At 65.0% G+C, this 55446-nt stretch carries 54 protein-coding genes (2 of these 54 running past the window's edge); 25 read left to right on the forward strand and 29 right to left on the reverse strand.

Annotated features, from left to right (window positions below; all coding sequences use genetic code 11):
- A protein-coding gene (locus tag I6F37_RS28875; RefSeq protein ID WP_036026190.1) for a branched-chain amino acid aminotransferase crosses the window boundary here: on the forward strand, positions 1-83 show its final stretch. Its footprint begins 805 nt before the window's first position; only the last 83 of its 888 coding nucleotides appear in the window; the start codon falls outside the window, past its left edge; its stop codon occupies positions 81-83.
- Positions 84-187: 104 nt separating this feature from the next.
- Here I6F37_RS28875 and I6F37_RS28880 read toward each other — a convergent pair whose 3' ends face one another.
- Together I6F37_RS28880 and phaR are read right to left on the reverse strand one after the other, a co-directional pair.
- Positions 188-709, reverse strand: a complete 522-nt coding sequence (locus tag I6F37_RS28880) for a trans-aconitate 2-methyltransferase (protein WP_240538216.1) — start codon at positions 707-709, stop codon at positions 188-190.
- 137 nt (positions 710-846) lie between these two features.
- A complete protein-coding gene (gene phaR, locus I6F37_RS28885; RefSeq protein WP_036014750.1) occupies positions 847-1437 on the reverse strand; it encodes a polyhydroxyalkanoate synthesis repressor PhaR in 591 nt (196 codons plus the stop codon).
- 312 nt (positions 1438-1749) lie between these two features.
- On the opposite strand from phaR, the gene I6F37_RS28890 reads away from it, so the two are divergent.
- The 3 genes from I6F37_RS28890 to I6F37_RS28900 all read left to right on the forward strand — a co-directional run bounded on the left by I6F37_RS28890 (position 1750) and on the right by I6F37_RS28900 (position 4909).
- Entirely contained in the window at positions 1750-2928 is a 1179-nt protein-coding gene (locus I6F37_RS28890) for an acetyl-CoA C-acetyltransferase (protein WP_036014748.1), read from the forward strand.
- Between the two features lie 243 nt (positions 2929-3171).
- A complete protein-coding gene (gene phbB, locus I6F37_RS28895; protein ID WP_036014745.1) occupies positions 3172-3897 on the forward strand; it encodes an acetoacetyl-CoA reductase in 726 nt (241 codons plus the stop codon).
- A 142-nt stretch (positions 3898-4039) separates the two neighbouring features.
- Positions 4040-4909: a DMT family transporter gene (locus I6F37_RS28900; RefSeq protein ID WP_157287489.1), complete on the forward strand. Its 870-nt coding sequence runs from the start codon at positions 4040-4042 to the stop codon at positions 4907-4909.
- An 11-nt stretch (positions 4910-4920) separates the two neighbouring features.
- On the opposite strand, the gene I6F37_RS28905 is transcribed toward I6F37_RS28900, so the two are convergent.
- Both I6F37_RS28905 and gloB read right to left on the reverse strand, forming a co-directional pair.
- Positions 4921-5343, reverse strand: a complete 423-nt coding sequence (locus I6F37_RS28905) for a cupin domain-containing protein (protein WP_057030161.1) — start codon at positions 5341-5343, stop codon at positions 4921-4923.
- A gap of 37 nt (positions 5344-5380) precedes the next feature.
- Positions 5381-6148 (reverse strand): hydroxyacylglutathione hydrolase, encoded by a 768-nt coding sequence (gene gloB, locus I6F37_RS28910; protein WP_036042630.1) that lies wholly within the window; start codon positions 6146-6148, stop codon positions 5381-5383.
- Positions 6149-6256: 108 nt separating this feature from the next.
- Here gloB and I6F37_RS28915 point away from each other — a divergent pair, with 108 nt between their 5' ends.
- Complete coding sequence (locus I6F37_RS28915; protein WP_036014737.1) at positions 6257-7003, forward strand: methyltransferase domain-containing protein; 747 nt, start codon at positions 6257-6259, stop codon at positions 7001-7003.
- A gap of 110 nt (positions 7004-7113) precedes the next feature.
- Here I6F37_RS28915 and I6F37_RS28920 read toward each other — a convergent pair whose 3' ends face one another.
- The 5 genes from I6F37_RS28920 to I6F37_RS28940 all read right to left on the reverse strand — a co-directional run bounded on the left by I6F37_RS28920 (position 7114) and on the right by I6F37_RS28940 (position 14224).
- A complete protein-coding gene (locus tag I6F37_RS28920) occupies positions 7114-7872 on the reverse strand; it encodes a DUF4167 domain-containing protein (protein WP_036042629.1) in 759 nt (252 codons plus the stop codon).
- Positions 7873-8333: 461 nt separating this feature from the next.
- Positions 8334-9215: a peptide chain release factor N(5)-glutamine methyltransferase gene (prmC, locus tag I6F37_RS28925; RefSeq protein WP_225153383.1), complete on the reverse strand. Its 882-nt coding sequence runs from the start codon at positions 9213-9215 to the stop codon at positions 8334-8336.
- Between the two features lie 3 nt (positions 9216-9218).
- Entirely contained in the window at positions 9219-10304 is a 1086-nt protein-coding gene (gene prfA, locus I6F37_RS28930) for a peptide chain release factor 1 (RefSeq protein ID WP_225113766.1), read from the reverse strand.
- Positions 10305-10363: 59 nt separating this feature from the next.
- On the reverse strand, positions 10364-12631 hold the full coding sequence (gene ptsP, locus I6F37_RS28935) for a phosphoenolpyruvate--protein phosphotransferase (protein WP_036014720.1): 2268 nt from the start codon (positions 12629-12631) through the stop codon (positions 10364-10366).
- Positions 12632-12967: 336 nt separating this feature from the next.
- On the reverse strand, positions 12968-14224 hold the full coding sequence (locus I6F37_RS28940; RefSeq protein ID WP_036014718.1) for an aspartate kinase: 1257 nt from the start codon (positions 14222-14224) through the stop codon (positions 12968-12970).
- Between the two features lie 151 nt (positions 14225-14375).
- Here I6F37_RS28940 and I6F37_RS28945 point away from each other — a divergent pair, with 151 nt between their 5' ends.
- A complete protein-coding gene (locus tag I6F37_RS28945) occupies positions 14376-14843 on the forward strand; it encodes a PH domain-containing protein (protein ID WP_036014717.1) in 468 nt (155 codons plus the stop codon).
- Between the two features lie 14 nt (positions 14844-14857).
- A complete protein-coding gene (ubiG, locus tag I6F37_RS28950; RefSeq protein WP_225153385.1) occupies positions 14858-15625 on the forward strand; it encodes a bifunctional 2-polyprenyl-6-hydroxyphenol methylase/3-demethylubiquinol 3-O-methyltransferase UbiG in 768 nt (255 codons plus the stop codon).
- Between the two features lie 93 nt (positions 15626-15718).
- Here the strand turns inward: ubiG and I6F37_RS28955 are convergent, their stop codons facing one another.
- Positions 15719-16939, reverse strand: coding sequence for a citrate synthase family protein (locus I6F37_RS28955; protein ID WP_036014714.1), 1221 nt, complete (start codon positions 16937-16939; stop codon positions 15719-15721).
- Between the two features lie 76 nt (positions 16940-17015).
- Between I6F37_RS28955 and I6F37_RS28960 the strand changes: the two genes are divergently transcribed.
- A complete protein-coding gene (locus I6F37_RS28960) occupies positions 17016-18110 on the forward strand; it encodes a citrate synthase/methylcitrate synthase (RefSeq protein WP_225153388.1) in 1095 nt (364 codons plus the stop codon).
- A gap of 111 nt (positions 18111-18221) precedes the next feature.
- Here the strand turns inward: I6F37_RS28960 and I6F37_RS28965 are convergent, their stop codons facing one another.
- Positions 18222-18851 carry a J domain-containing protein gene (locus tag I6F37_RS28965; protein ID WP_036014711.1) on the reverse strand — a complete coding sequence of 210 codons (630 nt, stop codon included), beginning with the start codon at positions 18849-18851 and terminating at the stop codon, positions 18222-18224.
- Positions 18852-18978: 127 nt separating this feature from the next.
- On the opposite strand from I6F37_RS28965, the gene I6F37_RS28970 reads away from it, so the two are divergent.
- On the forward strand, positions 18979-19248 hold the full coding sequence (locus I6F37_RS28970) for a BolA family transcriptional regulator (RefSeq protein ID WP_050995968.1): 270 nt from the start codon (positions 18979-18981) through the stop codon (positions 19246-19248).
- Positions 19249-19446: 198 nt separating this feature from the next.
- On the opposite strand, the gene I6F37_RS28975 is transcribed toward I6F37_RS28970, so the two are convergent.
- From I6F37_RS28975 to I6F37_RS28985, 3 genes are all read right to left on the reverse strand, one after another.
- Positions 19447-20799 (reverse strand): hemolysin family protein, encoded by a 1353-nt coding sequence (locus I6F37_RS28975; protein WP_036014704.1) that lies wholly within the window; start codon positions 20797-20799, stop codon positions 19447-19449.
- Positions 20800-20866: 67 nt separating this feature from the next.
- Positions 20867-22009: a 3-dehydroquinate synthase gene (gene aroB / locus I6F37_RS28980; protein WP_225153390.1), complete on the reverse strand. Its 1143-nt coding sequence runs from the start codon at positions 22007-22009 to the stop codon at positions 20867-20869.
- Entirely contained in the window at positions 22006-22632 is a 627-nt protein-coding gene (locus I6F37_RS28985) for a shikimate kinase (RefSeq protein ID WP_036042618.1), read from the reverse strand. Before I6F37_RS28985 ends, aroB begins: the two co-directional genes overlap by 4 nt.
- A gap of 174 nt (positions 22633-22806) precedes the next feature.
- On the opposite strand from I6F37_RS28985, the gene I6F37_RS28990 reads away from it, so the two are divergent.
- The 4 genes from I6F37_RS28990 (at position 22807) to I6F37_RS29005 (ending at position 27187) form a co-directional block, all read left to right on the forward strand.
- Positions 22807-22953, forward strand: a complete 147-nt coding sequence (locus I6F37_RS28990; protein WP_036026218.1) for a hypothetical protein — start codon at positions 22807-22809, stop codon at positions 22951-22953.
- A gap of 17 nt (positions 22954-22970) precedes the next feature.
- Positions 22971-23927: a site-specific tyrosine recombinase XerD gene (xerD, locus tag I6F37_RS28995; RefSeq protein ID WP_225113633.1), complete on the forward strand. Its 957-nt coding sequence runs from the start codon at positions 22971-22973 to the stop codon at positions 23925-23927.
- Positions 23928-24198: 271 nt separating this feature from the next.
- Positions 24199-25161: an acetyl-CoA carboxylase carboxyltransferase subunit alpha gene (locus tag I6F37_RS29000; RefSeq protein WP_225153391.1), complete on the forward strand. Its 963-nt coding sequence runs from the start codon at positions 24199-24201 to the stop codon at positions 25159-25161.
- A 490-nt stretch (positions 25162-25651) separates the two neighbouring features.
- A complete protein-coding gene (locus I6F37_RS29005) occupies positions 25652-27187 on the forward strand; it encodes a murein L,D-transpeptidase family protein (RefSeq protein WP_225153393.1) in 1536 nt (511 codons plus the stop codon).
- Positions 27188-27207: 20 nt separating this feature from the next.
- Here the strand turns inward: I6F37_RS29005 and ligD are convergent, their stop codons facing one another.
- The 9 genes from ligD to I6F37_RS29050 all read right to left on the reverse strand — a co-directional run bounded on the left by ligD (position 27208) and on the right by I6F37_RS29050 (position 36836).
- Positions 27208-29025, reverse strand: a complete 1818-nt coding sequence (ligD, locus tag I6F37_RS29010; protein WP_225153395.1) for a DNA ligase D — start codon at positions 29023-29025, stop codon at positions 27208-27210.
- 111 nt (positions 29026-29136) lie between these two features.
- Complete coding sequence (locus I6F37_RS29015; RefSeq protein WP_036014686.1) at positions 29137-29832, reverse strand: ABC transporter ATP-binding protein; 696 nt, start codon at positions 29830-29832, stop codon at positions 29137-29139.
- Positions 29825-30556: an ABC transporter ATP-binding protein gene (locus tag I6F37_RS29020; RefSeq protein ID WP_225127143.1), complete on the reverse strand. Its 732-nt coding sequence runs from the start codon at positions 30554-30556 to the stop codon at positions 29825-29827. The genes I6F37_RS29015 and I6F37_RS29020 overlap by 8 nt, the downstream gene beginning before the upstream one ends.
- Positions 30546-31649, reverse strand: coding sequence for a branched-chain amino acid ABC transporter permease (locus I6F37_RS29025; protein WP_036014681.1), 1104 nt, complete (start codon positions 31647-31649; stop codon positions 30546-30548). Before I6F37_RS29025 ends, I6F37_RS29020 begins: the two co-directional genes overlap by 11 nt.
- A 78-nt stretch (positions 31650-31727) precedes the next feature.
- Complete coding sequence (locus I6F37_RS29030) at positions 31728-32945, reverse strand: substrate-binding protein (protein WP_036014678.1); 1218 nt, start codon at positions 32943-32945, stop codon at positions 31728-31730.
- A gap of 4 nt (positions 32946-32949) precedes the next feature.
- Positions 32950-33807, reverse strand: a complete 858-nt coding sequence (locus I6F37_RS29035; RefSeq protein WP_025032673.1) for a branched-chain amino acid ABC transporter permease — start codon at positions 33805-33807, stop codon at positions 32950-32952.
- A 36-nt stretch (positions 33808-33843) separates the two neighbouring features.
- Positions 33844-35358 (reverse strand): amidase, encoded by a 1515-nt coding sequence (locus tag I6F37_RS29040; RefSeq protein WP_036014727.1) that lies wholly within the window; start codon positions 35356-35358, stop codon positions 33844-33846.
- Positions 35359-35509: 151 nt separating this feature from the next.
- Positions 35510-36694 carry a substrate-binding domain-containing protein gene (locus I6F37_RS29045; protein WP_225153397.1) on the reverse strand — a complete coding sequence of 395 codons (1185 nt, stop codon included), beginning with the start codon at positions 36692-36694 and terminating at the stop codon, positions 35510-35512.
- Positions 36582-36836: a hypothetical protein gene (locus I6F37_RS29050; protein ID WP_162131185.1), complete on the reverse strand. Its 255-nt coding sequence runs from the start codon at positions 36834-36836 to the stop codon at positions 36582-36584. The genes I6F37_RS29045 and I6F37_RS29050 overlap by 113 nt, the downstream gene beginning before the upstream one ends.
- A 37-nt stretch (positions 36837-36873) precedes the next feature.
- Between I6F37_RS29050 and I6F37_RS29055 the strand changes: the two genes are divergently transcribed.
- A complete protein-coding gene (locus I6F37_RS29055; RefSeq protein WP_025032676.1) occupies positions 36874-37317 on the forward strand; it encodes a MarR family winged helix-turn-helix transcriptional regulator in 444 nt (147 codons plus the stop codon).
- 86 nt (positions 37318-37403) lie between these two features.
- Here the strand turns inward: I6F37_RS29055 and I6F37_RS29060 are convergent, their stop codons facing one another.
- Positions 37404-37808: a DUF6006 family protein gene (locus I6F37_RS29060; RefSeq protein WP_074448072.1), complete on the reverse strand. Its 405-nt coding sequence runs from the start codon at positions 37806-37808 to the stop codon at positions 37404-37406.
- Positions 37809-38265: 457 nt separating this feature from the next.
- Complete coding sequence (gene secA / locus I6F37_RS29065) at positions 38266-41106, reverse strand: preprotein translocase subunit SecA (protein ID WP_036014665.1); 2841 nt, start codon at positions 41104-41106, stop codon at positions 38266-38268.
- A gap of 352 nt (positions 41107-41458) precedes the next feature.
- Here secA and I6F37_RS29070 point away from each other — a divergent pair, with 352 nt between their 5' ends.
- Complete coding sequence (locus I6F37_RS29070) at positions 41459-42373, forward strand: peptidylprolyl isomerase (protein ID WP_225145190.1); 915 nt, start codon at positions 41459-41461, stop codon at positions 42371-42373.
- Positions 42374-42473: 100 nt separating this feature from the next.
- Positions 42474-43715 (forward strand): bifunctional glutamate N-acetyltransferase/amino-acid acetyltransferase ArgJ, encoded by a 1242-nt coding sequence (gene argJ, locus I6F37_RS29075; protein ID WP_036014660.1) that lies wholly within the window; start codon positions 42474-42476, stop codon positions 43713-43715.
- A gap of 43 nt (positions 43716-43758) precedes the next feature.
- On the opposite strand, the gene I6F37_RS29080 is transcribed toward argJ, so the two are convergent.
- Positions 43759-45084, reverse strand: coding sequence for a TadE/TadG family type IV pilus assembly protein (locus I6F37_RS29080; protein WP_225153399.1), 1326 nt, complete (start codon positions 45082-45084; stop codon positions 43759-43761).
- Positions 45085-45221: 137 nt separating this feature from the next.
- Here I6F37_RS29080 and I6F37_RS29085 point away from each other — a divergent pair, with 137 nt between their 5' ends.
- The gene (locus I6F37_RS29085; protein WP_225113640.1) at positions 45222-45632 is read left to right on the forward strand and encodes a (deoxy)nucleoside triphosphate pyrophosphohydrolase; all 411 of its coding nucleotides are present in this window, start codon (positions 45222-45224) and stop codon (positions 45630-45632) included.
- A gap of 120 nt (positions 45633-45752) precedes the next feature.
- On the opposite strand, the gene I6F37_RS29090 is transcribed toward I6F37_RS29085, so the two are convergent.
- The gene (locus I6F37_RS29090; RefSeq protein WP_225153401.1) at positions 45753-46601 is read right to left on the reverse strand and encodes a methyltransferase domain-containing protein; all 849 of its coding nucleotides are present in this window, start codon (positions 46599-46601) and stop codon (positions 45753-45755) included.
- Between the two features lie 64 nt (positions 46602-46665).
- On the opposite strand from I6F37_RS29090, the gene I6F37_RS29095 reads away from it, so the two are divergent.
- The 4 genes from I6F37_RS29095 to I6F37_RS29110 are packed head-to-tail and all read left to right on the forward strand — an operon-like array spanning position 46666 to position 49139.
- Positions 46666-47475 carry a ComF family protein gene (locus I6F37_RS29095; RefSeq protein WP_225153403.1) on the forward strand — a complete coding sequence of 270 codons (810 nt, stop codon included), beginning with the start codon at positions 46666-46668 and terminating at the stop codon, positions 47473-47475.
- A gap of 34 nt (positions 47476-47509) precedes the next feature.
- Positions 47510-47785 (forward strand): glutaredoxin 3, encoded by a 276-nt coding sequence (gene grxC, locus I6F37_RS29100; protein ID WP_036026245.1) that lies wholly within the window; start codon positions 47510-47512, stop codon positions 47783-47785.
- Positions 47782-48660, forward strand: coding sequence for a carbon-nitrogen hydrolase family protein (locus I6F37_RS29105; RefSeq protein ID WP_036014649.1), 879 nt, complete (start codon positions 47782-47784; stop codon positions 48658-48660). Before grxC ends, I6F37_RS29105 begins: the two co-directional genes overlap by 4 nt.
- Positions 48657-49139 carry a DUF1178 family protein gene (locus I6F37_RS29110; protein ID WP_036014648.1) on the forward strand — a complete coding sequence of 161 codons (483 nt, stop codon included), beginning with the start codon at positions 48657-48659 and terminating at the stop codon, positions 49137-49139. Before I6F37_RS29105 ends, I6F37_RS29110 begins: the two co-directional genes overlap by 4 nt.
- Here the strand turns inward: I6F37_RS29110 and I6F37_RS29115 are convergent.
- Together I6F37_RS29115 and I6F37_RS29120 are read right to left on the reverse strand one after the other, a co-directional pair.
- A complete protein-coding gene (locus tag I6F37_RS29115; RefSeq protein ID WP_036026248.1) occupies positions 49136-50035 on the reverse strand; it encodes an EamA family transporter in 900 nt (299 codons plus the stop codon). The two genes, I6F37_RS29110 and I6F37_RS29115, sit on opposite strands and share 4 nt — an antisense overlap.
- A 140-nt stretch (positions 50036-50175) precedes the next feature.
- Complete coding sequence (locus I6F37_RS29120; RefSeq protein WP_036026250.1) at positions 50176-50829, reverse strand: DedA family protein; 654 nt, start codon at positions 50827-50829, stop codon at positions 50176-50178.
- 294 nt (positions 50830-51123) lie between these two features.
- Between I6F37_RS29120 and cobS the strand changes: the two genes are divergently transcribed.
- The 4 genes from cobS to I6F37_RS29140 form a co-directional block, all read left to right on the forward strand.
- Entirely contained in the window at positions 51124-52122 is a 999-nt protein-coding gene (gene cobS / locus I6F37_RS29125) for a cobaltochelatase subunit CobS (protein WP_036014642.1), read from the forward strand.
- Positions 52123-52263: 141 nt separating this feature from the next.
- Positions 52264-54165 carry a cobaltochelatase subunit CobT gene (cobT, locus tag I6F37_RS29130; protein WP_225153405.1) on the forward strand — a complete coding sequence of 634 codons (1902 nt, stop codon included), beginning with the start codon at positions 52264-52266 and terminating at the stop codon, positions 54163-54165.
- Positions 54162-55265, forward strand: a complete 1104-nt coding sequence (locus I6F37_RS29135) for an esterase-like activity of phytase family protein (protein WP_036014638.1) — start codon at positions 54162-54164, stop codon at positions 55263-55265. Before cobT ends, I6F37_RS29135 begins: the two co-directional genes overlap by 4 nt.
- 54 nt (positions 55266-55319) lie before the next feature.
- On the forward strand, positions 55320-55446 hold the start of the coding sequence (locus tag I6F37_RS29140; RefSeq protein WP_225153407.1) for a tripartite tricarboxylate transporter substrate binding protein. 842 nt of this gene lie beyond the right edge of the window; 127 of the gene's 969 nt are visible here — the first part of the coding sequence; the start codon lies at positions 55320-55322; its stop codon lies beyond the right edge, outside the window.

The following is a 55446-nucleotide window of genomic DNA, read 5'->3' on the forward strand; positions in this document are numbered from 1 at the left end:
GCGAGCTGAAGCCGGGCCCGTTCTACGCCAAGGCGCGCAAGCTCTACTGGGACTTTGCGCATGCCGTGAAGATGGCGGCTTGATCCGGAGTCTCTGTCGTCATGCCCGGGCTTGTCCCGGGGATCCACGTTCTTCGCGTCGCGCGTCAAGACGTGGATGGCCGGGTCAAGCCCGGCCATGACGAGAACTATTTCTGCTGCCGAAACCGGCTGAACTGAAACGCCTGCGTCGAATGCCACGGCGTGTGGTGCGTCTCGCTGCGCGTCTCGACCAGTTTAAATTCCGGCCCGAGCTCCGCTGCAAGGCTGGCGCTGTCATGGCGCTGCACCGGCAGGCCGCTGCATTTCTCGGGACCGTCGGGTGCAAACGTCGCAATGATGACGTGGCCGCCAGGTCTGACCGCCGACCGCAGGCGCTCCACGTAAGCGACCCTGTCGCGCGGGTCAGTCAGGAAGTGAAACGCTGCGCGATCGTGCCAGACATCGTAGGTCCTGGTCGGACGCCACATCGTGGCATCGGCAACGATCCAGTCGACCGTCGAAGCGGCCGGACCGATGCGCTTCTTCGCCGCCGCGAGCGCATTGGCAGAAAGATCCAGCACGGCGATGTCGCGATAGCCGTCCTGCAACAGCGCATCGACCAGGCGCGATGCGCCGCCGCCGACATCGATGATGGTCGTGTCGCGATCGGAGCCGGCTGCGCGAATCATCGCGAGCGAGATCGCGGGGCTATCCTGATACCAGCTGACCTCGGCCTCGCCCTTGGTGGCGTAGACATGGTCCCAATGGTTGCTTCGGTCAGACGTGGCTCGCCCTCCCGCGTACAGGGGCCGGCGCGAACGAAAGACTATTCGTCCTTCTTCGACATCCGCTCGAGGCGCTCCTGCATTTCCTTCATCTGCTGGCGCAGCTCGTCGATGTTGCTGTCCTTCGGCGCCTCGGCATTCGCATCGGGCTCCGGCTCGGGGCTGGCCGCCGGACGGGGCGCAGCGAACGGCTTGAACATCGAGAAGGTCTGCTGGAACAGCTCCATGTTGCGGCGGACTTGCTCTTCCAACGGAGCAAAAGGAGTGCCGGACAGCGTATTGGCGATCTGCTTGCGGAACTTCTCCTGCTCCTGGGTCAGGGTCGCGATCGACTGCTCCAGATATTTCGGCACCACCATCTGCATGCTGTCGCCATAGAAGCGGATCAGCTGGCGAAGGAAGGTGGTCGGCAACAGGTTCTGGCCGGCCTTGTTCTCCTGCTCGAAGATGATCTGGGCGAGCACGGAGCGGGTGATGTCGTCGCCGGTCTTGGCGTCATAGACCAGGAAGTCTTCGCCGTCCTTGACCATCGCGGCGAGGTCTTCGAGCGTCACATAGGTGCTCGTTCCGGTGTTATAGAGCCGGCGGTTCGCGTATTTCTTGATTGTGGTGGGTTGGTCTGATTTCGCCATGGGCTCTCACTTGCAAACGCGGAGAACGGGAACCTGTCGGGCAATGCCGCAGGGCGGGAAGAGTACGCAACGCAACAAAATAAGCATTTTCAAAGGGCTCACGCTACCGTTTTGTGCGGCACGGTTAATTGCAGAGCAAAATCCTGCTTGCGAAAACGCCAAGAACGCTATTTTGAATGCGCTGCGGTATGAATTCGGGCCCCGGCCGATTGACATGCCTCAACGACGTTAACAGGATGGCTGACGAGACTGGCGATCGCTTTCCAGCCCGCCTGCCCCCTTCACAAGAACCTCAAGCCCCAGGAGATGCCCATGACAGACGATGTCGTCATCGTCAGCGCCGCCCGCACCCCGGTCGGAAGCTTCAACGGAGCGTTCGCGACCCTTCCCGCCCATGACCTCGGCGCCGTTGCCATCAAGGCCGCGCTGGAGCGCGCCGGCATCGAGCCCGGCCGGGTCTCCGAAGTGATCATGGGTCAGATCCTGACCGCCGCCCAAGGCCAGAACCCGGCCCGCCAGGCGTCGATCGGCGCCGGCATTCCGGTGGAGAGCCCGGCTTGGGGCGTCAATCAGCTGTGCGGCTCGGGCCTGCGCACGGTTGCGCTCGGCTACCAGGCGCTGCTCAACGGCGATTCCGAGATCGTGGTCGCCGGCGGGCAGGAATCGATGAGCATGGCCCCGCACGCCCAGCATCTGCGCGGCGGCGTGAAGATGGGCGGCCTGGAGCTGGTGGACACCATGATCAAGGACGGCCTGTGGGATGCCTTCAACGGCTACCACATGGGCAACACCGCCGAGAACGTCGCGCGGCAATGGCAGATCACCCGTGCCCAGCAGGACGAGTTCGCCGTGGCCTCGCAGCAGAAGGCCGAGGCGGCGCAGAAGGCCGGCAAGTTCAACGACGAGATCGTCCCCGTCACCATCAAGACCCGCAAGGGCGACGTCGTCGTCAGCGCCGACGAATATCCGCGCCATGGCGCCACGCTCGACGCGATGGCCAAGCTCAAGCCCGCCTTCGAGAAGGATGGCACGGTGACCGCGGGCTCGGCCTCGGGCATCAACGACGGCGCTGCCGCCGTGGTGCTGATGACCGCCAAGCAGGCCGCCAAGGAAGGCAAGAAGCCGCTGGCGCGGATCGTGTCCTGGGCGCAGGCCGGCGTCGATCCGAAGATCATGGGCTCGGGCCCGATCCCGGCCTCGCGCGCCGCGCTGAAGAAGGCCGGCTGGAGCGTCGGCGATCTCGATTTGATCGAGGCCAACGAAGCCTTCGCGGCACAGGCCTGCGCGGTCAACAAGGACCTCGGCTGGGATACCTCCAAGGTCAACGTCAACGGCGGTGCGATCGCGATCGGCCATCCGGTCGGCGCGTCCGGCGCACGCGTGCTGGTGACGCTGCTGCACGAAATGCAGAAGCGCGATTCGAAGAAGGGCTTGGCCACGCTGTGCATCGGCGGCGGCATGGGCATCGCCATGTGTGTGGCGCGCGACTGATCTTACGCGCAGCTGACGGGTGCGCCGCACACGTCAGCGCGTGCGTTGCACGCGACTAAAAAGGCAGCGGTTGCAAATCAAATATTCTTCGCAACCCGACAAGCCTCGACTAAAGAAAAACGCCCGGCTCGATGCCGGGCGTTTTGTTCTTGATGTCCGTCAAACCAACCGCATAATCCGTAGCTAAAAAGCGATCACGTCAGAAAAGTCCGAAGCGTCCAAGGAAGAGGGAAGGAATACGACATGGCACGTGTTGCATTGGTGACGGGTGGTACGCGGGGCATCGGTGCTGCGATCAGCAAGGCGCTGAAGGCCGCCGGCTACAAGGTTGCGGCGAGCTATGCCGGCAACGACGCTGCCGCGGAGAAATTCAAGGCCGAGACCGGCATTGCGGTTTACAAGTGGGACGTCAGCAGTTTCGAGGCCTGCGCCGAGGGCGTGAAGAAGGTCGAGGCCGAGGTCGGCCCGGTCGACGTGCTGGTCAACAATGCCGGCATCACCAAGGACGGTGCCTTCCACAAGATGACGCTTGAGCAGTGGAACGCCGTCATCAACACCAATCTCGGCTCGCTATTCAACATGTCGCGCCAGGTGATCGAAGGCATGCGCGGGCGCAAGTTCGGTCGCATCATCAACATTTCCTCGATCAACGGCCAGAAGGGGCAGTTCGGACAGGTCAACTACTCCGCAGCGAAAGCCGGCGAGATCGGTTTCACCAAGGCCCTGGCGCTGGAGAACGCCAAGGGCGGCATCACCGTGAATGCGATCTGTCCCGGCTACATCAATACCGAGATGGTGCAGGCAGTGCCGAAGGACGTGCTGGAGAAGGCGATCCTGCCGCTGATTCCGATCGGCCGTCTCGGCGAGCCCGAAGAGATCGCGCGGGCCGTCGTGTTCCTCGCCGCGGATGAGGCCGGCGCCATCACCGGCTCGACGCTGTCGGTCAACGGCGGCCAGTACATGGTGTGATGCGATCGCATCACGCAGGCTGATATTGTCCACATCGTCATGCCCGGGCTTGTCCCGGGCATCTACGGCCTTACAACAGCCGTCGCCACGGAAGAACGTGGATGGCCGGGACAAGCCCAGCCATGACGGAAACATTGGGCCAATGACTCCCCGCACTGCCACGCTGATCGGTCTGACCGCGATCCTGATGTGGTCGCTGCTGTCGGTGATGACGGTGGCGACCGGAAAGATCCCGGCGTTTCAGCTCGCTGCGATGACCTTCGCGATCGGCGGTGTCGTCGGCCTGCTCACCTGGATCGGGCGGAGCGAGGCGGCGAGAAGCTTGCGGCAACCGCTCGCCGTCTGGATCGTCGGCGTCGGCGGCCTGTTTGGCTATCACGCGCTGTATTTCCTCGCGCTGCGCTTCGCCCCGCCGGCCGAAGCCGGCCTTCTGAATTACCTGTGGCCGCTCTTGATCGTGCTGTTCTCGTCCTTCCTGCCGGGCGAGCGGCTGGCGGCGCACCACATCATCGGCGCCGTGCTCGGCCTCGTCGGCACGGTGCTGCTGTTCGCCGGCAACACCAGCGGTTTTGCGCCTGGAGCTGTGCCGGGTCTCATCGCGGCCTTCATCGCGGCGTTCGTCTGGGCGACCTATTCGGTGCTGTCGCGCCGGTTGAAAGCGGTGCCGACCGATGCGGTCGCGGGCTTCTGTCTTGCCACGGCAATATTGGCCGCGCTGATGCATGGTCTGCTTGAAACCACGGTCTGGCCGGAGACCACGGTGCAATGGCTCTCGGTCATCGCACTCGGCATCGGCCCGGTCGGTGCCGCGTTCTACGCCTGGGACATCGGCATGAAGCGCGGCGACATCCGTGTGCTCGGCGCCGCCTCCTACGCGACGCCATTGCTCTCGACGGGATTCCTCATCGCTGCCGGTTTCGCCAAGGCCAGCGCCAACATCGCCCTTGCTGCGATCCTCATTGCCGGGGGCGGCCTGATCGCGGCCAAGGACATGGTGCTGCGGAAGCGATGATTGGAGCGGAGCTACGGCTCCCAGCCGGACGGCGCGAGCTCGAAGCCTGCGAACTCGAATGCGGGTGCCACGGTGCAGCCGACCAGCGTCCACTCGCCGGTGGTTTCCGCCATCTGCCAGGCCAGCGCAGGCACGATCGCCTGCGGCCGCTCACCGCCGCCGAGGTCGGCGCCGAGCCGCACCTCGTGCTGCGAGCAGCCGTCATGGGCGATGCGCAGCGTCAAGGGGCTGCCGGCGTAATAGTGCCACGTCTCCACCGCATCGACGCGATGCCAGTGCGAACGCTCGCCGCGCGCGAGCAGGAAGTAGATCAGCGTCGAGCGCGAACGCCCGTTGGCGTCCGTGCTCTGGTCGCGAAACGTCTCGCGATAATGTCCGCCTTCCGGATGCGGGCGGAGCTCGAGGCGTGCGATGATCTCGGCTGCGGTCGGCATCGATCCTCGTCGGGATGTGTGCTTCAGGACTTGTGCGTCAGGATTTATTCTTGCGCTCGCGCAGTTCGCCGAACACCGCAGCGGGATCCGCGCCCTTCATATGCAGCTTGGCCGCGACCGCCGGCTCATCGGCGCGCAGGAACACGTTGGCGCGCTTCTCCTCGCCGAGCAGCGAGGGAATGGTCGGCTTGTTCTCGGCGCGCAGCTTTGTCACCTCCGCGGCGCGCGCCTGAAGCGCCGCGTTGTCCGGCTCGATCGTGAGCGCGAACTTGACGTTGGACGCGGTGTATTCGTGGCCGCAATAGAGCTTGAAGTCGTCGGGCAGGGCGCGCAGCTTCAGCAGCGAATCCCACATCATCGGATAGGTGCCCTCGAACACGCGGCCGCAGCCGATCGAGAACAGCGTGTCGGCGGCGAACACCGTCTTCTCATTGTCGAACACGTAGGAGATGTGGTCGAGCGTGTGGCCGGGCGTCTCCACGACGCGCGCCAGCAGATTGCCGATCTTGACCACGTCGGCATTGGCGACGCGCTGGTCGACGTTGGCGATCTTCGTGGTCTTGTCGTGCGGCGCGACGACGCGGCAATTGTATTTCTGCTTGAGCTCGGCGACCCCGCCGACATGATCGCCATGATGATGGGTGATCAGGATGTCGGTGAGCTGCCAGCCCTCGCGCTCCAGGGCCTTGAGGATCGGGCCGGCCTCCGGCGCGTCGATCGAGGCCGTCGCTTTGGTTTCCACATCGTGGATCAGATAACCGAAATTGTCGTTTAAACAGTTGAAAGTACGAATTTCGGCGGCCATGTCATCTCCATCGCGCTCAGCCCCGCCAGACAAATATGGCGTTAACGTTGCGCAGGCAATGCAATATTCCGCGCGCAGCGGCGCCCTGGCGCATGTTACATTGCGGTCATGACCATCGACGTCGTCGACCTCCGCGAGTTCTATTCCCGCCGCCTCGGCATCGTGGCGCGGCAAATGATCAATCGCGGCATCAGGGAGCGCTGGCCCAGCGCCGAGGGCCAGCGCGTGCTCGGCGTCGGCTATCCCACGCCCTATCTGGGGTTGTTCCGCGAGGACGCCGAGCGCTGCCTCGCCTTCATGCCGGCGGCGCAGGGTGTCCTGAAATGGCCGACGGGACGGCCCGCGCTGGCCTCGCTGGTGGATGAGTTCTCGCTGCCGCTTCCCGACGCCGCGGTCGACCGCATTCTCCTGGTGCACGCGCTGGAGATGTCGGACGATCCAGCCGCGTTGCTGCGCGAGGTGTGGCGCGTGCTGTCGCCCTCTGGGCGCGTCATTGCCGTGATCCCGAACCGGCGTGGGGTGTGGACCCGCACCGACAGCACGCCGTTCGGCCATGGCCGGCCCTATTCGCGCTCGCAGATCACCGAGCTGCTGCGCCAGACCTGGTTCACGCCGACCGCCTGGGGCGAGGCGCTGTTCATGCCGCCCTATGCCGGCGGCTGGGTGTTGAAATCGGCCCAGATGTGGGAACGTGCCGGTGCGGCGCTGTCACTGCCTTTTGCCGGCGTCCACATCGTGGAGGCGACCAAGCAGGTCTACCGCGCGATCCCCGCCAAGCGCGAGCGGGCGCGGCTGATTCCCTCGCTCGCCAAGCCCGTGCTGGTGCCATCCTCGACGACGGTGACGCGCAGTTAGCTTCACCTCTCCCTTCCGGAGAGGTGGGTCTGTGTCCGGCCAACGCACAGCGTCAAAAGCAAATCGTCCCGGCGAGGCCGGGACGATTCGAGTCGGAAAGTCAGAAGAGCTTACTCGCCGGGGGCGACTTCGTCGCTGGAAGCAACCGGAGCGGCTTCACGCTCCGGGCGCGGGCCATGCGGCCGGCGCCGCCGACGCGGATAGCGCTCGCCGCCACCGCCGCCCTCGAAGCCGCCCTGATTGCCGTTCACCTGCGGCTGCGCGCCGGTGATGAAGGAGGGTAGGCGGTCGACGCCGCCATCGGCGATGACAGGCTGCGGCTGGTTGGCGGGTTGCGGCTGATATTGCGGCTGCGGACGGTGATCGCGTTCGCGGTGCTCGCGCGGCTGCTGATTGTCGCGCTGATAGGGCGGCTGGTTGTCGCGCGGCTGGTGATCACGCTGGTGATGATCGCGTTGGCCGTCGCGGTCGCGCATGAAGGGCTGCGGCTGGGGCTGCGGGACGAAGCCGGGCTCCTGGCCGAAGGCCGAGAAATTCTCACCGTCGTCCTCGCCCTCGTCGCTGCTGGCGATGGGCTCATCGCCGCGCGGCTGCTGGTTCTGACGGAACTGCTCCTGAGCCGCCGCGATCAGGCGGAAATAATGCTCGGCGTGCTGGTAGTAGTTCTCGGCTGCAACGGGATCGCCGGAGGAGCGCGCGTCACGTGCAAGCTGGAGATACTTTTCGGCGATGTGCGAAGCAGTGCCGCGAATCTTGATGTCGGGTCCGTTGGATTCGTAGACCCGGGTCATCGGGTTCTGGCCGCGCCGGTTGTTGTTGTTATTGTTGTTGCGGTTGCGCATCCGCTGCTTGTTCTGACCGTTTCTCATGTCCTGCCTTTAATTCCAGCCCTAAAGGTTGCACGCGTTACTGATTGCTAGGAGTGACCTGGTGACAGTGGCTCACATGTCTTGCGCGCACCGCGCAAAAGCGGATCCAACCCTGCCGATGTTCGTCGACCGTCGCGTTCAACAAAGACGCGTTCCCCACCCGCCAGCATCCATTGCCAGCGAACCCATTCATTTCGCCTGCCGAAACAAGCCCAGCTTTCTTGCGTAAGTGTTCAAGCGCAATATCAGGCTTTCGTTCACTTGCGGTCGGAGAGAGCAGCGCAGCTCCACGGGCCATCGCGCTCAACAGGACCTGCGGCTTGGAACCTTCAATCAGTAAAGCTCTCGCCCGAGAGCCCGGCTTTCGCCCGTAGGTCTACGGGGCCGGCACCGATGTGTTGACCGGAACGTAGTCGTTCCCACGGGATATTCCAAGTGGTTTTTGCAGGCCAATCCGGCTTTTATGGGGGCATTTTTCGGGCCGAAACGGCCCGCGGAATGCCCGCCAAGTCGGCCTTGGGTGACCTGTTCAGCGATAACGCGGCGGCCCTCATCAAGGTTTCAATATTTTGGGCCTGGCCCTGTCCGGCCTCGACGACCAGGGCGCCGCCGGGGGCGAGCCGCTCGCTCGCCTGCGGGATCAGGGCGCGATAGGCGTCGTATCCGTCATTGCCGCCGTCGAGCGCCAGATGCGGGTCGTGCTCGCGCACCTCGATGCTCAATTTCGGAATTTCAGCCGAGGGAATATAGGGCGGATTCGACACGATGAGGTCGAACGGGCCACCGAGCGCCGCGGCGTAGGAGCAGGCGACGAAGGCGGCGCGGTCGGCGAGTCCCAGCGCCGCGGAATTGTCCCTGGCGGTTATGAGCGCGTTCTGGCTGAGATCGGTACCGACGCCGAACGCATCGGGGATTTCGTGCAGCAGCGCGAGCAGGATCGCGCCCGAGCCGGTGCCGATGTCGGCGATCCGCGGCGGGTGAGATGCCTGCCGCTCGCGGAGAATCTCGAGCGCAAGCTCGACCACGGTCTCGGTATCGGGGCGCGGCACCAGGGTTGCTTCCGACAGGCGGAACGGCAAGCCCCAGAATTCGCGCGTCCCGAGAATGCGCGACACCGGCTCGCCGGCGATGCGGCGCTGTGCATGTTGCGTGAGCCGCGATGCTTCGGCCGCGGTCAGGAGACGGGCCGCCTGCGTGACCAGGCCGGTGAGGTCGAGGCCGAGTGCCGCACTGATCAGGATGCGCGCGTCGAGCTCGGCTTCGTCGAGCCGTGCCGATCTCAGTTGCGCAGCCAGCGCCCGCCGCGCGCTCTCGATGGATTGTCCGGTGAAGGGGTTGCTCACGCCTCAGGCCGCCGCGCCTTGCGCAGCGAGCTGTGCGGCCTGGTGCTCCGTCGTCAGTGCGTCGATCAGTTCGCCGAGCGCTTCACCCGCGATCACCTGCGGCAGCTTGTAGAGCGTGAGGTTGATGCGATGATCGGTGACGCGTCCTTGCGGAAAATTGTAGGTGCGGATGCGCTCGGAGCGGTCGCCGGAGCCGACCTTCTCCTTGCGCTCGGCCGAGCGCGCCGCCTCGACGCGTTGCCGCTCGGCGTCATAGATGCGCGAGCGCAGGATGTTCATGGCGGAGGCGCGATTCTTGTGCTGCGAGCGGCTGTCCTGCATCATCACCACGATGCCGGTCGGGATGTGGGTGATGCGGATCGCCGATTCCGTCTTGTTGACGTGCTGGCCACCGGCGCCCCCTGCGCGCATGGTTTCGATGCGCAGGTCGTCGTTCTTGATGTCCACGTCGACGTCCTCGACCTCGGGCAGCACGGCGACCGTCGCGGCGGAGGTGTGGATGCGCCCCTGCGTCTCGGTGTCGGGCACGCGCTGCACGCGGTGCACGCCGGATTCGAATTTCAGCTTGGAGAATGCGCCGCGGCCCTGGATCTCGGCGATGATTTCCTTGTAGCCGCCGACGGTGCCTTCACTGGCGGAGATCACCTCGACCTTCCAGCCCTGCAAGCTGGCGAAGCGCTCGTACATCCGGAACAGGTCGCCGGCGAACAGCGAAGCCTCGTCGCCGCCGGTGCCGGCGCGGATTTCCAGCATGACGTTGCGGTCGTCCATGGCGTCCTTGGGCAGGAGCGCGACGCGGATCTTCTGGACCAGTTCCTCGATTTTCGGCGCGAGCTCGTCGCGTTCGGCTTCCGCCATGCCGCGCATCTCGGCATCGGTGGCGGCATCGGCGATCAACGCGTCGGTGTCGGCGAGCTCCTTGACGGCGGCGCGATAGGACTTCACCGCCTCGATCAGGGGCGTGAGCTCGGCGAGCTCGCGCGTGATCTGCACGTAACGCTCGGAGGCGAGCTGTCCGAGCGATTCGGCCTCGAGCGAAGCGTGATGCGCGAGCAGGACGTCCAGTTTGGCTTCGGGAAGTGACGACATCGGTTCTGTCTCAAAGTGCGGAAGGAGGCGAGGGCGGCGGGAAGCTGGCGACAGGCCCGCTACAACGCAAGGCCCTCGGCCTCGGCAAATTCCGTCAGCTTCTGCCGGATCGAGACGCTGCCCGCAGGCGCATCCAGCAGAGGGCCCAGCATCGCTTCGGCCTTCTTGGCGTCGAGGTCGAGCACCATCGCCTTGACCGGGCCGAGCGCGGTCGCCGAGAGCGAGAGCGAGCGGTAGCCCAGCGCAATCAGCGCCAGTGCGCCGATCGGCTTGGAGGCCATCTCGCCGCACAGCGAGAGCGACTTCTGCGCCGCGTGCGCCTTGCGCGCGATGTCACGCAAGGCGCGCATGATCGGCGCCGACATGGTGTCGAAGCGCTCGGAGACCTTGGCGTTGCCGCGGTCGACCGCGAACAGGAACTGGAACAGATCGTTGGAGCCGACCGAGATGAAATCGACCTTCTTCAATAGCTCGTCGAGCTGGTAGAGCAGGGCGGGCACCTCGACCATGGTGCCGATGTCGATTCGTTCAGGCAGCGTGTGGCCGTGCTGGCGGAGGTATGTGAGCTCGCGCTCGACCAGCGCCTTGGCCGAGTCGAATTCGGCGACCTCCGAGATCATCGGGAACATGATGCGCAGCGCGCGGCCGCCGCCGGCGCGCAGCAGCGCGCGGATTTGGCCGCGCAACAGGCCGGGACGATCGAGCCCGAGCCGGATCGCGCGCCAGCCGAGCGCGGGGTTTTCCTCGATCACCGCTTCCATATAGGGCAGCGCCTTGTCGCCGCCGATATCGAGCGTGCGGAAGGTGACGGGCTTAGGTCCGGCGGCATCGAGCACGGTGCGATAGAGCGCGAGCTGGTCGCTGGTGCGCGGCAGGCTCTGACCGACCATGAATTGCAGCTCGGTGCGGAACAGGCCGATGCCGGCACTGCCGGTGTCCTCGATATGCGGCAGGTCGATCGCAAGACCTGCGTTGATCATCAGCTCGACCTTCTGGCCGTCCCTGGTGACGCAGGGCCGGTCGCGCAGCGCCAGGTACTGCGCCTGGCGGCGGGCGCGGAAGCGCACGCGCTCGGCGAAGGCCGCCTCGATCTCCTGCGACGGGCGCACATAGATCGAGCCCGAGGTGCCGTCGACGATGATGGCGTCGCCGGGATCGGCGATTCCAGGCGCGTTCGGCACCTCGCCGACCGCAGGGATGCCCAGCGCCCGCGCCACGATCGAGACGTGCGAGTTCGCGGTGCCTTCCTCCAGCACGATGCCGCGCAGGCGCTTGCGGTCGTAGTCGAGCAGCGCCGCCGGGCCCATCGCGCGGGCGATGACGATGGCGTTGTCGGGCAGCTGCTCGCGCGAGGGCGCATGATCCTGGCCGACCAGCTGCCGCATCAGGCGGTAGCCGAGGTCTTCCAGATCGTGCAGCCGGTCGCGCAAATAGGGGTCGGTCGAGCGCAGCATGCGCGCGCGGGTGTCCGACTGGACGCGCTCGACCGCGGCTTCCGCGGTGAGGCCGGTCGCGACCGCCTCGTGCAGCTTGTGCGACCAGCCCTGGTCGTTGGCGAACATGCGATAGGCTTCAAGCACCTCACGGTGCTCGCCGCCTTCGGCGACGTCGCCGCGCTCCAGCATGCGGTCGAGATCGGCACGCAGCTTAGCGAGCGCAGTATCGAGCCGCTTGATCTCCTTCGGCAGGTCTTCGGCGATGTAGTCCTTGATGACGACGCGCGGCTCGTGCAGCACGACATGGCCGAGCGCGATGCCCTCCGACAGGATGGCACCGACTTTCTGCGCCGAATGGCGCGCCGCCGGCTCCTGGCCCGGCTGCGCCAGCGCGGAGAGTTCGCCGGAGGCGATCAGCTCGGCCAGCACCATCGCGGTGGTCTGGAGCGCCTCGAGCTCCTCCTCGACATAATTGCGCTTGGCGCGATTCTGCACCACCAGCACGCCGAGCGTGTTGCCGGCGCGCAGGATCGGCACGCCGAGGAAGGAATGGTAGATTTCTTCGCCGGTCTCGGGCCGGAACGAGAAGGCCGGGTGGCTCTGCGCGTCGCTCAAATTGAGCGGCGTCGCCTCGCTGGCGACGAGGCCGACCAGGCCCTCATGGGCGCTGAGCACGGTGTGGTGCACCGCCTCGCGGTTGAGACCTTCGGTGGCGTAGAGCTCGAGCGTATTGTCGATGCGCAGCACATAGACCGAGCACACCTCGGCCACCATGTTGGCGGCGATCAGCACCACGATCTTGTCCAGCCGCTCCTGGGCCGAGACCTGCTCCGCCATGGTCTCGCGGAGCCGTCTCAACAAGACGCGGGGACCTCCCGACGCGCTCCGCATGAACCGTCAATCTCCTCCATCGGCCGGGCCCGGCGATATCGGCCGGCGGCTGGACCAAAATTCCAGAAAAACAATCAAATTGTTTGTCCGGCGCAGGCACAAGCCCAAATCCACGGGAGATTGAGTGCTCGTACCGAATCAGCGCCGCCTGAACTGGGACACAGTCTGCGGCAGCCCACCCTGTCCGCCGTATAGCGAATTGAGGCTTGTTTTGCCAAGCAAAACGCCTGCCAAACGCGAAGGTGTGTACACCTTCGCGTTTGCTGCGACCGCTAAGAGAAAATTAGCCCTTTGGCACTGTCCGGAAAAGTGCGAAGCGGTTTTCCGGAAAGACCGTCAGGTCTGATCGAGACCGTAGAGCGTATGCAAGGTGCGCACCGCAAGCTCGGTATAGGCGGTATCGATCAAGACCGAAAATTTGATCTCGGAGGTTGTAATGGCCCGAATGTTGATGTTCCGCCCGGCGAGCGCCGAGAACGCCTGGGCGGCGACGCCGGCATGGCTGCGCATGCCGCTGCCGATCACCGAGATCTTGGCGACATCGGTGGCGGTATCGAGCCGCGCATAGCCGATCTTGGCCTTGGCTGCGGTGATCGTATCCTTGGCGCGGGTGAAGTCGGCGGCCGGCACGGTGAAGGTGAGGTCGGTGGTCTTGCCGTCCTCGGACACATTCTGCACGATCATGTCGACGTTGATATTGGCATCAGCCAACGGGCCGAAGATCGAGGCCGCAACGCCGGGCTTGTCCTCGATCTGGCGCACCGAGATCTGAGCCTCGTCCTTGGAGAAGGCGATACCGGTGACGACGTGGCTTTCCATGATCTCCTCCTCGCTGCAGATCAGCGTGCCGGGCGGCTGGTTGGCATGCGGGTCGATATCCTCGGGCTTATCGAAGCTCGAGCGGACGAAGATCGGCATGTTGTGGACCATGCCGAGTTCCACCGAGCGGACCTGGAGCACTTTGGCGCCCTGCGAGGCCAGTTCCAGCATGTCTTCGAACGCGATCTTGTCGAGCCTCTTGGCCTTCGGCACGATTCGCGGGTCGGTGGTGTAGACGCCGTCGACGTCGGTGTAGATGTCGCAGCGGTCGGCCTTGACGGCGGCGGCGATCGCCACGGCCGAGGTGTCGGAGCCGCCACGGCCGAGCGTGGTGATGCGACCCGTCTCGGGGTTGATGCCCTGGAAGCCGGCGATGACCGCGACCTCCTTTCGGTCCTTGAAGCGCTTGATGATCTCGCTGCCGTCGATGTCCTCGATCCGGGCCGAGGCATGGGCGTCGCTGGTCTTGATCGGGATCTGCCAGCCCTGCCACGAGCGGGCTTGGATGCCCATGCCCTGGAGCACGATGGCAAGAAGGCCGGACGTCACCTGTTCGCCCGAGGCGACCACGGCGTCATATTCGCGCGCGTCGTGCATCGGCGAGGCCTCGGTGCACCAGGCGACCAGCTCGTTGGTCTTGCCGGCCATCGCCGAGACGACCACGGCCACTTCGTGGCCGGCATCGACCTCACGCTTCACATGGCGTGCGACGTTGCGGATACGTTCGATGTTGGCGACGGACGTGCCGCCGAATTTCATCACGAGGCGGCTCATGACGACGCGTGCATTCCTTCATAAGGATCAGTATGGTGGCCCGCACTGGACGGGTGCCTCGGGGACACCGACCGCGCGTATACAGAGCGGCGGGGCCGGGGGCAAGCGGGTTCCTGCGGGGGCAGGGTGGGGTAGTGGGTTAAGCTAGATCATGGCGCGTTACATCGACGAGATCCTGCAGCCCGGCGAGCGCGTGCTGTATTCGACCAATGCGCACTGGATCTTCTACTTTCCGGCCATCGTGGCCTGGATCGCGGCGCTGGCCCTGCTCATCCTGTCGCGGCAGGCGACCGTCGACTGGCTCGTTCTGCTTTGCCTCGGGGCCGCGGGTCTCGCGGCTCTGGCGGCCCTGTATTGGACCGTGAAGGGCTGGTTCCATCGTTTCACCACCGAGACCGACGTCACCAACCTCAGGGTCGTGCACAAGACCGGCTTCATCAAGCGCCGAACCTTCGAGATGGCGCTGGACAAGGTCGAGAGCGTCGATGTCGACCAGACCATTCTTGGACGTATTCTCAACTACGGCGACGTGACGATTCGCGGCGTCGGCGAGGGTATCGAGACGATCAAGACCATCGCCTCGCCGCTCGCCTTCCGTAGTTCGATCACCACGCGGTAGGACCGCGCCCAACCATGAGCATGCAGCAAAATACTTCTATTTCCGCCCAGCTCGGCTCGAGCGTCGACGCCGCCGAGATCGCGAAATTCTCGAAACTCTCGGCGGAATGGTGGGATCCCAAGGGCAAGATGGCGCCGCTGCACCGGATCAACCCGCTGCGGCTCGGCTATATCCGCGATGCCGCCTGCCGCAAGTTCGAGCGCAACGTGCGCAGCCTCAATTGTCTCGGGTCCTTGCGCGTGCTCGACATCGGCTGCGGCGCCGGCCTGCTCTGCGAGCCGCTGTCGCGCCTCGGAGCGCAGGTCATCGGCATCGATCCCTCCGCAAGCAACATCGCGGCGGCGAAGCTGCATGCCGACAAGAGCCATCTCGCGATCGACTATCGTTGCACCACGGTGGAGGAGATCGACCGGCGCGAGCGCTTCGACATCGTGCTGGCGATGGAGGTGGTCGAGCACGTCACCGACGTCGGCATGTTCCTGAAGCGCTGCGCCGCGCTGCTGAAGCCGAACGGCCTGATGGTGGTCTCGACGCTGAATCGCAACTGGAAGAGCTTTGCCCTCGCCATCGTCGGGGCCGAATACGTGCTGCGCTGGCTGCCGCGCGGCACGCATGAGTGGAACAAGTTCGTCACGCCCGATGAACTGACGAAATATCTGCTCGACAACCGTCTTGTCATCACCGAGCAGACCGGCGTCGTCTACTCGCCCTTCGCCGACAAATGGTCTCTGTCGTCGGATATGGACGTGAACTATATGGTGGTCGCGGAACCGATGGTGTGAACTGCCCAGGGTGAGTGCGAGCCGTCATTCCAGGAACGCTGTCCTCCTGCGTTCGCAGCGACGACAGCGGAGATTGCCGCACTGACAGAGGTTCTAACCGGCAGCCCCCGCCCTGCGTCCCGGCGCAGGCCCCACATATCTTGCCCTCGGTCTGATCAGCTTGCCGAACTGCAATTGCTCGCTGGCATGCGCGATCCAGCCGACGCTGCGGGCCATCGCGAACAACGCCAGCTCGCTGCCGGCGGGCAGGCGCAGTGCGTGGACCAGCACGGCGAGCGCGTAGTCGATATTGACGAACTCGCCGGTGGCTTCCGCGATCCGCTCTGGCACTTCCCTGGTGAATTTGCGCGGCGCGCCGGAGCGCGACAGCGCGTTCAGCAGCGACTGCGCGCGGGGGTCGCCGTGCTTGTAGACGCCGTGGCCAAAGCCGGCAAAGCGTTCACCGAGGGCGACACGCTCGCGCACGACAGGCTCGACGTCGCGGTCGACCAGCGTCTTGACGAGCTGTGAGGCCAGGACGCCGGCGCCGCCATGCTTCGGCCCTTTCAACGCGGCGAGCCCGGCGATGACCGAGTCATAAAGGTTGAGGCCGGTCGAGGCAGCGCAGCGCGCGGTGAAGGTCGACGCGTTCAGCTCGTGATCGGCGAGCAGTACCAGCGCGCGGCGGATCAGGTCGGGCGCGTGCTTGTTGTCCGCCGCCCAGGCGCGCGCGACCTGCTGATGCAGCGGCTCGGCCGAGGCGTCCGCATTGAGCATGGTCGCAACCAGCAGGCGGACGATGCGCGCGCCGACCATAGCGCGGCCATCGGGTGCCCGGGTGAAGGCGCGGGGATCGACGCTGGCGGCCAGTGCGAGCACGGCGATGGCGCGGTCGATCGGTGCGGCCCGGCGCGCGGCCTTCGCGATCACGCGCATTTCCTCGGAGAGTTCCGGTTGATTGTCGGGGGCAAACGGATCGACGTCGGCGACATCCCACAGCAGCGTCGCGGCGTGCTCCAGCGTGTCACTCTCGGAAAGATCGACGCAATTGACGCCGCGATAGATGGCGCCCTCCTCGGTGATGGTCGAGATCTCCGTGTCCATCACCGGCAGATCGGCATCGAAGCTGCGCAGGCCGCGTGGCTCCGGCGACGGCACACGGCGCTCCTTCAGCGCCCGAACGTCCTCGGCGCGATAGCGGTTCTTTCGCGAGTCCGGCGTCGGCTCGGAGCGGATCAGGCCGCGGCTGACATAGGCGTAGAGGGTGGCCGGAGAGATCGCGAGCTCGGCGGCGGCTTCCCGAGCGGAGAGGTACAGCCCATCAGAATTTTTCATATTGATTTATGTAATCAAGATTGATCAATGTGTCGAGAGGCCTGACCTTATTCTCCGTGAACAGGAGATTTGGGTCATGAACATCCACCTCACCAAAAGCCAGATCGGGCTGGACGGCGTTCCCGCGGCCGAGACCGTGCTGAGCCATGTCGACGGCGAGCGCGGCGAGCTCCTCATCGCCGGGGAGCACGTCGGGCGGCTCGCCGCCATCTCGAGCTTCGAAGGCGTTACCGCCCGGCTCTGGAATGGCGCCAGCAAGACCACCCTCACCGAAGCCAATGTGCGCTCAAACCTGGGCGTGGCGCGCGAGCGCGCCTTCGCGCGGCTGCCGGACCTGCTGCCGGCGACGCGCGGCATGGGCATCATCGACGGGTTTCGTGCCGCCGTCGCCGGACTTCGCGCCGAGCACGGGCTGGAGCACGAGGCGACGATCGTCGGCGCGTTTCCGGTGATCGCGGGCGCGCTGGTCCGGCGCGCCAAGGGGCTCGAGCCGGTCGCGCCCGATCCCACCGTGAGCCATGCCGCCGACACGCTGCGCATGTTGCACGGCCGTTCGCCTGCAACGCGCGAGGTCACGGCGCTCGACGCCTATCTCGTCACCGCCAGCGACCACGGCATGAACGCATCGACCTTCGCCGCGCGCGTGGTGGCCTCGACGCAGGCCGACCTGTTCGCGGCCGTCACCGCCGGCTATTGCGCGCTGACCGGTCCGCTGCATGGCGGCGCGCCGGAGCCGGTGCTGGAAATGCTGGACGCGATCGGCTCGCGCGAGCGCATTCAGTCCTGGGTCGACGCGGCGCTGGCGCGCGGCGAGCGCATGATGGGTTTCGGTCACCGCGTCTATCGCGTCCGCGATCCGCGCGCCGACGTGCTCAAGACCGCGGTCGAGGCGCTTGCGTCCAATGGCACCGATTTGCCGTTTGCCGGCGAGGTCGAGGCTTATATCCGCAGCGCCTTGCGCAAGAAGAATCCGGAGCGGCCGCTGGAGACGAACGTCGAGTTCTTCACCGCGATCCTCCTCGATGCGCTGGCGATTCCGCGGCAGGCGTTCACGCCGATCTTCGCGATCGCGCGCAGCGCGGGCTGGACCGCGCATGCCCGCGAGCAGCAGCGGACGGGGCGGTTGATCAGGCCGAGCTCGTCATATGTCGGGGCGATGCCGGAGAGGTAGGGAATGTGTAGTCCGGATGGAGCGAAGCGTAATCCGGGAAAGTCGCCATTGGGAGAGAAAGGTCCCGGATTACGCTTGCGCTCCATCCGGGCTACGAAGCTGGGGAAGGCCTTACGCCTCGCGCACGACCGTCTTCAGATAGTTGTAGGCCTTGATGATCTCGATCAGGCGGTCCTCGGTCGAGCGGTCGCCGCCATTGGCGTCGGGGTGGTGCTGCTTCACCAGCGCCTTGTACTTGGTCTTGACGTCGGCAAGCGTCGCGCTGGGGCCGAGGCCCATGACCTGAAGCGCCTTGCGCTCGGCGTTCATCACTTTGCGCGTCTCGGCCTTGGGCTCCGCTTCGGGGCCCTTGCGCCAGCTGGCGCGGCCGTTGATCTCGCTGAACATGCTGAAAGGATCGGCCGCCATGTCGATCTCTTCCGCGCCCTTCTTGCCGCCATTGGCGCCCATTTTCCAGGTCGGACGGTGACCGGTCAGCGCATCCTTCTGATAGCGCGCGACGGCTTCGGCATTCATGCCGGAAAAGAAATTGTAGTTCTGGTTGTACTCGCGCACGTGGTCGAGGCAAAAGTGCCAGTACTCGCGCTGGTTCTCGCGGCCCTTCGGCGCCCGGTGCGAGCCCTTGTTGGCGCAGCCCGCCCATTCGCAATTGACCGCGGTGTCGCGCGGCTTCACTTCCGGCTGCTTGCCCCGCGGCTTCACGCGGATGGAGTCGAAGAATTTTGATGAATCGATCGGCATGGCTGACTTTGACTACGCAATGCAAAAACCTTCAAGTCTTGACATTGCAATTCGCTGAGCACCCGGTCGCGACGAGCTTGGACGTCCGGGTATTGACGGGATGCGAGCGCGCACCTTAATGGCACACATGGCTATGAAAGACACTATCAGCAACAAGTTGCAGGAAGCTTTCACGCCGGAAAGCCTGCAAGTCGTCGACGAGTCACATTTGCATGAGGGCCACGCCGGCCACCGAGCAGGCGGCGAGACGCACTTCCGTGTGTATATCGTGTCTGCCGCCTTCAAAGGGAAGAGCCGGATCGACCGTCATCGCATGATAAATTCAGCGCTCGCCGCGGAACTCGCCGGCAGCGTGCACGCGCTGGCGATCAATGCGCAGGCGCCGGGGGAAGGTTGAATTCTCTGACCCTGCCCTGGAGGGGGAGGGTCGATCGCGCAGCGCGAGCGGGGTGGGGTGATCTCTCCACTCGGGTACTGTTGGATGTGGGAAGACCGTCACCCCACCCCGCTACGCATTGCGCTGCTCTTCATGCGTAGCGACCCACGGGCGAGCTACGCTCGTCCCGGACCCCTCCAGGGGAGGGTAAGGGAAAAATTAGAACGACGTCCCGGCCCGTCTCGGCTTTGCCTCTTCGAGCTCGGCCTCGCGCGTCACCGGTGAAATACGGAGCGCGGTGATGCGGTTGCGCTCGCGGCGGAGGACGCGGAAGCGGAAACCGTGGAAGGTGAAGCTCTGGCCGCGGTCGGGGATCGAGCGCGCCTCGTGAATGACGAGACCGGCGACCGTGGTTGCCTCTTCATCGGGCAGATGCCAGTCCATGGCGCGGTTGAGGTCGCGGATCGGCACCGACCCGTCGACCACGACGGAGCCGTCCGGCTGACGGCGCACGCCGGCGACCACCACGTCATGCTCGTCGGAGATGTCGCCGACGATCTCCTCCAGAATGTCTTCCAGCGTCACGAGGCCTTCGACCTCACCATACTCGTCGACGACGAGTGCGAAATGGGTCTTGCGGCGGCGGAACGCCTTGAGCTGCTGGGATATCGGCCGCATCTCCGGCACGAACCAGGGCGGCAGCATGATGGTGGTGACGTCGATGCGCGACGTGTCGCCCTCCGATGCGCGGATCGCGCGCAACAGATCCTTGGCGTGCAGAATGCCGATGATGTTCTCCGACTTGTCCCGCCACAGCGGAATGCGGGTGTATTCGGTGGCCAGCACCTCCCGCACCAGCTCCTCCGGCGGCAGGTCGGCGTTGATCATCACCATGGCCGTGCGGTGGACCATCACGTCAGACACCGTCAGCTCGCCGAGACGGAAGACGTTGTGAATGTACTCGGCCTCGCCGCTCTCGATCTTGCCGTGCACGGCCGATTCCTCGACCAGGCCCTCGATCTCCGAATCCGTCAGGATTTCGTGTTGCGAGAACTCCTGCACCCCCATCAGACGGAGGATCGCGCTCGACGCCGTGTTGAGGCACCAGCTCAGCGGGTAGAACAGGAGGTAGGAAAAATGCAGCGGATAGGCAATCCACTGCGACACTGGCATCGGCTCCCTGATCGCAAGCGTCTTCGGCACCTGCTCGCCGATGACGATGTGCAGCGAAGAGAAGACCAGAAAACCCGCCACGAACGAGGTGAAGTGCAGCGTGGCCTCCGACATTCCGAGCGGGCTGAGGACGGGGCTCAGCAGCGCAGACACCGTCGGCTCACCGATCCAGCCGAGACCGAGCGAGGCCATGGTGATGCCGAGCTGGCAGCAGGCGAGATAGGATTCGATGTTCCCCATCATCGTCTGCAGCAGGCGCGCGCCGAAGCGGTTCTGCTCGACCATGGCCTTGACGCGGAAGCCGCGGCTCTTCACCAGCGCAAATTCCGCCGCCACGTAAAACGCGTTGGCGGCGAGCAGGAGGGCCGCAAGCAGCAGATTGATCGAGATCGAACTCATGTTTGCCTCGCGACCGCCCCGGCGTTCCCCGCCGTTTCGCGCGCGGCCGATCTGAACGGTCCCGTTATCACTGCGCGAGCTTCTCTTTCAGGAAGTCGCGCACCGGCGCCGGCTCGACGTCCTTTGCGATCACCGCGCGCCCCACGGCCTCCAGTAGGATGAAGGTGAGCTTGCCGCGCTTGACCTTCTTGTCCTGCGCCATCAGTGCCATCAGCGCGTCGGCATCGGCGAGCCCTTCCTGCGAAAAGCCGGCGATGTCCTGCAGGCGCGTCGGCAGGCCTGCCTCGATCAGGTGGCGCTCGATGCGCGCCGCCTCACGCTCGCCGATCATGCCGAGCTTCGCGGAGAACTGCGCTGCCAGCGTCATGCCGATGGCGACGCCCTCGCCGTGGAACAGGCGGTCGGAGAAGCCGGTCACAGCCTCCAGCGCGTGGCCGAAGGTGTGGCCGAGATTGAGCAGCGCGCGCTCGCCGGTCTCGCGCTCGTCGCGCGCGACGATTGCGGCCTTGGCCCGGCAGGAGGTCGCGATCGCATGCTCGCGGGCCGATCCGCCCCTCGAGATGTCGGCATGGTTCTTCTCCAGCCAGCTGAAGAAGGCCTCGTCGCCCAGCACGCCGTATTTGGCGACCTCGGCATAGCCGGCCCGGAACTGGCGCGGCGACAGCGTGTCGAGCACGGCGGTGTCGGCGATGACGAGCACCGGCTGGTGGAAGGCCCCGAGCAGATTCTTGCCCTGCGGCGAGTTGATGCCGGTCTTGCCGCCGACGCTGGAATCGACCTGCGCGAGAAGCGAGGTCGGCACCTGCACGAAATCGACGCCGCGGCGCAGGATCGCCGCGGCAAAGCCGGCGAGATCGCCGACCACGCCGCCGCCGAGCGCGATGACGAGATCGTTGCGCTCGATCTTCGCTGCGATCAGGGCCTCGCTGACCTTTTCGAGCCCGGCATAGGTTTTCGAGATCTCGCCTTCCTCGACGACGATGCGCGAGGTCGGAATACCGCTGGCTGCGAGCGACGCCTCAGTGGGCTCGAGCCAGTATTTCGCGACGGTGCGGTCGGTCACGATGGCCGTGCGCACGCCGGGACGCAGAGCGGCGACACGCTCGCCGAGCGAGGCCAGCACGCCGCGGCCGATGACGATGTCATAGGCGCGGTCACCGAGTGCGACGTCGACCTTGATGGGATCGGAATGTTTCAACGGCGCAGTCATCTTGACGCACTCGCAATGTCGGCAGGCGGTTGGGCTGGCTCTCCGCCGCAGAGACGGGCGTGCAGCGCCTCGATGCATTCCTCGACGATTCTGTCGTGCGGCACGTCGCGCGAGGCGATGGTGAGGTCGGCATTGGCATAGATCGGCTCGCGCTGGGCGAGAAGGCGCGTCACGGTTCCTTCGGGATCGGCGGTCTGAAGCAGCGGACGGTCGGCACGGCGCCGCACGCGGCGCATGATGACGTCATGGTCCGCCCTCAGCCAGATCGAGATGGCCTTCGCCGCGATGCGTGCGCGCGTCTCCTCGCGCATGAAAGCGCCGCCACCGGTCGCCAGCACGATCGGCCCGCCCTCGAGCAGCCGCGCGATCACACGGGCCTCGCCGTCGCGGAAATAGGGCTCGCCATGGGCCGCAAAGATCTCCGGGATGGTCATGCCGGCATGGGCCACCTCGATTTCGGTGTCGGCATCGATGAAGGGCAGCCTGAGCCGGGCCGCGAGGCGGCGGCCGATGGTGGATTTGCCCACCCCCATCATGCCGACGAGCACGATCGAGCGCGCCCCGAGCGCCGACAGGATGTCGGCCTCGGGCGAAGCAGGAAGCGGCAACGCGGCGTCGGACATCGTCTCGCTCGGCTGGATCTCGCTCGAACTGCCGCCAGATGCGGCATGGCTTTGGCCACCTATACGACCCCATGGGGGCCCTCGCCAGAGGACTCTTGCCACGAAACGGCGAACATGTTGGATGATTTCATTGGTTAATTTGGCTGCCGCGCCCCGACCCGAGACCCCAGAACGATGCCGAGCCTGTTCCGCTTCCTGACGGTCGTCGCCGTGATCGGCGGCATCGTCTATGGCGTGGTCTTCGCGCTGGCGAACTTCGTCAACCCGAAGCCGCGGGAAATGACGGTGACGATCCCGCCGGACAAGTTTCTCAAGAAATAGGAGCTAGCCTCCCGGGCATGCCCGCCAAACCCTCAGACACCAGGCTCATCGGCCTGTTCCTCGACATGCTCGCCGCGGAACAGGGCGCCGGCCCCAACACGCTCGATGCCTACCGCCGCGACCTCAGCGATTTCTCGGAATTTCTGGGCCGCGTCGGCCATACATTCGTGGATGCCGAGACCCAGACGCTGCGCGACTATCTCGTCGATCTCGACACCCGCGGCTTCAAATCCACCAGTGTGGCCCGCCGGCTGTCCGCGATGCGGCACCTCTACCGTTTCCTGCTGAACGAGCGCATCCGCGGTGACGATCCCGCCGCGATCCTGTCAGGTCCGAAGCGCGGCCGCGGCCTGCCGAAAGTGTTGTCGATCGCCGACGTCGACCGCATGCTCCGCCGCGCCAGGGAATTGAGCGAGGCGGAAGATGCCTCGCCGTCGAAACGGCTGCGTGCCTTGCGGCTCTATTGCCTGCTCGAGGTGCTCTACGCCACGGGCCTGCGCGTCTCCGAGCTGGTGGCGCTGCCGCGCTCGGCGGCCAAGCGCGACGCCCGCATGATCGTGGTGCGCGGCAAGGGCAACAAGGAACGGCTGGTACCGCTCAACGACGCCTCGCGGCAGGCGATGGCGGACTATCTCGCCGCCACGGAAGCGGCAAAGGCCGACAGGAAGAACAGCGTGGCCGCGTCGAAATGGCTGTTCCCCTCGTTCGGCGAGAGCGGACATCTGACGCGCCAGCATTTTGCCCGCGACCTCAAGGAGCTCGCGGTTGCGTCCGGCTTGCAGGCCCGCCTGGTCTCCCCGCACGTGCTGCGCCACGCCTTTGCCAGCCATCTGCTGCACAACGGCGCGGACCTGCGCATCGTGCAGACCCTGCTCGGTCACACCGACATCTCGACCACCCAGATCTATACCCATGTGGTCGAGGAGCGGCTGAAGAGCTTGGTGCGCGACCTGCACCCGCTGGCGGAGAAGTAGTTGCTGCTGGTAGCCCGGATGGAGCGACGCGTAATCCGGGGCCGCCTCCTCGCGGCCAGACCTTCCCGGATTGCGCTGCGCTCCATCCGGGCTACGGGTAAAGGGTGAAACCGCCTTGACTTCGGCCACATCTCCGCGGAAAGAGCCGGGGCCTCACGGCTGATTTGGCCGACTGCACCAGCACACAAGCCAAACCATTGAAGACGCTACACTTCTTTCCGCCGCCCCAACTTGCTTCGCTTCTCGCGCCCCGTCCCCCTATATTGAGTTGATGCTAGACCAGATGCGCAGCTATCTCGACTTCGAAAAGCCCGTCGCCGAGCTCGACTCCAAGGTCGACGAATTGCGCGCGCTCGCCGCCACCGGCACCGACATCAGCGACGAGGTCGGGCGGATCGAGGACAAGGCGGCGCAGGCGCTGGCCGACCTCTATGCGAACCTGACGCCGTGGCAGAAGACGCTTGTGGCGCGGCATCCGCAGCGGCCGCATTTCAACGACTTCATCAAGGGCCTGATCACCGAATTCACCCCGCTCGCCGGCGACCGCAAGTTCGGCGAGGACGAGGCGCTGGTCGCCGGCTTCGGCCGCTTCCGCGGTGAGCCGATCTGCGTGATGGGCCAGGAAAAGGGCGATTCCACCGAGAGCCGCATCCGGCACAATTTCGGCATGGCGCGGCCGGAAGGGTATCGCAAATGCGTGCGGCTGATGGAGATGGCCGAGCGGTTCGGCCTGCCGGTGCTGTCGCTCGCCGATTCGGCCGGCGCCTATCCCGGCATCGGCGCCGAGGAGCGCGGCCAGGCGGAAGCCATCGCGCGCTCGACCGATGCGTGCCTGGCGCTGACCGTGCCCAACGTCGCGATCATCACCGGCGAGGGCATGTCGGGCGGCGCCATCGCCATCACCACGGCCAACAAGGTCCTGATGCTCGAGCACGCGATCTACAGCGTGATCTCGCCGGAGGCGGCGTCCTCGATCCTCTGGCGCGACGGCACCAAGGCGCAGGAAGCCGCCAACAACATGAAGATCACCGCCCAGGATATGCTCCGCTTCGGCGTGATCGACGCCATCCTGAAGGAGCCGGTCGGCGGCGCCCACCGCGACCCCGCCGCCATGATCGCCACCACGGGCGAGGCCATCGCCAAGGCGTTCGACGAGCTCCGGAACTTTGATAGGGATGCCATCCGCAAGCAGCGGCGGCAGAAATTCCTCGATATCGGCCGCAAACTGGGCTGATTCGCCTCGATTCCGCTCTCGTAGGGTGGGCAAAGCGAAGCGTGCCCACCAATCCCGGCTGTACGAACGGCTCGTGGGCACGGCGCTTCGCGCCTTTGCCCACCCTACCAGGCCTTTCGAGCAGCCCCCGGTAACCCCGCCTTAACCCTTTTTTTGCCCAAATCGGCGATCTGAGTCCCCTCGGCCCGAAAGCCCAAGTTCCGTCCCAAGTCGCGTCCATTTAGTCTTCGTTGACCATGCCACTGGGCCAACGCCCTCGTGATCCCCGCTCGGGTTGCGACCACATGACCCAGAGGTTAGAATTTTAATCAATGGCTTCAGGGCATAAGCGCTGGAGCGGGGTCTGACCGGGCCCGTCTCGGCGGGTCGGTTTACCGGTCGGATTGCGCTTCGGAATAATTGGGGTTCGCGCTTCAATGCCCGGCACGGTGTGGGGTCCATCTTGATTTCTCGTTCGCTTGCTCGCGCGCTCTTGGTTTCGGTTGCGCTGATGACGGCCGGCGGTCTGCTCGCCGGCTGCAACACCGATCAGGTCTCGCTTGCAACCAACGCCAAGGCCAATCAGCCGGTGCCGCCGAAGCTGATCGCCGCGATGGCCGAGAAGGACATGGACCTGCAATCGCCGATCCTGGTCCGCCTGTTCAAGCAGGAGGCCGAGCTCGAGGTCTGGAAGCAGACCCGCTCGGGCCAGTTCGCGCTGCTCAAGACCTATCCGATCTGCCGCTGGTCGGGCGATCTCGGCCCCAAGGTGCGCGAAGGCGACCGCCAGGCGCCGGAGGGATTCTACTCGATCAATCCGAGCCAGATGAATCCGCAATCGTCCTATTACCTCTCGTTCAACACCGGCTACCCGAACGCGTTCGACAAGGCGCTGGGCCGCACCGGCTCGCAGCTGATGGTGCATGGCGATTGTTCGTCGCGCGGCTGCTACGCGATGACGGACGAGCAGATCGCGGAGATTTATTCGCTCGGCCGCGAGTCCTTCTTCGGCGGCCAGAAGGCGTTCCAGCTGCAGGCCTATCCGTTCAAGATGACGCCGGTGAACATGGCCAGGCACCGGAACAATCCGAACATGCCGTTCTGGAAGATGATCAAAGAAGGCTATGATCATTTCGAGGTGACGCGGCAGGAGCCGAAGGTCGATTTCTGCGAGAAGAGATACGTGTTCGACGCCGCCAAGCCGGCGGACGCCAAGCGCGATCTGGTGTTCGACGCCTCCGCCAGATGTCCGGCCTATGTGATCCCCGAAGAGATCGCCAGCGCGGTCCGCGAGAAGCAGGCCAAGGACGAGACGGAATATGCAAGGCTCGTCGCCAAGGGCACGCCGGTGGCGCGGATGAACACCGGCATTGACGGCGGCATGCACAAGGTGTTCGCCGCCAAAATTCCGGAAGGCTCGACCGGCCTGTCCGAGAGTGCCGAAGGCACCACGCTGCAGATGCTCGCCATGGCGAAGGCGCCGGGCACGATCCCCGGCCACGTCAACCCGCCCAAGCCGAACCTCGATGCGGTGGCAAGTGCGCCGGCGCCGCGGGAAGAGCCGGTGGTCGCCGTCAGCGCGCCTGCCGCGAGCACCCGCGTTGCCGCGGCGGCGCCCGCTGCGAAATCTGAAAGCGGCGGCTTCTTCTCCAATCTCGGCCGCAAGATGGGGCTCGGCACCGCCGACACCACCGCGACCGCGACGCCTGCGCCGCAAGCCACCGCGTCCGTGGCCCCGGCCGCCCAGACGTCCACGACGCCGGCCACGGCCGCCTCGCGACTCAAGGCCGCCGTGACCCGCTTCGTGCCGGGACATGACAAGTCCAAGGATTCAGTCAAGGAGGCGGCGAAGGATACGCCGAAGCCGGCCGTAGCAGCCGCCAAGCCGGCCGAGCCGCCGAAGCCCGATACCCGCCTTGCCGCAACGCGTCCGGCGCTGAAGCCATCGGTGAGCGACGGCGCGGGCGATAGCACCCCGATGATATCAGGCGCCGCGCCGGTGGTGCAGTCGAACTCGTTCGACAGCCGCTTCTCGGCGGTGAAGTAGGCTAGCGCCCGAGCGCGCAATTATCGCTCTTTCCTCCGCACCGCACGGTAGGGACTGTGAATCGTGAACGCGTCGGGCACTATGCCGCTTTCGATCCGCTTCCATGTCACCTGTGCAGCAATGGGAAAGTTCTCGCGTGCCCGCGGCGAGAAGGTGCCGATCGCGGTGGTACCGCGGCCGTTGCGCAAATAGTCGAGAAAAATGCGGCCGCTGCGCCTGGCCTGGGCCGCGAGGACGTAGCGGTCCGGCCGACGCAATGCGAAATCGGCCACGAGACTGCGCGCCACGCGATGCGCCTGATCGTGCAGCATTGCCACCTCAAGCGGCGCCGTCAGATGAATGCCCTGGCCACCGGTCAACTTGGGCCAAGTCGCAAACCCCTCACGGCTCATTAGCGCGCGAAGTTCCAGGGCGGTCTCGATCACAGCATCCCATTCGACGCCCTCGCCGGGATCAAGGTCGATCACGATGCGATCGGCGTGCTCGAAATCCTCAACAGTCGAATTCCAGGGATGCAATTCGACTGCGCCGATCTCGACGAGTCCCAGGAAACCGTCAAGGCTGTCCACCCAAAGCCGCGTGCCTTCGCCGCCTTCGCGCTTTCGGATGCGTAGCTGGTGCACCGCTTGCGGAATGTCCTTCGGCAGCGGCCCCTTGTGATAGAACGTCGTGCCGTGCACGTGCCGCACCAGCTTGAGCGGTCGATGTCCTAGATGCAGCAGCGCCTTCTTCCAGACGCGCTTCCAGTAACGCGCGAGCTCTTCCTTGGACGGCACGATCGCATCGGGCAGCAGCTGCAGGATATTCTCTTTGGGAACGCCGAGCTTCGGCCGTCTGACCGATGAAGGCATCAACCGGGGCGCCCTGACCTTCCGCGGCGCAAGATCGTCGCGCAGGCCCTTGAATACGGCTTCACGCAGCAGGCCATCGTCGGTCAGGGCGCCATACTCCACCTCGGCATTCACCACGGGCTCAACCCACGTAGCCTTGGGCTTCTTTACCGGCAGATCGAGCGGAGAATCGCGCCGGATCAGTGGGTCAAGCCGTTCACGCAATTCACGCGCGGTCGCCTCGGTGTATCCGGTGCGGACCTTGCCGGCATAAAGCAGGCGCCCATCCTCGTGATGCCCGACGTAAAGCGAAGCCACCTTGCGCGGGTACGCGCCCAGCTTTTCGACGAATGCGACGATCGGAAACGTCTCGCTCTTCTTGCATTTCAGCTTGAGCCAGGCTTCCTGCCGTCCGGAGCGATAAGGTGCGTCCGCGCGCTTGGCGAGCAGCCCTTCGAGGCCAAGCCTGCAAGCATGGCGAAGGATTTGCTCGCCGTCGGCTTCGACGTGCTCGACGTAGATGAAAGTCTCGGGCGCTTCTTTCAGGAGCCGCTGTAGCAGCTGCTTGCGCTCGACAAAGCCGACGCCGCGCAAATCGTATCCGTCAAGATACAATAGATCGAACGCGTGATAGCGAATGCGGCGGCTCTGCTTGGCGCCGAGCTCGCGCCGCAGCTGCTGGAAGTCCGGCCGGCCATTACTGCCGTAGACAACGGCCTCGCCATCAATGATCGCACTCCCGGCTCTGAGCTTTCGCGCGCCGGCTGCAATTGACGAGAACTGCTCGGTCCAATCGTATCCGGCGCGCGAATAGACCGTCGCCGCGCCCGCCTGCAGGTGAAGTTGCGCGCGATAGCCGTCGGCTTTTATCTCGAACACCCAGCCGCTGCCTTGCGGCGGGTTCTCGCGTAGCGTGGGATCGCATGGCACGATGTATGATGGAATCGGAATCTTCCGCGCGCCGGCTAGGCGCGATAGTCCCGACTGACGCAACGCAACGGCACACATGCGGGATTCAACGCGGCCCGACAGATTCGTTCCGATCTGAAATAAAATCGATGGAATGCCGCGAAGCTCTTGAACAACCCGAATATTTCGCAGTGCGAGGGGCGCCGCGCGCTAAGGCGCCAGATACCGCATCAGCTCCGGACTGCCTTTCACCTCGCCGGCGTCGCCCTGCAGCGCGACGCGGCCGCGGTCGAGCACATAGGCGTAGTCGGCGACTCGCAAAGCGAGGTCGAGGTGCTGCTCGACGATGATGACGGCGATGCTCTTGGCAAGCTCGATCAGGCGCTCGGTGATCTCCTCGATGACGCCGATCCAGACGCCCTCGGTGGGCTCATCCAGCAGCAGCAGTTTTGGATCCCCGAGCATGGCGCGGCCGATCGCGAGCATCTTGCGCTCGCCGCCGGAAAGCGTGCCGGCGGGCTGGTCGAGGCGCTGGCCGAGCTTTGGGAAGATCGCCAGCACGCGGTCGATGGCGGAGGAATCCTTCTTAGCCAGCGAGCCGACGGCGAGATTGTCGCGCACCGACAGGCGCGCGAACACCGAATGCTCCTGCGGCACGTAGCCGATGCCGGCGCGGACGCGCTCCTGGGTGGCGCGGCGACTGATGTCGCGGCCGTCGAAGGCGACCTCGCCCTTCCATGCCGGCAGCTCGCCGACGATGGTCTTCATCAGCGTGGTCTTGCCGGCGCCGTTGCGGCCGAGCACGGCAACACCGCCGCGCCAGGGAATGCCGAGGCTGACGTCGAACAGGACCTGGCTGCGGCCGTAGCCGGCATCGAGATGCTTGATGTCCAAAAATTCAGGCACGGCGCAGATAGATCTCCTGGACGGATGTGTTGGTCTGGATCTCGGACACCGTGCCTGTTGCCAGCACCTTGCCCTGGTCGAGCACGGTGAGGCGATCGCAGATGTCGCGAATGAAATCGAGGTCGTGCTCGACGATGACCAGCGAGCAATGTTTTTTGATCGGCTGCAGCAGCTCGCCGGTGACGCGGCGCTCTTCCAGGCTCATGCCGCCGGTGGGCTCGTCGAGCAATAGGAGCTTCGGCTTGCCGGCGAGCGCCATCGCGATCTCCAGCCATTGCTGCTGGCCGTGCGACAGCGCAGCGGCCGCATCGAAGGCGCGGTCGGCGAGACGGAACTGCGTCAGCATGGACATGACCTGGTCGTGCAACGCACCGCGCGTGCGCGAGAACACGAGGTCGAACAGCGAGGACTGCGCCTGCAGCGCGAGCAGGATGTTGTCGTAGAGCGTGAGCGACGGCAGCACGGATGTGATCTGGAATTTCAGGCTCATGCCGGCGCGCGCACGTTCGGTCGGCGTGAACGCGGTGATGTCGGTGTTGACGAAGGAGACCTTGCCTTGGGTCGGCACTTCGGCGCCGGCGATGCACTTCATCAGCGTGCTCTTGCCCGAGCCGTTCGGGCCGATCAGGCCGTGAAACTCATTCTCGCCGACCGTGAGGGCTGCGCCGTCGAGCGCGGTGAGCTTGCCGAAGACCTTCTTGATGCCGGCCGCTTCAAGGAGCATTGCGCCTCTCCTTTTGCTTGGCACCAAAGCTGCCGACGCGTTCGCGCTCGCCGAGCACAAAACTGATCAGGCCGAGCGGCCGGAACAGGATCACGAGCAGGAGCAGCAGGCCGAGGATGATCGGCCAGATCTCGCGGTAATTGTCCGAAAGCCAGAAGCTGACGCCCTCGACGATGACAGCGCCGACGACGGCACCGATCAGCGTGCCGGAGCCGCCGAACAGCACATAGAGCACGACCTGGGTCGAAACCACGACGCCCACCATGTTGGGCCAGACGAAGCCTTCGTGGAAGGCATAGAGGCTGCCGGCGAGGCCTGCGACGGCGCCGCCGATGGTGAAGATGATGGCTTTGAGATGCTGCGCCTTGTAGCCGAAGAAGGCGATGCGCTGCTCGTTCTCGCGCAGGCCTGCGAGCGCAAGGCCGAATTGCGAGCGCACCAGGAAGCGGCAGAGCAGATAGACCACGACGAGGATGCCGAGCACGAGATAATAGAACGCTGGGCCTTCCGTGAAGTCGTATGACCCAAGCGACATCGGCGCGATCGAGGGGATGCCGTTCTGGCCGCCGAGATAGTACCAGCCGCGCGCGAGCCGATCGGCGGCGTAGGAGCCGGTCAGCGTGCCGAGCGAGACGAAGATCACGCTGGAGGGATGCCGTCCCAGCAGCAGGAAGCCGCCGAGCAGCAGCGCGAAGGTGAGGCCGATCAGCGTGCCTGCCGGCAACACCAGGAAGATGTTGGTGATGTCGAGGTCGCGCGCGAGCAGGGCGACGCCGTAACCGGCCGAGCCGAAGAACAGCGCCTGGCCGAAGCTCATGATGCCGGCATAGCCCCAGACCAGGTCGAAGGACAGCGCAAACAGCGCGAGGATGATCACGCGCGTCGCGAAGACCGTGAGATAGTCCTGCAGCACCAGGGGCGCGAGTAGCGCCGCGAGGAGCACGAGGCCCTCGATGACAGGCAGGATTTTTCGTCCTGCCTTGTCCCGGTCATTGGCCCGTTCCGCCGCTGCGCCCTCAGCCATCGCACCGTCCATTTCGTCGTCCACGTCGGCGACGATGGCCTCTCTTACCACACTCATCGGCTTCAGCATTCCGAGTTCAACATCGTCAGAGGCAGCCGTGTCAATCACGGCGGGATTCACCTCTCCCCGAGAGGGGAGAGGCGAAAATCAGCATTCCTTGGGATCGACGAGGCCGTTGCTGCGCCCGACGATCTCGTAATTTCCGCTCTTGGCGACGGCGGTGTACATCTTCATCTTGCAGTGCCGCTTGCCCGGCACCATCTCGGCGGGTCCGCCCGGACCTTCGGCGATCTTGGCATGGTCGAGCGCGGCGGCCACGGACTCGCGGTCGATCTTGCCGGCTTCCTTGACCGCGGCTTCCCACAGCTTGAGGCCGCGATAGGTGCCGGTGGCAGCGCTGCCGGCGGCGAACAGGAAGTTGCCCGGGAAATCCTTTTCATAGGCCGCCTGGATCTTGGCGTCGAACGGGTTCTCCTTGGTCAGCACCTTGAAATAGTCGAGGCAGCTGGCGAGGCCTTCGATCTCGGCGGCCTGGTTGATGTTGAGCGTGTTCTCGTCGTAGTAGACGCAGGCCAGGCGCCCGCCGTTCTTGAGGAAGCCTGCTTCATAGAGCTGCTTGAAGAACGGGCCGACGCCGGGCGGGATGACGGTGTTGAAGACGACGTCGACCTTGTTGGAGATGATGCGGTTGACGGTCGCGGAGAAGTCGACCTGGTCGAGCGGGTAATATTCCTCGAACACGACCTCGCCGCCATTGGATTCGATCACCTTGCGGGCGTAGACGTTGAGCGTGTGCGGCCAGACATAATTGGCGCTGGGCAGCGCGAACTTCTTGCCGCCGTTCTTGATCAGCCAGGGAATGAACTCGTCGCATTGCTGCGCCGGCGTCGGGCCGGTGCAGAACAAATAGGGCGTGCACTCCTTGCCCTCGTAGAGCTGCGGATAGATGTAGAGCGTCTTGCCGCGCGCGACGATCGGGTCCTTGATCGCGTTGCGCATCGACGAGGTGATACCACCGAGCACCATGTCGACCTTGTCGCGCTGGATCAGCTTGCGCACGTTGCCGACGGCGACGGATTCGTTGGACGCGGTGTCCTCGATATAGAGCTCGAGCGGACGGCCGAGCAGGCCGCCGGCCGCGTTGATCTCCTTGATCACCATTTTCGCGACGTTGGCGTCGGCGTTGCCGGCATAGGCGATCGGGCCGGTGAGATCGGTGGCGATGCCGACCTTGATCGGCGCCTCGGCCGCATTGGCCCAGGGCGCCGGAATCACCCAGCTGCCGACGCCGGTTGCGACCGCGCCGGATGCAAAGGCGAAATTGGACAGGAAACGACGTCGCGTGAGCTGAGTACGATCGAGCATGTGATTAAACCCCTTTTCCAGCGATGAGACCTTGCGGACGGAATTTGATGAAGACGATGGCGAGCACGAAGACGAGCACGTCGGCGACGACGGGTGCCATTACCCAGGGCAGCGCCGCGCTCAGCGTGCCGATGACGCCGGCGCCCGCGACCGGGCCGATGAAGGAGCCGACCCCGCCGACCATGACCGCGACAAAACCCTGGATCAGGAAGCGCAGGCCGAGATCGGCAAACAGGCTGAACACCGGCACGATCAGCGCGCCGGCAAGGCCGGCGAGTGCAGCGCCAAAGGCAAAGGTGGCGCCGTAGATCAGCGGCGTCGAGATGCCTGACGCACGCGCCAGCGACGGGTTCTCCAACGTCGCCCGCACGCGCAGGCCGAAGCTGGTGCGCGACAGCAAGAGATAGCAGAGGCCCATCACCAGCAGCGTGATGACGATGATGGTGAAGCGCCACGCCGAGATATGCATGGCGCCGATGTCGATCGAGCCGCCGATCGGCTCCGGCACGGTGAGATAGAAGCCGCCGATCAGCCCGCGAACGGCTTCGCGGATGATCAGGCCGAGCGCATAGGTGCCGAGCATGGCAACGATCGGCGCGGCGTAGAATCGCCGGATGATCAGCGCCTCCAGCACGAAGCCGAGCGCACCGACGACGAAAGGCGCTGCAACCATGCCCGCCCAGATCGGCAGGCCCTTGGCATAAGCGAGATAGGTGATGTAGGCGCCGAGCAGGACGAACTCGCCCTGCGCGAAGTTGAAGATGCCCATCATGCTGGCGATGATCCCGAGCCCCAGCACGATCAGGACGATGATCGCGCCGAAGCTCAGGATCTCGAACGCCGCGACGAACGCGTTAGCCATGCGTTGCGTTTCCGCCGAGTTGAAGCAAAGGTTTCCTCACATCTTCTTCCAGTCGCCGATCTGCTCGAAGGCATGGGCGGCGCGGTAGATCGTGGATTCCTCGAACATGCGGCCGACCAGCATCAGGCCGACGGGCAGGCCGTCGACCATGCCGCAGGGCAGCGACATCGCCGGATGGTGGGTGATGTCGAACGGCGCGGTGTTGGAGATCATCTCGAGCGCGCGGGCGACATATTCCTCGCGGCTGGCATTGGGCTCCGGCAGCTTGGTCGCCTTCATCGGCGTCGTCGGCATCAGGAGCAGGTCGTAATCCCCAAACGCCTTGTCGTAGGCCGCGGTCAGCCGGCGCGAGATGTTGAGGGCCTTGCCGTAGAAGCGAGGGCCGAAATTGTTGTTGATGTAGGTGCCGAGCATCATGAACAGCTTCGTGGTCTCGGACAGCGAGTCGGCCTGCCGACGCCAGCCGCGATGGAAATCCATCAGCGAGGTCGAATAGAGATCGCCGCGGCTGAGGCCGTAGCCGTCGCCGAACATCATGGTCTGGGTCAGGCCTTCCGTGCCGATCGGCGTCCAGATCGCCCCGCCCATCAGGTGCATCGGGATCGAGACGGTCTCGACCGTGGCGCCGAGATCCCTAAAGCGCTTTGCGGCTTCGCGCACGCTTTCGTTCACGGCGGACTCGGCGGTCGGCTGCTCGAAGCCTTCCTTGACGATGCCGATCTTCATGCCCTTGACGCCCTGGCCTAGCGCCTTGGTGTATTCCTCGACCTTCGGAGCCTTGATGCGCGGATCGTAGCCGTCGTCCCCGGCGAGCACCTCGAGCAGCAGCGCATTGTCTTCGACCGTTGCCGTCATCGGACCGGTGTGATCGACATAGATCTCGATCGGCATGATGCCGGTGTAGGGGACGAGGCCCCAGGTCGGCTTCATGCCGTAGATGCCGCAGAACGACGACGGCATGCGGATCGAGCCGCCCTGGTCGCCGCCAATGGCCATGTCGACCTCGCCGAGCGCGACCACGACGCCCGATCCCGACGACGAGCCGCCGGCCGAGTAGCCCATCTTGTGCGGATTATGCACCGGCCCGTAGGAGCCGGTGTGGCTGCCGCCGGACAGGCAGAAATGCTCGCAATGCACCTTGCCCTTGATCTCGGCGCCGGCATCCAGCATGCGCGTGACGATGGTGGCGTCGAAATCGGGCACATAGCCTTCCAAGGTCGACGAGCCGTTGGTCATGGGCACGCCGGCCAGCATGATGTTGTCCTTCAGCGCGATGGTCTTGCCCTTGAGCTTGCCGCTGGCGGCGCCCTTCACTGTCGACTTGCGATACCAGGCATTGCGCGGGTTCTCCTCCGCCGAGGGCCGATAGCCCGGCGTGCGCGGATATTTCACTTCGGGCAATTCGTCCGGCATCGCGGCAACGAGATTGTAGGCTTCGATCGAGCCCTGCATGAGACCGCGGAACGAGGCGACGTCGTCATCGGTGAGCGAAAGACCGCATTGCTCGGCGACACTGCGAAGTTGGGCTGGCGTGGGAAGGGCAACTGTCACGGCGCTCTCCTTGAAGTTCTTTGCAACGTTGGGCGTGGCCGCCCCGGCGCGACGCACGCACCCGCGGCCTCGCCGAAACATTCAAAACGGAAATATTTTCCTTTTCAAGTATTATTTTGCAAATGCGCCGGCCGGTCTAGCCGCGAGGCGGTCAGAGCGGCTTGATCAGCTTGAAATCGAGACCGTCGGCCTCGGCGAGATGCATCGGCATCCGCACGTGCCCGTTGCAGACGGTAACCCGACCGCGGGCGCCGCTGTAGACGATGTTGCGGCCGGCCGCGAGCAGCGGCCGCATCGCCAGCGAACCAGCCTTGTTCGCAACGGCTTCGAGGAAGCGCAGGCCTTCGTAACTCGATTGCCCCACCGAGCCGATCGGCGGCGCATTCGGCCCGAACATCGCGTGATAACGGCTCTGGAAGTCGTCATTGGCGCGCGCGCCGGTGCCGGTGAAGTAGCCGGAAGCGCAGAACATGTTCTCGCTGTTGTCGGCGCCGATGCCGAGTAGCACGGTATCGTCCATCGCGCCCGCGAGCCGCAGCGTCGTGGCGCCTAGCCCACATTCGCCGAAGGCCCGGTTGAAGGTGATGCTGTCGGTACCGATCAGCGAGATCAGCACGACATCGGGCTTGGCGGCGCGGATCCGCGCCAGATGCGGCCCGTGATTGTCTTCGCCGAGCGGGACGAACTCTTCGCCGACGACGCGGCCGCCGGTTTCCTTGATGTAGTTCTTCACCGCGCGATGCGATTGCCAGGGCCAAACGTAGTCGCTGCCGATCAGGTACCAGCGTTTGGCCTTCTTGACGTCCGCGAGCCAATGGATGGCGGGGCGGCTCTGCCAGCGCGGCGTCTCGCCGATCGCCATCACGCCGGGCGTGCGCTCGCCGCCCTCGTAGACCGGCGTGTAGATATAGGGAATGCGGTGGCGTGTGGTGACGTCGCGGAGGCCCACGCGAACCGCGCTGGTGTGCAATCCGACGATCAGATCGACCTCGTCGAATGCGATTGCCTGCTCGGCGCGGTCCAGAACCTCATCCAACGGCCCGCCGGCATCGTAGATCGACAGCTCGAGCTCGCGGCCGAGAATGCCGCCGCGCTTGTTGATCTCGGCGACGGCAAGCTGCGCGCTGTTCGTGGCACACGGGCCCCACACGCCAGGCGAGCCGGTGCAGCAGATGAAGCCGCCGACGCGCAGCTTGCTGACGCCGCGGCGCTTGAACAAGGCGTCACCGTGCGGCGACAAGGCACCGCCAGCTGCCGAAGACGACAGATTCCTGAACAGCAAGGACGGCGGTAACGCCGAGCCGCCGTGAGCCGGGAAGTTCACCGTCGCGCGCACGCCAACTCCTGTCTGAGGCCAGACCTGAAAGCACATTGAGCAGGCGGCCGCGGCTTCCGCCCTTTTGTTGGGCAATGATCTTATTTTGAAAATATTGAATATTCAAGAATTGAAGTGCATATAGATGCAGCATCGATTGCAAGACATTCACTCATTTGGGTCAAGGCGAAGTCTCAGCCGTGGCAAAACCGCCGAAACAAAATTCCCCAATCACCGAACACCTCGCTTACCTGCTCGCGCAAGCCAACCGGGAAATCAACCGGCAGCTCGAACTGAGGTTGAGCAAGGAGGGCGTGCCGGTCGAGCAATGGCGCATCCTGAAAGTGCTGTCGGATGGCGAGGGCCATTCGATGGGCGAGCTCGCGGACGCCGTGCTGCTCAACCATCCGACGCTCACGAAGATGATCGACCGCATGGTCTCCGACACGCTGGTCTACCGCGTGCAGGACCCGAACGACCGCCGCAAGGTGCTGATGTTCATCTCCGACCGCGGCAAGGTGCTGTGCAAGAAGCTCAACTCGCTCGCGGTCGACCAGGAGGAGCACATCCTGGAGAGCTACGGCGACAAGTCGACGAGCGAGCTCAAGCGGCTGCTGGAGAGCTTGATCGACAGCTCGAATTAGACCTCGTGAAGTGGAGCGTGGCGCCTTGCGAAGCGCACACACACATCTGCCGTTTCAATGCATAGCCAGAGGAAAGCACTCGCGCATCATCGCCAGCACGAGAGGCGATAGCGTTGGCCATTCCATGTCGTCCAGCCCACGGCCTTGTTGCTGACCGGCTTGGCTAGATACCATTTGTTGCCGTCGGCATGGTTGAAGTACACGCCGCCCTGGGTTCCGGTGCGTGGATTTGTCAACTTCACCCATCGCGAGCCATTATCTGAGAAGCGGCCTGACCAGCGTGCTCCCGAAGTGCTGGTGCAAGTGTTGCCGTTGCAGGTTGTCTGACTGTCATCGACGGCGGCCCATTTCATCCGGGCCGGGCGGCCGTCGATGTTGCACGACCATGTTCCGCCCCACCATCCGCCCACTTGGCTCGCAGGGGCGGAACCGCAGGCGTAAAAACTCAGGGCAAGGACACAAAAGGCGGTTGGCAGCGCGCGTTTGGACATTGTCTGGCTCCCAATTTTCAGGCCACGTCTCGTGATTCAATCAAACCACGGATTGAGCTCTGTAGCGGTGATCCAGATCACAATGAGCAGTGGTAAAAAATTGGATGGTCTACCCGAGGGCGTTCGCCGAGACGCGATGCCGCGCTTTGACCATTGGCTCTCCGGGTGAAGAGTTCTTCAGCGACGCAGCCGCGCGAGCGAGTGGCCGCCGGCCATCTGCAGAAGCAGCAGCACTCCGGAGTGATCACAGGAACAGGCGCTGAGGCGGGTTGCCAGATGACTGAAGCGTGCTCAGCCGCGCGTGACGGATAAAGGACCGTCTGACAATTGTGCGCCAGCCATCCTCAATGGCGTGCGCCTACCATTCGTTATGCAACGGAAGACCGGAGCATTCGACGCCTGGCGAACTCGTGGGCCAAGCCAACACCGCGAGTTCGCTGGGTTTTGAGATCATCGATCAAGCATACCGCCCGTGGCAGTGCTTGTACTTCTTGCCACTACCGCACGGGCAGTCCTCGTTGCGGCCGACCTTGCCCCAGCTGGTCGGGTTCTTCGGGTCGCGCATCGACGCATCCGTGGCCTGGGCGCCCAGGGTGACGCTGGCGAGAGCCATCTCGTCCTCGCCGGTGTTCGGATCGAACTTGTGCGCCTCCATCGGCGGCAGGACGGGGGCCTCCTGCTCCGGCGGGACGATCTCGACGCGCATCAGCTGCGCCGTGACGGCCTCGCGCAAGTGAGCGCTCATCTCCTGGAAGAGATTGAAGGCTTCGGTCTTGTACTCCTGCAACGGATCGCGCTGGCCGTAGCCGCGCAGGCCGATGACCTGGCGCAGATGGTCGAGCATGATCAGGTGCTCGCGCCAGAGATGGTCGAGCGTCTGCAAGAGGATGGTCTTCTCGACGTAACGCATCACGTCGGGACCCCATTGCGCGACCTTCGCCGCCATGTGCTCGTCGGCCTTGGTCTCGATGCGAGTCAGCAGCTCCTCGTCGGCGATGCCCTCTTCCTTGGCCCATTCGTCGACCGGCAGGTCGAGATCGAGCACGCGCTTCAATTCGTCCTTGAGCCCGGCGACGTCCCACTGCTCGGCATAGGCATGCTCGGGCACGTGCTTGGCGACGAGGTCGTCGATGAAGGCGTGGCGCATGTCGGCGACGGTCTCGGCGACGCTCTCGTCCTTCATCAGCTCGACGCGCTGGTCGAAGATCACCTTGCGCTGGTCGTTCTGGACGTTGTCGAACTTGAGCAGGTTCTTGCGGATGTCGAAGTTGCGCGCCTCGACCTTCTGCTGCGCCTTCTCCAGCGCCTTGTTGATCCAGGGATGGATGATGGCCTCGCCCTCTTGCAGGCCGAGACGCTGCAGCATGCTGTCGAGACGGTCCGAGCCGAAGATGCGCATCAGGTCGTCTTCCAGCGACAGGAAGAACTTCGAGCGGCCGGGATCGCCCTGACGGCCGGAACGGCCGCGCAGCTGGTTGTCGATGCGGCGGGACTCGTGGCGCTCGGAGCCGATGATGTAGAGGCCGCCGGGCTTCTTCACGGTCTTGGCAGGCTTGCTTCCCTTGGCCGGCTCGACCTCGACGGTCTCCTCGGCCTTCAGCACGATGTCGCGGAAGTGCTCGATATCGGCCTTGATCTGCTCGATCTTCTTGGCCTTCTCGGCCTCGTCGGCGATATCAGCAGTCTCCTGCTGGATGCGCATCTCCAGCGAGCCGCCGAGCTTGATGTCGGTGCCGCGGCCGGCCATGTTAGTGGCGATCGTGATCGCGCCCGGCACGCCGGCTTCGGCGACGATGTAGGCTTCCTGCTCGTGGAAGCGCGCGTTCAGCACCGCGAACAGTTTCGCCGGCTTGCCGGCGCGGGCGGCGGCATAGAGCTTGTCGAGCGCGCCCTCCTTGCCGAAATCGATCTGCTTGTAGCCGTTCTTCTTGAGGAATTCGGCGAGCACCTCCGACTTCTCGATCGAGGCGGTACCGACCAGCACCGGCTGCAGGCGCGCATTGGCGCGCTCGATCTCGGCGAGGATGGCCTGATATTTTTCCTTCTGGGTCCGATAGACCTCGTCGTCCTCGTCGAGGCGCGCGATCGACAGATTGGTCGGGATCTCCACGACCTCGAGCTTGTAGATGTCGAACAATTCGTCCGCTTCGGTCGCGGCGGTGCCGGTCATGCCCGCCAGCTTCTCGTACATGCGGAAGTAGTTCTGGAAGGTGATCGAGGCCAGCGTCTGGTTCTCGGGCTGGACCTGGACGTGCTCCTTGGCCTCCAGCGCCTGATGCAGGCCTTCCGAATAGCGGCGGCCCGGCATCATGCGGCCGGTGAACTCGTCGATGATGACGACTTCGCCGTCGCGGACGATGTAGTCCTTGTCGCGCGTGAACAGCGTGTGAGCGCGCAGGGCCTGGTTGATGTGGTGCACGACGGAGACGTTCTCGACGTCGTAGAGCGACTCGCCCTTGAGCTGGCCGGCATCGCGCAGCAGCGTCTCGATCTTCTCCATGCCGCCTTCGGTCAGCGTCACCGTGCGCTGCTTCTCGTCGACCTCGTAGTCGGTCTTGTCGAGCCTCGGCAGGAAGCCGTCGATGGTGTTGTAGAAGTCGGAGCGGTCGTCGAGCGGGCCGGAGATGATCAGCGGCGTGCGCGCTTCGTCGATCAGAATGGAGTCGACCTCGTCGACGATGGCGAAGAAGTGCGGCCGCTGGACCATGTCCTCGAGCCGGTACTTCATGTTGTCGCGGAGATAGTCGAAGCCGTATTCGTTGTTGGTGCCGTAGGTGATGTCGCAGGCATAGGCCGCCTTGCGCTCGGCATCGTCGAGGCCGTGCACGATCACGCCGGTGGTCATGCCGAGGAAGCCGTAGATCTGGCCCATCCAGCCGGAGTCGCGGCGGGCGAGGTAGTCGTTGACCGTGACGACGTGGACGCCTTTGCCGGCGAGCGCGTTCAGATACACCGCAAGCGTCGCGACCAGCGTCTTGCCTTCGCCGGTCTTCATCTCGGCGATGTCGCCCTCGTGCAGCACCATGCCGCCGATCAGCTGGACGTCGAAATGGCGCTGGCCGAGCGTGCGCTTGGCGGCCTCGCGCACGGTGGCGAAGGCGGGGACGAGGAGATCGTCCAGCGTCTTGCCGTTCGCGAGCTGCTGCTTGAATTCCGCGGTGCGGGCCTTGAGCGCCTCGTCGGAGAGCTTCGAGACCTCGGGCTCCAGCGCATTGATCGCGTTGACGCGGGACTGATATCCCTTCACCCGCCGGTCGTTGGCGGAGCCGAAAAACTTGCGGGCGAGCGCGCCGATCATGCCTGGTTCCTGTGTTCGCGATTCAACCGCGTTGGGCCTAAGAAGTTGTCACCCGCCCGCCTATCAACTCACCGTGACGCTTCGCGGCGTCAGAGCCCGGACTGCGGGGGACATCCGCCATATGGGTGGGAATTGGGCAAGTCTGGGTTCAACGGCCAAAAACGCAGCAAAATAAACGCCATCGCCATGGTCGCGACCGCGCAGAGATATGGCCCGGTCGGGGCCTTGTCAACGGCGGGCGCAGTGCGGCTAATTCATCATTTTGACAGACTTTTCGCGTTGCCAAGCCCCCCTGATTGGGCGAGTGTCCGCCCCGCTCGAGCAGCCCCCTGCTTCAACATAAGGATTTTCCATGACCACCTCGTTCCCGGCAACCCAGCGCTTCCGCTCCGCGTCCGCCCTGGCTGGCAGCCTCGCTCTGGCGCTGTCCCTGGCGTTTGCGGGCCCGCTCCGGGCCGCCGATGATCCGGTGCTGGCGAAGGTCAATGGCGCGGAAATCAAGAAGAGCGACGTCACCATGGCCGAGGAGGAACTCGGGCCGAGCCTTGCCCAGATGGACCCGGCGACCAAGGACGAGAACGTCCTGTCGTTCCTGATCGACATGAAGATCGTCAGCAAGGCTGCCGAAGACAAGAAGATCGCCGACGGCGAGGAGTTCAAGAAGCGCCTGGCATTCGCCCGCAACCGGCTTCTGATGGACAGCCTGCTCGCCAGCGAGGGCAAGGCCGCGACCACGCCGGACGCCATGAAGAAGGTCTATGAGGAGGCCGCCAAGCAGATCACCGGCGAGCAGGAGGTGCGCGCCCGCCACATCCTGGTCGAAACCGAGGACGAGGCCAAGGCGGTGAAGGCCGAGCTCGGGAAGGGGGCCGATTTCGCCGAGCTCGCCAAGAAGAAGTCCAAGGACCCCGGCTCCGCCGATGGCGGCGACCTCGGCTTCTTCACCAAGGAGCAGATGGTGCCGGAATTCTCGGCCGTGGCCTTCTCGCTGGAGCCCGGCAAGATCTCCGACCCCGTGAAGTCGCAGTTCGGCTGGCACATCATCAAGGTCGAGGAAAAGCGCAACCGCAAGGCGCCCGATTTCGAGCAGGTCAAGGCCCAGATCGAGCAGTACGTGACCCGCAAGGCCCAGGCCGAGTATGTCGCCAAGCTGCGTACCGAAGCCAAGGTCGAGCGGCTGGACCAGCCGGCGCCGGATGCGTCGAAGGACGCCAAGCCGGAGGCGAAGCCGTCCGACAGCAAGATGGCGCCGCCGGCGAAGAAGTAAGAATTCGCTGTCACTTCGCGGACGCCAAGTATATCTAACGTCGCAATGGCCGGGGCTCCCCCGGCCATCTGCATGTCCAGACCCTACCAAGGCGCCCGCGATGTCCTCCTCCGTCTCTCCGCTCGCCCCCAAAACCGTCCCTGATATGCCCGTGATCGCGGGCATCCGTCTGGCGACGGCTGAAGCCGGCATCCGCTACAAGAACCGTACCGACGTGCTGCTCGCGGTGATGGACAAGGGCACTGCCGTCGCCGGCGTCTTCACCAGGTCGAAGTGTCCCTCGGCCCCGGTGGAATGGTGCCGCGCCAAGCTGAAGGGCGGCAAGGCGCGCGCGCTGGTGGTCAATTCCGGCAATGCCAACGCCTTCACCGGCAAGACCGGCCGCGCCTCCACCGCGCTGACGGCGAAGATCGCGGCCAAGGCGGTCGGCTGCAGCGAGAGCGAGATCTTCCTGGCCTCGACCGGGGTGATCGGCGAGCCGCTGGATGCCACCAAGTTCGACGGCGTGCTCGGCCGCCTCGCCGAAGCCGCCGAGCCCGGCGATTACCTCGCCGCGGCCAAGGCGATCATGACCACCGACACCTTCCCGAAAGTGGCGACCGCGACAGTCAAGCTCGGCAAGGCCAAGGTCACCATCAACGGCATGGCCAAGGGCGCCGGCATGATCGCGCCCGACATGGCGACGATGCTGTCCTTCATCTTCACTGACGCGCCGATCGCGCCCGCCGCGCTGCAGGCGCTGCTCAAGAGCGGCGTCGAGGACACGTTCAACGCCGTGACCATCGACGGCGACACCTCGACCTCCGACACGCTGCTGGCGTTTGCGACCGGCGCCGCCGCCGAGCACGGCGCGCCGAAGATCAGCCGCGCCAGCGACCCGCGCCTGAAGGCCTTCGTCAAGGCGTTCAACCAGGTGCTCGCCAATCTCGCCGAGCAGGTCGCCCGCGACGGCGAAGGCGCGCGCAAGCTGGTCGAGATCACCGTCGAGGGCGCCAAGACCAAGGCCTCCGCCCGCAAGATCGCGATGTCGATCGCGAACTCACCGCTGGTGAAGACCGCGATCGCGGGCGAAGACGCAAATTGGGGCCGCGTGGTGATGGCGGTCGGCAAGGCCGGCGAGCCGGCCGATCGCGACAAGCTGTCGATCTCGTTCAACGGCATCCGCGTCGCCAAGCGCGGCGCGCGCGATCCCGATTATGACGAAGCGCAGGTGTCGGAAGCGATGAAGGCGCCGGAGATCGCGATTCTGGTCTCGCTCGGCCTTGGCAAAGGCCGCGACCGCGTCATGACCTGCGACCTCACCAAGGAATATGTGGCGATCAACGGGGACTACAGGTCGTAGGCCTTCTCCCTCTCCCCGTTCTTACGGGGAGAGGTGAGCGCCATCATCCGGAGATCCGCGCGTCCGCGACCGCCTTCTTGAACAGCGCGTTCATGGCGTCCGCGATGCCTTGCGTCGGGCTGACCTCGAAATACAGGCCCGGCGAAGCGCAGCTCTGCATGTTCTGTGCGATCTGGCTGTTCGGCGACGGGCCATAGGGGCCGGCATTGAACGGATCGATCCACTTCATGTACCAGGGGTTGGTCGGCAGCGCGAGATACGTCGTGTACAACACCGCGACCTTGACGCCGCGATCCTTCATCGTCTTGCAAAGCGCAGGGTTGAGCGGCGACTGGCACCGCGTGCTGCCCGAGAGCGGTTTCAGGCATCCGGTGTTGCTCTCATCGGCCACGCCATCGGACACGAAGAACAGGTATTTGAGCGGACTGGCCGACGTGCCGCTTCCGGGGGAGCTGATCTCGCCGTTGATCGCGGGAAAGACCGCGGTGAATGGGGTATCCTGATCGTTATTCTCGTTCTGGCCGTTCACCGACATCAAGTCGATCTTGCCGGCCGCCGACTTGGCGCTGGAGAGAGAGGCCGACAACGAAAACAGACTGCGCAGGCCGAGCGAACTTGCAGAGCCGCCGAAATCATAGATCGCCATTCTGAACTGGTTTGAATAGGTCTCGGTGGCGTTTGCCGTATCCATCAAGGACTCGGTGGCGCTCCGAAGCACGTCGATCCGGGTGGTCACGCCAAGCTTCTTGGCAAGGTCGTAATAGTTGTTCTTGTCCTTGAGATCGTGGCAGGCGAAAGCGCACTTGTCTGACGTGTTGTTGACCATCTTCTGCACGTCGGCCGGGGTCGCACCGACGCCCATCGACGGCGAATTGTCCAGCAGCAGGTAGAAATCGATATAGAGCGGCATGCTGGCCGTCGCCTTCGACGTGCCGCTCAACGTCAGCACCGACTTGCCGATCACGCCGAGGAACATGGTGTTCAAAGTTGCGGTGAACGAAACCGTCGCGGTGACGGTCGAGCCGGATTTGACCACGGTCGGTGTGAGGCCGGTCAGCGTGTAGCCGGACTGACTGGTGCGATTGGCATTGAAGATGTTCGTGGCGTCCGTGACGCCGACCGAAATCGAGCCGTCCGCAGTCATGTTGCCGGCGGCCTTGAAGGCGGGCGAAGCCTTGGCGATCGAGCCGACACTGGCGGCATCCGCCGCGGCCTGAAGCTTGGACCGGATCAGCGTCGCGCGCGAATAGTCGATGGCGCAGCCGACCGCACTGATCAGGGGAACGCAGGCGAGTGCGAAAATCACTGCGATATTGCCGCGCCGGTCGTCAACGAACCGGCGGAGGAGAGCCGAAAGCGCAGCGCGCATGAGGTGGCCTGGAGTGGTTTAAAGAGTTCCCACTCTAGGAACTGCGGATTAAATATGACTTATGGTGACGTTGGAAACGTAGACTGCAACGAGGTTAACAAACCGTTGCAAACGATCTCAGCGAGCGACAGACGCGCATGGCCGATCTCAAACTGACACTGGTGGTGGCCTGCGCGCTCGTCGACGCCGACAAACGCGTCCTGATCGCGCAGCGCCCGGAAGGAAAGGCCCTGGCCGGCCTGTGGGAATTCCCCGGCGGCAAGCTCGAGCCGGGCGAGCGGCCGGAGCAGAGCCTGATCCGGGAGCTTCATGAGGAGCTCGGCATCGACGTCGCCGAGCCGTGCCTCGCGCCGCTGACCTTCGCCAGCTACGGTTACGAGACCTTCCATCTGCTGATGCCGCTCTATATCTGCCGGCGCTGGGAGGGGTTGGTCACCGCACGCGAGGGCCAGAACCTTGCCTGGGTCCGCGCCAACAAACTGCGCGACTATCCGATGCCGCCCGCGGACATTCCGCTGATCCCGCATCTGATCGATTTGTTGATGTGAGGTCGAAGGGTACCGCTCTCTGGCGTCATGCCCGGGCTTGTCCCGGGCATCCACGGCCTTCGTGCCAGCCTGAAAGACGTGGATGGCCGGGACAAGCCCGGCCATGACGGAAGAGAAAGATCACTCCTTCCCCGCCTTCTTCACCGCCTCCGCCAGGCTCGCTTTCGCCGACCCCGGCTTCAGCGGCTGCTGCTGGCTCGCATGCGGAGCCCAGCCCGAGAGCCAGACGATGTCGAAGGTCGCGCGGATGCGGCCGTCGGCATCGGCAAAACGCTCGGCGTAGATCTCGGCCATGCGCAGCAGCGTCGCGCGCCGGCTCGGTGTGCGGCGCCGCTCGATCAGCACATTTGCCGCACCCATGCGGCGGAGATCCTGCATCAAGGCGAACGCATTGGCATAGCGCACCACGACACGGTCGACGTCGGTCACCGGCAGCGCAAAGCCTGCCCGCTGCAATAGCGCACCGATGTCGCGAAGGTCAGCGAACGGCGCCACGCGCGGCGACACACCGCCCTCGCATTCGGCTTCCGCCGCGGCAAACGCCTGCCGCAGCTCGGTGAGGCTGTCGCCGCCGATCATGGCAGCAAGCAGCAGCCCGTCCGGCTTGAGTGCCCGGCGGATTTGCGCGAGCACACCCGGCAGGTCGTTGACGTATTGCAGCGCCAGCGCCGAGACGACGAGATCGAGGCTCTCAGCCGCGAGGGGCAACTTCTCCGCGCCGGCCGCGTCGAGCGCGATGTGTTCGATGGAGGGAAGCCGCGTGCGCAACGCCGCCAGTCCCGCGCCGGGCGTCCAGAGGTCGGCGGGAGCGTGAAACTCCCGCATCACCGCTGCCAAGCGGTCGGACATGTCCTCGGCGACCCGCTCGAGCAGGAATGTGACCGCGCCTTGGGCCTGGGCGCGCTGCTGCCGCCTCTGCAGCAAGGCACGATCAAACAAGGCGGGCGGGATTTGAGCGGTCCGGACCATGCCGCTGGTTACGCCGATCTCCACAGTTCTGGCAATCCGCTGCGTGCAGCGTTAGCCTCCCCACATGGAAGCCGACGCTCCCCCCATCCGTTCCATCGCCGCACCGCTGCGGAGCGCGTGGACGGCCGGCCGCCACGTGCTGGCGCGGGCGGCGCGGCTCGCGCTCGACATCGCCCTGCCGACACAGTGCGTATCGTGCCGGGAGCCGGTTGATGGCGAGGGCGTTTGCGCTTCCTGCTGGGCGCGGCTGTCGTTCATCGAGCGGCCCTATTGCCCGCGGCTCGGCATTCCCTTCGTCTACGACCCCGGCCCCGAGATGCTGTCGATGGAGGCGATCGCGAGCCCGCCGGCTTACCAGCGCGCTCGCGCGGCGGTGCGCTACGACGACGTCGCGCGCACGCTGGTGCATGCGCTGAAGTATCAGGACCGTACCGATCTGGCGCCGGCCATGGGCCGCTGGATGGCGCGCGCGGGCGGCGAGTTGCTGACCGGCGCCGACATGCTGGTGCCCGTGCCCCTGCATTGGCGGCGGGCCTGGCGGCGCCGTTACAACCAGTCCGGCGCGCTCGCGCGCGTCATCGAGCGGCAGAGCGGGATCAAGGTGCGGGGCGACGTGCTGCGGCGGGTGCGCGCCACCGAGCAGCAGATCGGCCTGTCGCGGGCCCAGCGCGCCACCAATGTGCAAGGCGCATTCCAGGTATCTCCCGACCGTCAGGCCGAGATCCAGGGCCGCCGCGTTGTCCTGATCGACGATGTCCTGACGTCAGGGGCTACGCTCGACACCTGCGCGCGGGCCCTGCTCCGCGCCAAGGCGGCCCAGGTCGACGTGCTGGTCTTTGCCCGGGTTGTCGAGAGCGGGCCCCGTCCCATATAATTCAATGAATTCATGACATGAGAGCGCCAGACGAATGACTGCTGCTGTCGAGATCTACACCCGGCCGGGCTGCGGCTATTGTTCCGCCGCCAAGTCACTGCTGACCCGCAAGAAGGCGACCTTCACCGAATTCGACGTCGCCAAGAACCCGTCCTGGCGCCAGGAAATGTACGGCCGCGCCGGCCAGGGCTCGACCTTTCCGCAGATCTGGATCGGCGGCACCCATGTCGGCGGCTGTGACGACCTCTATGCACTCGATCGCGAAGGCAAGCTCGATGGCATGCTCGAAAGCGTGAAGGCGGTATCATGAGCGAGAACCGCACGTTCACGGCCGCCATGGTGCAGATGCGCACCGGCCTGATGCCCGGGCCGAGCCTCGAGCAGGCTACGAAGCTGATCCGGCAGGCTGCGGCCGATGGCGCCGATTACGTGCAGACACCCGAAGTCAGCAACATGATGCAGCTGAACCGCAAGGCGCTGTTCGAGCATCTCCAGAGCGAAGAGGACGACGCCTCGCTGAAGGCCTACCGGGCGCTCGCGGCGGAGCTGAAGATTCACCTCCATGTCGGCTCGCTGGCGCTGCGCTTCTCGCCGGAGAAGGCGGTCAACCGCTCCTTCCTGATCGGGCCCGAGGGCAATGTGCTCGCGAGCTACGACAAGATCCACATGTTCGACATCGAGCTGCCGGACGGCGAGAGCTATCGCGAATCCGCCAATTACCAGCCGGGCGAGACCGCCGTGATCTCGGATCTGCCCTGGGGCCGCATCGGCTTGACGATCTGCTACGATGTGCGCTTCCCGGCGCTGTACCGTGCGCTCGCAGAAAGCGGCGCCTATTTCATCACCGTGCCGTCCGCCTTCACCCGCAAGACCGGTGAAGCGCATTGGCACGTGCTGCTGCGAGCCCGTGCGATCGAGACCGGCTGCTTCGTCTTCGCCGCGGCGCAGGCCGGCACCCACGAGAACAAGCGCGAGACCTACGGGCATTCGCTGATCGTCGATCCTTGGGGCGAGATCCTCGCCGAAGGCGATGTCGAGCCGGGCATCATCATGGCTAGGATCGACCCGGCCAAGGTCGAGACCGCGCGCCGGGCGATTCCCTCGCTCCAGCACGGCCGCCGCTTCGGCGTCTCCGATCCCAAGGCCGGGCCGGACCATTTGCACCTCGTGCGGGGCTCGGCATGATCCGCTACGCGCTCCACTGCGACCGCAATCACGCCTTCGAAAGTTGGTTCCAGAGCTCGTCGGCCTATGATTCGCAGGTGAAGCGCAAGCTCGTGACCTGCCCGATCTGCGGCTCAGCCAAGGTCGACAAGGCGATCATGGCGCCGCGCATCGTCGGCAAGAAGGGGCGCGGCCGCGCCACGCCGCCGCCGGAGCCCGTGGCCGCGACCACACCCGAGGCTGCGCCGTCAGGGCCGACCTCGCTGCTGATGGCGCAGGAGCGCGAGCTGCGCGCCAAGCTGAAAGAGCTGCGCGACCACATCGTCAAGAACGCCGACAATGTCGGTGAGCGCTTCGCCAACGAAGCCCGCGCCATGCATTACGGCGACAAGGAGCACCGCCCAATCTATGGCGAAGCCTCGCCCGAAGAGGCGAAGTCGCTGATCGACGAAGGCATCGAGGTCTCACCGCTGCCGACGCTGCCGGAAGACCGGAATTAAGCTCCCACCAGCACAGCGACGCCCAGGACAATCAGCGCAATGCCTGCAAGCTCGCGCGGCGCGATCGGCTGCTTGAACGAGTAATACGCCACGGCTTGCGCGAACAGCACCTCGATCAGCGCGAGTGTGCGGACGTTGGCGGCCGCCGTCAGTGCAAAGGCGAGGAACCAGAATTGCGAAGCGAAGGCGCCGATGAAGCCCGCGAGCATCGACGGTCGCCATAACCTGAGGATTCCTCGCAGCACGTCCGGCGCGCGCCAGAGCAGGTAGATCGTCAGCACCAGCGTCTGCACGAACAGGCCGAGCGCCAGCGTAATTGACGCCGCGGTCACGAAGGACACGTCGGGCACATTGATGATGGCGCCGCGAAAGCCGACCGCTGACAGCGCGAAGGCCGCCGCGGCAACGAGGCCGGTGATGGTCGGCTTCAGCTCGGCAAAGCTCTTGTCGCCGCCGGGGCGGAGCGCGGTGATGACGACGCCGACGGTGGCGATCATGATCGCGAGCACCTTCAGCCAGGTCAGGTGATCGCCGAGGAAGACGAAGCCGAATATCGCGGTCTGGATCGCCTCGGTCTTCAGGTAGGCCGTCGTCACGACAAACGAGCGGTCGTTCATCGCGAGCAGCATCAGCCCGGTGGCGACGATCTGGCTGAGCGCGCCCAACAGCAGCCATGGCCAGAACACGGCTGGCGGCGGGCTCAGATGATCGCCGGTCGCGAGCAGCACCAGCCCCAGGAACAGCAGCGAGAACGGAAAGCCGAACAGGAAGCGGATATTGGTCGCGCCCCAGGTCCCCAGCGGCTTCGTCAACGACCGCTGCATCGCATTGCGCGCGACCTGCCCGAGCGCGGCAACGATGGTGAAGGGAATCCAGAGGCTGGCGATGGTGAACATGGGGTGGCGGGCGCGAGGATCCGGGCCAACGTGCCGCTAGCGGTGGAGCAGGTCAATCACACGGATGTCATGGGTGCGATGCTCTCGCACAAACTCGGTGCCTGCGAACGCAGGGACGACGGTTGTGATGTAGCGTCTGCCTAAACCTGCGGCTTGGCCGTCGCGCCGCCATACCGTCGGCGATAGATCCACATCCCCACGCCCAGCACGATCGCAACCCCTGCAACGGTCAGCATCCAGATGTGCTTGCCGACATGCGCATGATGATGCAGCCCGGCATATTCATGCAGGGCCGACACGGCCAAGACGCCCGGCAGCACATGGGCGGGCGCCCAGGCCAGGATCGCCGGGATGTTCACGGCATAGAATTTCGTGGGCGCCATGCCCAGCGCGCCGGCGGTCACGGGCACGAAGGCGCGGATCGGCGGCACGAAGCGGGCGAAGAACACGGCCCAGGTGCCGAAGCGGTTGAAGAAGTTTTCGCTCTCCGCGACCACGCGTGGATAATTGGTCAGCGGCCAGGTGTTGAGGATCTCGCGCTGCCGCCTGTGCCCGATCCAATAGGCCGCCCCGTCGCCGAGTACGGCACCAGTTGCGGCCGCCAAGAGCACCCATGGCAGCTGCAATTCGCCGCCGGGGATCAGGGCGCTCAGCGCCAGGATGATGGTCGAGCCGGGGATCACCGATCCCACCACCGGAACGGCTTCGAGCAGCGCCGCCAGGAACAGGGTCAGATAGGCCAGCCACGCATGGGCGGAAACGAAGGCGATGAGGGGATCGAGGAAGGACGTCACGTCGTCTCTTGAAGGGCTGGAGCATGAGGGCTTCGGACCCTACATAAGTAACTGCATACGGCCAAAGTACCATTCGCACGGATTGGGGCCGACCCGCCCGAATTTCGGCGTGATTCGCAAGGCAGCCCTCCAAAAACTGCGTTCCTTGCCTATCTAGATGAAAAGACAACGGAACTTTGATTGGTGGGCGGGCTTCTGCCGGCTCGTTGTCTCTGATAGGTTGATTTTCAGCACCCAGCCGCAGCCAACGTGCGAATAACCGGTTTCGGGACCGCCCGGGACCTCGGAGGATTGATGACGACCGCCGCCCTGTCCAAAGTTGAGGAAGTTTCCGGCCTGCCCGACATGAAGGTGTCGGTGCGCCAGGTGTTCGGGATCGACAGTGATCTCGAAGTCCCGGCCTATTCCGAAGTCGATCCTCATGTGCCCGAAGTGGATTCCGATTACCGCTTCGACCGCGCCACCACGCTGGCCATTCTCGCGGGCTTTGCCAGGAACCGCCGCGTGATGGTGACCGGCTATCACGGCACCGGCAAATCCACCCATATCGAGCAGGTCGCGGCACGTCTGAACTGGCCCTGCGTGCGCGTCAACCTCGACAGCCACATCAGCCGTATCGACCTCGTCGGCAAGGACTCGATCGTGGTCCGCGACGGCAAGCAGGTCACCGAATTCCGCGACGGCATCCTGCCCTGGGCGCTGCAGAACAACGTCGCGCTGGTGTTCGACGAATACGACGCCGGCCGCCCGGACGTCATGTTCGTGATCCAGCGCGTGCTGGAGGTTTCGGGCCGCCTGACGCTCTTGGACCAGAACAAGGTGATCAAGCCGCATCCGGCGTTCCGGCTGTTCGCCACCGCCAACACCGTCGGCCTCGGCGACACCTCGGGCCTCTATCACGGCACCCAGCAGATCAACCAGGGCCAGATGGACCGCTGGTCGATCGTCACCACGCTGAACTATCTCAGCCACGACGAGGAAGTCGAGATCGTGCTGGCCAAGGCCAAGCACTATCGCACCCAGGAGGGCCGCGACATCGTCAACAAAATGGTGCGCCTCGCCGACCTCACCCGCAACGCCTTCGCCAATGGCGATCTGTCGACGGTGATGAGCCCGCGCACGGTGATCACCTGGGCGGAAAACTCCGACATCTTCGGCGATATCGGCTTCGCCTTCCGCGTCACCTTCCTCAACAAATGCGACGAGCTCGAACGGCCCCTGGTCGCCGAGTTCTACCAGCGCTGCTTCAATGCGGAGCTGCCGGAATCGGCAATCAACGTCGCGCTGAGCTGATCTCTCACGGTGTATCGTCCCGGCGAAGGCCGGGACCCATACCGCGTGATGTCTCGATTGAAGCGACGCTGATAGTTTCCTGACACAAGAGCGGCCGGTGGTTATGGTCCCGGCCTTCGCCGGGACGACAGATAGGGTCAGATGACCGCCTCCAACTCCAAATTCCGCAGCAACAAGGAAGCACCGACTGAGCCGTTCAAGCGCTCGGTCGCCTCCTGTCTGAAGGCGATCGCAAAGGCGCCCGAGCTCGACGTCTCCTTCGCAGCCGAGCGCCCGGGCCTTGCGCCCGGCAAGGCGCGGCTGCCTGAGCCCGCGCGCAAGATGACGAAGCGTGACGCCGCGATCGTGCGCGGCCATGCCGATTCCATCGCGCTCAAGCTCGCCTGTCACGATCCCAAGGTTCACCGCAAGCTGATGCCCGGCAATCCGCAGGCGCGCGGCGTGTTCGAGGCGGTGGAGCAGGCCCGCGTCGAGGCGATCGGCGCGCGCCGCATGGCGGGCGTTGCCAAGAACCTCACCGCGATGCTCGACGACCATTTCCACCGCGGCAAGTTCGACGAGATCACCGACCGCGCCGACGCGCCGCTGGCGGACGCGCTGGCGATGCTGGTGCGCGAGCGCCTCACCGGCATGGCGCCGCCGACGGCGGCCAAGAAGATGGTCGATCTCTGGCGACCGATCCTCGAAGACAAGATCGGCAAGCGGCTCGATCGGCTCGACGGCGTGCTCGAGGATCAGACCAAGTTCGGCGATGCCGTGCATGACCTGCTGTCGGCACTCGAGCTCGGCGACGAGCGCAACGCCGACAGCGAGGACAATGACGAGAACGAGGAGAACCAGGACGGCGACAACGACCAGTCCGGCGCCGAAGGCTCGCCCGATTCCGACGCCGCGCAGGAGATGAGCGCCGACCAGGCGCAGGCAACCAGCGAGGAGATGAGCGAGAGCGCGATGGAAAGCGCGCAGGCCTCGACCTCCGACACCTTCGACGATGGCGAGCTCGGTGACGACGAGACGCCGGGCGAGGCGACGCGCCCGAACCAGCACGGCAGGAACGAGCCGCGTGGGCCGGAATATCACGCCTTCGCGCCCAAGTTCGACGAGGTTATCGCCGCCGAGGATCTCTGCGACCATGACGAGCTGGAGCGGCTGCGCGCCTATCTCGACAAGCAGCTCGCACATCTGCAAGGCATCGTCGCCCGCCTCGCCAACCGGCTGCAGCGCCGCCTGATGGCGCAACAGAATCGCGCCTGGGAATTCGATCTCGAGGAGGGCATCCTCGACCCTGCGCGGCTGGCGCGCGTCGTCACCGATCCCTATCACCCGCTGTCCTTCATGCACGAGAAGGAGGCGACGTTCCGCGACACCGTAGTGACGCTGCTGCTCGACAATTCCGGCTCCATGCGCGGCCGCCCGATCACGGTCGCCGCGACCTGTGCCGACATCCTCGCGCGCACGCTGGAGCGTTGCGGCGTCAAGGTCGAGATTCTCGGCTTCACCACGCGGGCCTGGAAGGGCGGGCAATCGCGCGAGGCGTGGCTTGCCGCCGGCAAGCCGGCCAATCCCGGCCGCCTCAACGATCTCCGCCACATCATCTACAAGTCCGCGGACGCCCCGTGGCGTCGTGCGAGGAAAAACCTGGGCCTGATGATGCGCGAGGGCCTCTTGAAGGAGAACATCGACGGCGAGGCGCTGGACTGGGCGCACAAGCGCCTGCTCGGCCGGCCCGAGCAGCGCAAGATCTTGATGATGATCTCGGACGGCGCGCCGGTCGACGATTCCACGTTGTCGGTCAATCCGGGCAATTATCTCGAGCGGCATCTGCGCCACATCATCGAGGAGATCGAGACCCGCTCGCCGGTCGAGCTGATCGCGATCGGCATCGGCCATGACGTGACGCGCTATTATCGCCGCGCGGTAACGATCGTGGACGCGGAAGAACTCGGCGGCGCGATCACCGAAAAGCTTGCCGAGCTCTTCAGCGAGACCAACACGGCGCCAACGCAAGCGGCCGGTCGCCCGCGACGCAAATTGCATTCGTGAGCACGCATCCATCCCGCCGCAGCTTCGTCAGCCTCGCGGCGGCGGGATTTTCCACTCTCGCGTTGCCGCGCTTGGCGCAGGCGCAGCTGCAGCCCAAGACCGAGCCGCCGCCGCGCGCCCTCCAGCTCGAGCATGCCGTCACCGCGCCGGTCAGCGTCGAGGTCAACGCGCGTAGCATTGCCAATTTCGAGCCGCGCGACCGCTCGCGCACGCGCTTCGGCTCGCTGGATTTTCGCAGCGGCCTGGTGCTGACCTCGCCCTATCGCGGCTTCGGCGGGCTGTCGGGCCTCCGCTTCCTCGACGGCAAGGGCGAGCGCTTTCTCGCGATCTCCGATCAGGGCGGCTGGTTCACCGGCAGCATCCGCTATTCCGGCCGCGAGATGATTGGGCTCGCCGACGTCGAGGCCGCGCCGGTGCTGGGCGCCGACGGGCGGCCGATCACCGAGAAGCGGCTCTGGTACGATACCGAGTCGCTCGCGCGCGACGGCAACCTCGTCTATGTCGGGCTCGAACGCGTCAACCAGATCCTGCGCTATGATTTCGCCAAGGGTGCTACCGGCGCCCGCGGCGAAGTGATCGCCGTCCCGCCGGCCTTGCGCAAGCTGCCCTACAACAAGGGGTTGGAGGCGATGGTCGTCGTGCCCAAAGCGCAGGGACCGGGCAAGAGCCAGGCCCAGCCGCTCGCGGGCACGCTGATCGCCTTTTCCGAGCGCGGGCTCGATGCCGACGGCAACCTCCTCGCTTTCCTGATCGGCGGCTCGACGCCCGGCCAATTCAGCGTGCGGCGCTCGGAGAATTTCGACATCAGCGACGCGGTGCTGCTGCCCTCGGGCGATCTGCTCATCCTCGAACGTAAATTTTCTTGGTTCACCGGCGTCAACATCCGCATCCGCGCGATCCCGCTGAAGGGAATCGCGCCGGGCGCCGTCGTCGACGGCCTGACGCTGTTCGCCGCCGATCTCGGCCACGAGATCGACAACATGGAAGGCATCGACGCCCACGTCACCGCCGACGGCGAGACGGTGCTGACCCTGATCTCCGACGACAATTTCTCGATGCTGCAGCGAACCCTGCTGCTGCAATTCACGCTGGCGGAGTAGAGATCGCGCCGGAACGGTTCTTGCAGCGATCGCGAGAGTCGACCGGAGATTTCGATGACCAGGTTCCTTCGCGTGTTTTGTCTATATGCGTCCTTCTGGATCGCCGCTGCAACACAAGTCCAGGCACAAGACTGGCCGGCGCGACTGATCAAGGCGACCATTCCGTTCGGTCCGGGCAGCG

Origin of the sequence: Bradyrhizobium sp. NBAIM08 (assembly GCF_020193935.1) — a bacterium.
Lineage (GTDB): Bacteria > Pseudomonadota > Alphaproteobacteria > Rhizobiales > Xanthobacteraceae > Bradyrhizobium > Bradyrhizobium yuanmingense.

What these genes read in the sequence shown, in the direction of transcription:
- I6F37_RS29095 (WP_225153403.1), top strand. Translation starts at nt 46,666, where the DNA reads ATGGAAGCCGACGCTCCCCCCATCCGTTCCATCGCCGCACCGCTGCGG.
- I6F37_RS29105 (WP_036014649.1), top strand. Translation starts at nt 47,782, where the DNA reads ATGAGCGAGAACCGCACGTTCACGGCCGCCATGGTGCAGATGCGCACC.
- I6F37_RS29035 (WP_025032673.1), bottom strand. Translation starts at nt 33,807, where the DNA reads ATGGCTAACGCGTTCGTCGCGGCGTTCGAGATCCTGAGCTTCGGCGCG.
- ligD (WP_225153395.1), bottom strand. Translation starts at nt 29,025, where the DNA reads ATGTGTGCCGTTGCGTTGCGTCAGTCGGGACTATCGCGCCTAGCCGGC.
- I6F37_RS28965 (WP_036014711.1), bottom strand. Translation starts at nt 18,851, where the DNA reads ATGCCGATCGATTCATCAAAATTCTTCGACTCCATCCGCGTGAAGCCG.
- I6F37_RS28970 (WP_050995968.1), top strand. Translation starts at nt 18,979, where the DNA reads ATGGCTATGAAAGACACTATCAGCAACAAGTTGCAGGAAGCTTTCACG.
- I6F37_RS28960 (WP_225153388.1), top strand. Translation starts at nt 17,016, where the DNA reads ATGAACATCCACCTCACCAAAAGCCAGATCGGGCTGGACGGCGTTCCC.
- I6F37_RS28975 (WP_036014704.1), bottom strand. Translation starts at nt 20,799, where the DNA reads ATGAGTTCGATCTCGATCAATCTGCTGCTTGCGGCCCTCCTGCTCGCC.
- I6F37_RS28880 (WP_240538216.1), bottom strand. Translation starts at nt 709, where the DNA reads ATGATTCGCGCAGCCGGCTCCGATCGCGACACGACCATCATCGATGTC.
- I6F37_RS29020 (WP_225127143.1), bottom strand. Translation starts at nt 30,556, where the DNA reads ATGCTCCTTGAAGCGGCCGGCATCAAGAAGGTCTTCGGCAAGCTCACC.
- I6F37_RS29090 (WP_225153401.1), bottom strand. Translation starts at nt 46,601, where the DNA reads ATGGTCCGGACCGCTCAAATCCCGCCCGCCTTGTTTGATCGTGCCTTG.
- I6F37_RS29025 (WP_036014681.1), bottom strand. Translation starts at nt 31,649, where the DNA reads ATGCTGAAGCCGATGAGTGTGGTAAGAGAGGCCATCGTCGCCGACGTG.
- ubiG (WP_225153385.1), top strand. Translation starts at nt 14,858, where the DNA reads ATGAGCATGCAGCAAAATACTTCTATTTCCGCCCAGCTCGGCTCGAGC.
- prfA (WP_225113766.1), bottom strand. Translation starts at nt 10,304, where the DNA reads ATGTCGTCACTTCCCGAAGCCAAACTGGACGTCCTGCTCGCGCATCAC.
- I6F37_RS29000 (WP_225153391.1), top strand. Translation starts at nt 24,199, where the DNA reads ATGCTAGACCAGATGCGCAGCTATCTCGACTTCGAAAAGCCCGTCGCC.
- I6F37_RS28955 (WP_036014714.1), bottom strand. Translation starts at nt 16,939, where the DNA reads ATGAAAAATTCTGATGGGCTGTACCTCTCCGCTCGGGAAGCCGCCGCC.
- grxC (WP_036026245.1), top strand. Translation starts at nt 47,510, where the DNA reads ATGACTGCTGCTGTCGAGATCTACACCCGGCCGGGCTGCGGCTATTGT.
- xerD (WP_225113633.1), top strand. Translation starts at nt 22,971, where the DNA reads ATGCCCGCCAAACCCTCAGACACCAGGCTCATCGGCCTGTTCCTCGAC.
- I6F37_RS28985 (WP_036042618.1), bottom strand. Translation starts at nt 22,632, where the DNA reads ATGTCCGACGCCGCGTTGCCGCTTCCTGCTTCGCCCGAGGCCGACATC.
- I6F37_RS29085 (WP_225113640.1), top strand. Translation starts at nt 45,222, where the DNA reads ATGGCCGATCTCAAACTGACACTGGTGGTGGCCTGCGCGCTCGTCGAC.
- I6F37_RS28900 (WP_157287489.1), top strand. Translation starts at nt 4,040, where the DNA reads ATGACTCCCCGCACTGCCACGCTGATCGGTCTGACCGCGATCCTGATG.
- I6F37_RS29110 (WP_036014648.1), top strand. Translation starts at nt 48,657, where the DNA reads ATGATCCGCTACGCGCTCCACTGCGACCGCAATCACGCCTTCGAAAGT.
- phaR (WP_036014750.1), bottom strand. Translation starts at nt 1,437, where the DNA reads ATGGCGAAATCAGACCAACCCACCACAATCAAGAAATACGCGAACCGC.
- I6F37_RS28915 (WP_036014737.1), top strand. Translation starts at nt 6,257, where the DNA reads ATGACCATCGACGTCGTCGACCTCCGCGAGTTCTATTCCCGCCGCCTC.
- I6F37_RS28940 (WP_036014718.1), bottom strand. Translation starts at nt 14,224, where the DNA reads ATGAGCCGCCTCGTGATGAAATTCGGCGGCACGTCCGTCGCCAACATC.
- I6F37_RS28945 (WP_036014717.1), top strand. Translation starts at nt 14,376, where the DNA reads ATGGCGCGTTACATCGACGAGATCCTGCAGCCCGGCGAGCGCGTGCTG.
- I6F37_RS29005 (WP_225153393.1), top strand. Translation starts at nt 25,652, where the DNA reads ATGACGGCCGGCGGTCTGCTCGCCGGCTGCAACACCGATCAGGTCTCG.
- I6F37_RS29030 (WP_036014678.1), bottom strand. Translation starts at nt 32,945, where the DNA reads ATGCTCGATCGTACTCAGCTCACGCGACGTCGTTTCCTGTCCAATTTC.
- phbB (WP_036014745.1), top strand. Translation starts at nt 3,172, where the DNA reads ATGGCACGTGTTGCATTGGTGACGGGTGGTACGCGGGGCATCGGTGCT.
- I6F37_RS28990 (WP_036026218.1), top strand. Translation starts at nt 22,807, where the DNA reads ATGCCGAGCCTGTTCCGCTTCCTGACGGTCGTCGCCGTGATCGGCGGC.
- secA (WP_036014665.1), bottom strand. Translation starts at nt 41,106, where the DNA reads ATGATCGGCGCGCTCGCCCGCAAGTTTTTCGGCTCCGCCAACGACCGG.
- I6F37_RS28890 (WP_036014748.1), top strand. Translation starts at nt 1,750, where the DNA reads ATGACAGACGATGTCGTCATCGTCAGCGCCGCCCGCACCCCGGTCGGA.
- argJ (WP_036014660.1), top strand. Translation starts at nt 42,474, where the DNA reads ATGTCCTCCTCCGTCTCTCCGCTCGCCCCCAAAACCGTCCCTGATATG.
- cobT (WP_225153405.1), top strand. Translation starts at nt 52,264, where the DNA reads ATGACCGCCTCCAACTCCAAATTCCGCAGCAACAAGGAAGCACCGACT.
- aroB (WP_225153390.1), bottom strand. Translation starts at nt 22,009, where the DNA reads ATGACTGCGCCGTTGAAACATTCCGATCCCATCAAGGTCGACGTCGCA.
- I6F37_RS29070 (WP_225145190.1), top strand. Translation starts at nt 41,459, where the DNA reads ATGACCACCTCGTTCCCGGCAACCCAGCGCTTCCGCTCCGCGTCCGCC.
- I6F37_RS29115 (WP_036026248.1), bottom strand. Translation starts at nt 50,035, where the DNA reads ATGTTCACCATCGCCAGCCTCTGGATTCCCTTCACCATCGTTGCCGCG.
- gloB (WP_036042630.1), bottom strand. Translation starts at nt 6,148, where the DNA reads ATGGCCGCCGAAATTCGTACTTTCAACTGTTTAAACGACAATTTCGGT.
- ptsP (WP_036014720.1), bottom strand. Translation starts at nt 12,631, where the DNA reads ATGCGGAGCGCGTCGGGAGGTCCCCGCGTCTTGTTGAGACGGCTCCGC.
- I6F37_RS29060 (WP_074448072.1), bottom strand. Translation starts at nt 37,808, where the DNA reads ATGTCCAAACGCGCGCTGCCAACCGCCTTTTGTGTCCTTGCCCTGAGT.
- I6F37_RS28920 (WP_036042629.1), bottom strand. Translation starts at nt 7,872, where the DNA reads ATGAGAAACGGTCAGAACAAGCAGCGGATGCGCAACCGCAACAACAAT.
- I6F37_RS28905 (WP_057030161.1), bottom strand. Translation starts at nt 5,343, where the DNA reads ATGCCGACCGCAGCCGAGATCATCGCACGCCTCGAGCTCCGCCCGCAT.
- cobS (WP_036014642.1), top strand. Translation starts at nt 51,124, where the DNA reads ATGACGACCGCCGCCCTGTCCAAAGTTGAGGAAGTTTCCGGCCTGCCC.
- I6F37_RS29080 (WP_225153399.1), bottom strand. Translation starts at nt 45,084, where the DNA reads ATGCGCGCTGCGCTTTCGGCTCTCCTCCGCCGGTTCGTTGACGACCGG.